This window comes from Streptomyces aculeolatus, assembly GCF_020400605.1.
Lineage (GTDB): Bacteria > Actinomycetota > Actinomycetes > Streptomycetales > Streptomycetaceae > Streptomyces > Streptomyces aculeolatus.
The window spans coordinates 228091-285761 of sequence record NZ_JAINRD010000004.1; the positions used below are offsets into that span (position 1 = coordinate 228091).

At 72.9% G+C, this 57671-nt stretch carries 44 protein-coding genes and 2 tRNA genes (2 of these 46 only partly in view); 11 read left to right on the plus strand and 35 right to left on the minus strand.

Annotation, left to right across the window (positions count from 1 at the left end; all coding sequences use genetic code 11):
- Positions 1 to 513, minus strand: the 5' portion of a protein-coding gene (gene proB, locus LG396_RS09680; protein ID WP_078523775.1) for a glutamate 5-kinase. Its footprint begins 609 nt before the window's first position; 513 of the gene's 1122 nt are visible here — the first part of the coding sequence; it begins with the start codon at positions 511 to 513; its stop codon lies beyond the left edge, outside the window.
- A gap of 374 nt (positions 514 to 887) precedes the next feature.
- Here proB and LG396_RS09685 point away from each other — a divergent pair, with 374 nt between their 5' ends.
- Positions 888 to 3050: a hypothetical protein gene (locus LG396_RS09685; protein WP_225794405.1), complete on the plus strand. Its 2163-nt coding sequence runs from the start codon at positions 888 to 890 to the stop codon at positions 3048 to 3050.
- A gap of 154 nt (positions 3051 to 3204) precedes the next feature.
- Here the strand turns inward: LG396_RS09685 and obgE are convergent, their stop codons facing one another.
- From obgE to LG396_RS09725, 8 genes are all read right to left on the minus strand, one after another.
- Positions 3205 to 4653: a GTPase ObgE gene (gene obgE / locus LG396_RS09690; RefSeq protein ID WP_225794406.1), complete on the minus strand. Its 1449-nt coding sequence runs from the start codon at positions 4651 to 4653 to the stop codon at positions 3205 to 3207.
- A gap of 180 nt (positions 4654 to 4833) precedes the next feature.
- Positions 4834 to 5091, minus strand: coding sequence for a 50S ribosomal protein L27 (rpmA, locus tag LG396_RS09695; RefSeq protein WP_018834298.1), 258 nt, complete (start codon positions 5089 to 5091; stop codon positions 4834 to 4836).
- 13 nt (positions 5092 to 5104) lie between these two features.
- Positions 5105 to 5428, minus strand: coding sequence for a 50S ribosomal protein L21 (gene rplU, locus LG396_RS09700; RefSeq protein WP_018834297.1), 324 nt, complete (start codon positions 5426 to 5428; stop codon positions 5105 to 5107).
- A gap of 390 nt (positions 5429 to 5818) precedes the next feature.
- Positions 5819 to 7168 carry a phospholipase D-like domain-containing protein gene (locus tag LG396_RS09705; protein WP_225794407.1) on the minus strand — a complete coding sequence of 450 codons (1350 nt, stop codon included), beginning with the start codon at positions 7166 to 7168 and terminating at the stop codon, positions 5819 to 5821.
- A 203-nt stretch (positions 7169 to 7371) separates the two neighbouring features.
- Positions 7372 to 11523 (minus strand): ribonuclease E/G, encoded by a 4152-nt coding sequence (locus tag LG396_RS09710; protein ID WP_225794408.1) that lies wholly within the window; start codon positions 11521 to 11523, stop codon positions 7372 to 7374.
- A gap of 222 nt (positions 11524 to 11745) precedes the next feature.
- Positions 11746 to 12537 carry a TIGR03936 family radical SAM-associated protein gene (locus LG396_RS09715; RefSeq protein WP_018834294.1) on the minus strand — a complete coding sequence of 264 codons (792 nt, stop codon included), beginning with the start codon at positions 12535 to 12537 and terminating at the stop codon, positions 11746 to 11748.
- Positions 12538 to 12718: 181 nt separating this feature from the next.
- Positions 12719 to 13684 (minus strand): hypothetical protein, encoded by a 966-nt coding sequence (locus tag LG396_RS09720; protein WP_372483480.1) that lies wholly within the window; start codon positions 13682 to 13684, stop codon positions 12719 to 12721.
- A 39-nt stretch (positions 13685 to 13723) separates the two neighbouring features.
- Positions 13724 to 14278 (minus strand): GNAT family N-acetyltransferase, encoded by a 555-nt coding sequence (locus LG396_RS09725; RefSeq protein WP_186543148.1) that lies wholly within the window; start codon positions 14276 to 14278, stop codon positions 13724 to 13726.
- Positions 14279 to 14454: 176 nt separating this feature from the next.
- On the opposite strand from LG396_RS09725, the gene LG396_RS09730 reads away from it, so the two are divergent.
- Positions 14455 to 14919: a hypothetical protein gene (locus LG396_RS09730; RefSeq protein WP_225794410.1), complete on the plus strand. Its 465-nt coding sequence runs from the start codon at positions 14455 to 14457 to the stop codon at positions 14917 to 14919.
- A 189-nt stretch (positions 14920 to 15108) separates the two neighbouring features.
- On the opposite strand, the gene LG396_RS09735 is transcribed toward LG396_RS09730, so the two are convergent.
- The 4 genes from LG396_RS09735 to LG396_RS09750 all read right to left on the minus strand — a co-directional run bounded on the left by LG396_RS09735 (position 15109) and on the right by LG396_RS09750 (position 19971).
- The gene (locus LG396_RS09735) at positions 15109 to 15519 is read right to left on the minus strand and encodes a rodlin (protein WP_018834290.1); all 411 of its coding nucleotides are present in this window, start codon (positions 15517 to 15519) and stop codon (positions 15109 to 15111) included.
- A gap of 127 nt (positions 15520 to 15646) precedes the next feature.
- Positions 15647 to 15958 (minus strand): hypothetical protein, encoded by a 312-nt coding sequence (locus LG396_RS09740; protein WP_225794411.1) that lies wholly within the window; start codon positions 15956 to 15958, stop codon positions 15647 to 15649.
- A 323-nt stretch (positions 15959 to 16281) separates the two neighbouring features.
- Positions 16282 to 18249 carry a TIGR03960 family B12-binding radical SAM protein gene (locus LG396_RS09745; RefSeq protein ID WP_018834288.1) on the minus strand — a complete coding sequence of 656 codons (1968 nt, stop codon included), beginning with the start codon at positions 18247 to 18249 and terminating at the stop codon, positions 16282 to 16284.
- 90 nt (positions 18250 to 18339) lie between these two features.
- Positions 18340 to 19971 carry a CYTH and CHAD domain-containing protein gene (locus tag LG396_RS09750; RefSeq protein WP_225794412.1) on the minus strand — a complete coding sequence of 544 codons (1632 nt, stop codon included), beginning with the start codon at positions 19969 to 19971 and terminating at the stop codon, positions 18340 to 18342.
- Positions 19972 to 20099: 128 nt separating this feature from the next.
- On the opposite strand from LG396_RS09750, the gene LG396_RS09755 reads away from it, so the two are divergent.
- Entirely contained in the window at positions 20100 to 20663 is a 564-nt protein-coding gene (locus LG396_RS09755; protein ID WP_225794413.1) for a DoxX family protein, read from the plus strand.
- 51 nt (positions 20664 to 20714) lie between these two features.
- Here the strand turns inward: LG396_RS09755 and rodA are convergent, their stop codons facing one another.
- The 8 genes from rodA to folC all read right to left on the minus strand — a co-directional run bounded on the left by rodA (position 20715) and on the right by folC (position 29679).
- Positions 20715 to 21914, minus strand: a complete 1200-nt coding sequence (rodA, locus tag LG396_RS09760) for a rod shape-determining protein RodA (RefSeq protein ID WP_225794414.1) — start codon at positions 21912 to 21914, stop codon at positions 20715 to 20717.
- Positions 21911 to 23998, minus strand: coding sequence for a penicillin-binding protein 2 (gene mrdA, locus LG396_RS09765; RefSeq protein ID WP_225794415.1), 2088 nt, complete (start codon positions 23996 to 23998; stop codon positions 21911 to 21913). Before mrdA ends, rodA begins: the two co-directional genes overlap by 4 nt.
- Entirely contained in the window at positions 23995 to 24714 is a 720-nt protein-coding gene (gene mreD / locus LG396_RS09770; RefSeq protein ID WP_018834283.1) for a rod shape-determining protein MreD, read from the minus strand. Before mreD ends, mrdA begins: the two co-directional genes overlap by 4 nt.
- A 4-nt stretch (positions 24715 to 24718) precedes the next feature.
- Positions 24719 to 25756: a rod shape-determining protein MreC gene (mreC, locus tag LG396_RS09775; RefSeq protein ID WP_018834282.1), complete on the minus strand. Its 1038-nt coding sequence runs from the start codon at positions 25754 to 25756 to the stop codon at positions 24719 to 24721.
- Between the two features lie 54 nt (positions 25757 to 25810).
- A complete protein-coding gene (locus LG396_RS09780; protein WP_018834281.1) occupies positions 25811 to 26830 on the minus strand; it encodes a rod shape-determining protein in 1020 nt (339 codons plus the stop codon).
- A 250-nt stretch (positions 26831 to 27080) separates the two neighbouring features.
- Complete coding sequence (gene ndk / locus LG396_RS09785; protein ID WP_018834280.1) at positions 27081 to 27494, minus strand: nucleoside-diphosphate kinase; 414 nt, start codon at positions 27492 to 27494, stop codon at positions 27081 to 27083.
- Between the two features lie 99 nt (positions 27495 to 27593).
- A complete protein-coding gene (locus LG396_RS09790; RefSeq protein ID WP_225794416.1) occupies positions 27594 to 27956 on the minus strand; it encodes a DUF4233 domain-containing protein in 363 nt (120 codons plus the stop codon).
- Between the two features lie 148 nt (positions 27957 to 28104).
- Positions 28105 to 29679: a bifunctional tetrahydrofolate synthase/dihydrofolate synthase gene (folC, locus tag LG396_RS09795; protein ID WP_100302882.1), complete on the minus strand. Its 1575-nt coding sequence runs from the start codon at positions 29677 to 29679 to the stop codon at positions 28105 to 28107.
- Between the two features lie 163 nt (positions 29680 to 29842).
- Between folC and LG396_RS09800 the strand changes: the two genes are divergently transcribed.
- On the plus strand, positions 29843 to 30823 hold the full coding sequence (locus LG396_RS09800; RefSeq protein WP_225794417.1) for a hydroxyacid dehydrogenase: 981 nt from the start codon (positions 29843 to 29845) through the stop codon (positions 30821 to 30823).
- 38 nt (positions 30824 to 30861) lie between these two features.
- Here the strand turns inward: LG396_RS09800 and LG396_RS09805 are convergent, their stop codons facing one another.
- A complete protein-coding gene (locus LG396_RS09805; protein ID WP_225794418.1) occupies positions 30862 to 33480 on the minus strand; it encodes a valine--tRNA ligase in 2619 nt (872 codons plus the stop codon).
- A 163-nt stretch (positions 33481 to 33643) separates the two neighbouring features.
- Here LG396_RS09805 and LG396_RS09810 point away from each other — a divergent pair, with 163 nt between their 5' ends.
- Positions 33644 to 34756, plus strand: a complete 1113-nt coding sequence (locus LG396_RS09810) for a hypothetical protein (RefSeq protein WP_225794419.1) — start codon at positions 33644 to 33646, stop codon at positions 34754 to 34756.
- Between the two features lie 106 nt (positions 34757 to 34862).
- On the opposite strand, the gene clpX is transcribed toward LG396_RS09810, so the two are convergent.
- The 5 genes from clpX to LG396_RS09835 all read right to left on the minus strand — a co-directional run bounded on the left by clpX (position 34863) and on the right by LG396_RS09835 (position 40324).
- Positions 34863 to 36155 carry an ATP-dependent Clp protease ATP-binding subunit ClpX gene (gene clpX, locus LG396_RS09815; RefSeq protein ID WP_018834274.1) on the minus strand — a complete coding sequence of 431 codons (1293 nt, stop codon included), beginning with the start codon at positions 36153 to 36155 and terminating at the stop codon, positions 34863 to 34865.
- Between the two features lie 216 nt (positions 36156 to 36371).
- Entirely contained in the window at positions 36372 to 37064 is a 693-nt protein-coding gene (locus LG396_RS09820; protein ID WP_018834273.1) for an ATP-dependent Clp protease proteolytic subunit, read from the minus strand.
- Between the two features lie 79 nt (positions 37065 to 37143).
- On the minus strand, positions 37144 to 37758 hold the full coding sequence (locus LG396_RS09825; protein WP_018834272.1) for an ATP-dependent Clp protease proteolytic subunit: 615 nt from the start codon (positions 37756 to 37758) through the stop codon (positions 37144 to 37146).
- An 863-nt stretch (positions 37759 to 38621) separates the two neighbouring features.
- A complete protein-coding gene (gene tig / locus LG396_RS09830) occupies positions 38622 to 40064 on the minus strand; it encodes a trigger factor (protein WP_225794420.1) in 1443 nt (480 codons plus the stop codon).
- A gap of 186 nt (positions 40065 to 40250) precedes the next feature.
- A tRNA-Pro gene (locus LG396_RS09835) sits at positions 40251 to 40324 on the minus strand.
- Positions 40325 to 40573: 249 nt separating this feature from the next.
- Here LG396_RS09835 and LG396_RS09840 point away from each other — a divergent pair.
- Positions 40574 to 40644: transfer RNA gene (locus LG396_RS09840), tRNA-Gly, on the plus strand.
- 108 nt (positions 40645 to 40752) lie between these two features.
- On the opposite strand, the gene LG396_RS09845 is transcribed toward LG396_RS09840, so the two are convergent.
- Positions 40753 to 40947: a hypothetical protein gene (locus tag LG396_RS09845; RefSeq protein ID WP_018834270.1), complete on the minus strand. Its 195-nt coding sequence runs from the start codon at positions 40945 to 40947 to the stop codon at positions 40753 to 40755.
- Between the two features lie 623 nt (positions 40948 to 41570).
- Here LG396_RS09845 and LG396_RS09850 point away from each other — a divergent pair.
- Entirely contained in the window at positions 41571 to 42707 is a 1137-nt protein-coding gene (locus LG396_RS09850) for an acyltransferase family protein (protein ID WP_225794421.1), read from the plus strand.
- 166 nt (positions 42708 to 42873) lie between these two features.
- On the opposite strand, the gene LG396_RS09855 is transcribed toward LG396_RS09850, so the two are convergent.
- A complete protein-coding gene (locus tag LG396_RS09855) occupies positions 42874 to 45486 on the minus strand; it encodes an FtsX-like permease family protein (RefSeq protein ID WP_263978909.1) in 2613 nt (870 codons plus the stop codon).
- A complete protein-coding gene (locus LG396_RS09860; RefSeq protein ID WP_018834267.1) occupies positions 45483 to 46292 on the minus strand; it encodes an ABC transporter ATP-binding protein in 810 nt (269 codons plus the stop codon). The genes LG396_RS09855 and LG396_RS09860 overlap by 4 nt, the downstream gene beginning before the upstream one ends.
- Before the next feature lie 313 nt (positions 46293 to 46605).
- On the opposite strand from LG396_RS09860, the gene LG396_RS09865 reads away from it, so the two are divergent.
- Positions 46606 to 47799, plus strand: a complete 1194-nt coding sequence (locus tag LG396_RS09865; protein WP_018841590.1) for a cation:proton antiporter — start codon at positions 46606 to 46608, stop codon at positions 47797 to 47799.
- Between the two features lie 79 nt (positions 47800 to 47878).
- Here LG396_RS09865 and LG396_RS09870 read toward each other — a convergent pair whose 3' ends face one another.
- The 4 genes from LG396_RS09870 to LG396_RS09885 form a co-directional block, all read right to left on the minus strand.
- Positions 47879 to 49021, minus strand: a complete 1143-nt coding sequence (locus LG396_RS09870; RefSeq protein WP_018834265.1) for a PP2C family protein-serine/threonine phosphatase — start codon at positions 49019 to 49021, stop codon at positions 47879 to 47881.
- Positions 49022 to 49166: 145 nt separating this feature from the next.
- Positions 49167 to 49976: an Fpg/Nei family DNA glycosylase gene (locus tag LG396_RS09875; RefSeq protein WP_018851199.1), complete on the minus strand. Its 810-nt coding sequence runs from the start codon at positions 49974 to 49976 to the stop codon at positions 49167 to 49169.
- A gap of 87 nt (positions 49977 to 50063) precedes the next feature.
- On the minus strand, positions 50064 to 50549 hold the full coding sequence (locus LG396_RS09880; RefSeq protein WP_018834263.1) for a ribose-5-phosphate isomerase: 486 nt from the start codon (positions 50547 to 50549) through the stop codon (positions 50064 to 50066).
- A gap of 23 nt (positions 50550 to 50572) precedes the next feature.
- Positions 50573 to 51190 (minus strand): biotin transporter BioY, encoded by a 618-nt coding sequence (locus LG396_RS09885; protein WP_225794422.1) that lies wholly within the window; start codon positions 51188 to 51190, stop codon positions 50573 to 50575.
- Positions 51191 to 51541: 351 nt separating this feature from the next.
- Here LG396_RS09885 and LG396_RS09890 point away from each other — a divergent pair, with 351 nt between their 5' ends.
- The 3 genes from LG396_RS09890 to LG396_RS09900 all read left to right on the plus strand — a co-directional run bounded on the left by LG396_RS09890 (position 51542) and on the right by LG396_RS09900 (position 56882).
- Complete coding sequence (locus LG396_RS09890) at positions 51542 to 52996, plus strand: amino acid permease (protein WP_225794423.1); 1455 nt, start codon at positions 51542 to 51544, stop codon at positions 52994 to 52996.
- Between the two features lie 39 nt (positions 52997 to 53035).
- The gene (pepN, locus tag LG396_RS09895) at positions 53036 to 55654 is read left to right on the plus strand and encodes an aminopeptidase N (protein ID WP_225794424.1); all 2619 of its coding nucleotides are present in this window, start codon (positions 53036 to 53038) and stop codon (positions 55652 to 55654) included.
- 145 nt (positions 55655 to 55799) lie between these two features.
- Entirely contained in the window at positions 55800 to 56882 is a 1083-nt protein-coding gene (locus LG396_RS09900) for a hypothetical protein (RefSeq protein ID WP_225794425.1), read from the plus strand.
- Between the two features lie 269 nt (positions 56883 to 57151).
- Here the strand turns inward: LG396_RS09900 and LG396_RS09905 are convergent, their stop codons facing one another.
- Positions 57152 to 57671, minus strand: partial view of an NsdA family TPR-like regulatory protein gene (locus LG396_RS09905; RefSeq protein WP_225794426.1) — the 3' end only. The gene runs 839 nt beyond the window's last position; only the last 520 of its 1359 coding nucleotides appear in the window; its start codon lies off the right edge, out of view; it ends in the stop codon at positions 57152 to 57154.

Consider the following 57671-nt stretch of genomic DNA (forward strand, 5'->3'; position numbering starts at 1 on the left):
CAGCAGGTCCGCGCGGGCCAGATGGGCGACGAGGGCGGCGAGGCGGTCGTTGTCGCCGAAGCGGATCTCCTCGGTCGCGACCGTGTCGTTCTCGTTGACGACGGGCACGGCGCCCATGGCGAGCAGCTGCTCCAGGGTGCGCTGCGCGTTGCGGTAGTGGGTGCGGCGGCTCATGTCGTCGGTGGTCAGCAGCACCTGCCCGACACGCCTGCCGTAGCGGGCGTACGAGGCGGTGTAGCGGGCCATCAGCAGCCCCTGCCCGACGCTGGCCGCAGCCTGCTGCCGAGCCAGGTCGCGGGGCCGCTTGCCGAGGCCGAGCGGCGCCAGCCCGGCGGCGATGGCCCCGGAGCTGACCAGCACGATCTCCCGCCCGGGGTGCTTGGCGAGCGCGTCCACCAGCGCGTCGACCCGGTCCGCGTCCAACCCGCCGGACGCGGTGGTCAGCGAGGACGACCCCACCTTCACGACGATCCTGCCGGCCCCCGCCGCGGCTTCCCGACTCGCCCCTGCCACCTGTTACCCCTGCGCTTTCCCGGCCCGCGTCCGATACGTACGGAACTGCGAATCTACGCCACCGCCCGGCCCGCGGGCCGCGCCGTCCCACGGTACGGACAACCGTCCGGACCCCGGCGCCCCCGGCCCGGCCCGGACCCGCCCGGACCGGGTCCGCCCGGTGCGGCGCTCCGGAAGAAATGCGCTCATCGCAAAAACGAAAAGGTCACCGAGGCCCGCTACACGCATTTGAGCCCGATTGGCCGCCCATGCCGGGTGGAGAATTGTCTCCTGCCCCGTGACCGTCATACGGTCTGGGGTCAACTCCCTACCACCCCCGGAACCACGCGGTCCCGGGACTGTCCTCACGACCTCCCTGCCAGGAGTCAGCACCCGTGCCTCTAGCCGGTATCGCCCCCCGCCGCGCCGTGCAGCTCATGGCGCTGACAGCGCTGCTAGCAGCGTATTGCGCGCAGCTCGTCGGCGCGCTCAAGCCCAACGTGCCGCTGCTCGTCGCCGCGGCGGCGGGCGGCCTCGCCCTCGACCTCTATCTCCAGCACCAGCAGCCCGGGCTGCTCTCCCTGCTTAGCAGGGTCCGCTTCGACGTCATGGTCCGCCAGCTGCTGCGCGACATGCTCATCCTCTTCGGCCTGCTGCAGATCGACGGCATCGAGCCGCTGAAGGAGCAGTCGCCGCTGACGGTCATGCTGCTGTCGTCGTATCTGCTGCACTTCCTCATCCAGGGCGTCACGATCATGGTCCGCCGGGACCGCACCGTGCCGGTCGTCACCCGGAACGTCGACGTCTCCGCGCTGGGCCTCTCCCCCGCCCCGCCGCGGATCCTCGCCCGCCGCTCCAGCCACCGCCTGCTCTACCTCTCCGTGCCGGTCACGGTCGGACTGCTGACCACGGCCGCCACCGCGGACGCGGTGTGGGGCGTGCTGGGCCTCGGCATCTCGCTGGCGCTGAGCCTGGGCGGCGCCCTGTACCTGGCGACGTGGCTGCTGCCCGGCAAGCGCACCGCCGACGACCAGCGCGTACGCGAGTGGTTCGCCGGCTGGCTGCAGGAGTACCGCCCGACCGTCGGCCTCTACTTCTCCGGCGGCGCCACGTCCGCGTACCAGGCCAACATGTGGGTCTCCACGCTGGCGGCCCTCGACGGCAAGCCGCTGATCGTGCTCCGCGAGCGCTTCATGGTGCAGAAGATCACCGCCACCGACGTGCCGATCGTCTGCCTGCCCAAGGTCGCCGACCTGATGCTCCTGGAGCACTCGACCCTGAAGATGCTGCTGCACCCGTCGAACTCCGGGAAGACCTCGCAGGTGCTGCGCATCCCCACGATCAAGCACGCCTTCACCAACCACGGCGAGAGCGACAAGCTGTCGAGCTGCAACCCGTACGCGAAGGCGTACGACGAGGTGTGGGTGGCCGGCCCCGCGGCCCGCGACCGCTACCAGCTCGCCGACATCGGCGTCGACGACCACGACGTGGTCGAGGTCGGCCGCCCGCAGCTCGCGCCGATCCGCCCGTACCCGGGGCCGCCGCCGTCCGACGGCCTGACCACCGTGCTGTACGCCCCCACCTGGGAGGGCTGGGACGGCAACCCCGGCAACACCTCCGTCGTGCTGGCCGGCGAGAACATCGTGCGCGAGCTGCTCGCCGACCCCAAGGTGCGGCTGCTGTACAAGCCGCACCCGCTGACCGGCTCGGTCGACGTCCGCGCGGGCGAGGCCAACAAGCGGATCCAGGCGATGATCACCGAGGCGAACGCCGCCATGGTCGCGGAGGCCGCCGCGGGCAACCCGGGCGGCTCGGACGGCTCGGGTGCCGAAAGCGCCGACCGCGCCGAACGTACGGCCGCGGCCGGGCGGGGCGTCGAACGGCCCGGACCGGAGGCCGCCGCCGAGCTGGCCCGGGCGCAGACGGAGCTGGACGCACTGGCCACGTCGACCTTCCGGCCCGGCGCCGACGAGGTCGAGCGCATGCTCGTGCAGTCCTCCCCGGAGGCCGGCCGGGCCGAGGCCGTGCAGGCCGCGTCCGACGCCTGGGAGGCCGCGTACTGGGCCTCGCTGCCCGCGTGGGAGCACCAGATCATCACCGACTCGCGCCCCGGCATCTACGCCTGCTTCAACGTCGCGGACGTGCTGGTCAGCGATGTCTCCAGCGTCATCTCGGACTACCTGTCCAGCGAGAAGCCGTACGCGGTCGCCAACACCAGCGGGCTGACGGAGGCCGAGTTCAAGGCGGAGTTCCCGACCGTGCGGGCCGGCACCATCCTCGGTCCGAAGGCGAAGCAGGTCCCCGCCCTCCTCGAAGCCGTCCGCGACCCGGAGCACGACACGCTGGTCCGGGCCCGCGCCGAGCTGAAGGAGCACCTGCTCGGGCCCTCCGACCCGCCGTCGCTGGAGCGCTTCAACGCCGCCGCGGTGGCGCTGTGCGCCAAGGCGGATGCGCGCGCGGCGCGCATGGACGCGCGAGGGGAGTCCGATATCCCTTCACAGCGTCGGGACGCGGCCGAGGAGATGGAGCTGGAGCCGGAGGAGCCGGCAGGCGTCTAGGCCGCGTCCCCGACACGGATCCGGTGCCGGGCGAGGACGCCGACGCGAGCGCGGAGGCGGAGTTCGACCCGGAGGCGGATCCCGACCTGGAGACGTGAACGGCGGCGGCCCGCGGGAGCACGATCCCGCGGGCCGCCGCCGTCGTCGTTCCGCGTCACGCGAAGGGGTCGAAGTCCTCGTACTCCTCCTCCGCCCGCTCCGCGTCCCGTTCCCGGCGGCGCTGCGCGGCCGGGCGCGGGGCGTCGAAGCGGTGGTCCTCGCCGCGCCGGCCCAGCATCTCCGCGCCCGAGGCCATGGCCGGCTCCCAGTCGAAGACGACGGCGTCGTCGCCGGTGCCGATGACGACGTCGTCGCCGGGCTTCGCGCCCGCCTTGCGGAGCTGATCCTCGACGCCCAGCCGGTTCAGCCGGTCGCCGAGGTAGCCGACGGCCTCGTCGTTGCCGAAGTCGGTCTGGCGCACCCAGCGCTCCGGCTTCTCGCCGGTGATACGGAACAGGGAGGAGCCGTCCCCGTCGCCGCCCTCGCGGGCGACGGTGAAGCCCGCCTCGTCGACGGCCTGCGGCCGGATGACGATCCGCGTCGACTCCTGCTTGGGCCGCGCCGCGCGCGCCGCGGAGACGATGCCGGCGAGCCCGTACGACAGCTCCTTCAGGCCCGTACGGGCGACCGCGGACACCTCGTAGACCGTGAAGCCGCGCTCTTCGAGGTCGGGGCGCACCATCTCGGCCAGGTCGTGGCCGTCCGGGATGTCGATCTTGTTGAGGACGACCACGCGCGGCCGGTCGTCCAGGCCGCCGTACGCGCGCAGTTCCTCCTCGATGACGTCGAGGTCGCTGACGGGGTCGCGGTCGGACTCCAGGGTCGCGGTGTCCAGCACGTGCACGAGCACCGAGCAGCGCTCGACGTGCCGCAGGAACTCCAGCCCGAGGCCGCGGCCCTCGCTGGCGCCCGGGATGAGGCCGGGGACGTCGGCGATCGTGTACGTCACGGCGCCTGCGGTGACGACGCCGAGGTTGGGCACCAGGGTGGTGAACGGGTAGTCGGCGATCTTGGGCTTGGCCGCGGACAGCACGCTGATCAGGGACGACTTGCCGGCGCTCGGGTAGCCCACGAGCGCGACGTCGGCGACGGTCTTCAGCTCCAGCACCACGTCCTGGGCGGTGCCCGGCTCGCCGAGCAGCGCGAAGCCGGGGGCCTTGCGGCGCTGGGAGGCCAGCGCGGCGTTGCCGAGGCCGCCGCGGCCGCCGCGGGCGGCGACGTAGGTGGTGCCGTGCCCGACGAGGTCGGCGAGCACCTCGCCGTCCTGGGTGAGGACGGCCGTGCCGTCCGGTACCGACAGGACGAGGTCCTTGCCGTTGGCGCCCGCGCGGTCGCCGCCCTCGCCCGGCTTGCCGTTGGTGGCCTTGCGGTGGGGGGTGTGGTGGTAGTCGATCAGGGTGGTGACGTTCTGGTCGACGGTGAGGATGACGTCCCCGCCGTGCCCGCCGTTGCCGCCGTCGGGGCCGCCGAGCGGCCGGAACTTCTCGCGGTGTACGGAGGCGCAGCCGTGTCCCCCGTTGCCCGCGGCCACGTGCAGGGTGACGCGGTCCACGAAGGTGGTCATTGGGGTGTGCCTCCCGGCGGTGTGGAGCGATCAGGGTCTGCGGCGGCGTACGGGACGCTCGTGCCGTACGCCGTCATGGGAACACGCCGAGGGCGGCCCGGCTTCCCCGCACGTACTCCGTGGCACGTGCGGAGCGGCGGACCGCCCTCGGATCAGCTGTGTGGTGTCCGGAGCCGGTGGTTACTCGGCGGCCGGGACGATGTTCACGACCTTGCGGCCGCGGCTGGTGCCGAACTTGACCGCGCCGGGGATCAGCGCGAACAGCGTGTCGTCGCCGCCGCGGCCCACGCCGGTGCCCGGGTGGAACTTGGTGCCGCGCTGCCGGATGATGATCTCACCGGCGCCGACGACCTGGCCGCCGAAGCGCTTGACGCCGAGCCGCTGGGCGTTGGAGTCGCGACCGTTCCGAGTGGACGATGCGCCCTTCTTGTGTGCCATCTCTCCTCAGTCCTTACTTCGCGGCCGGCGCGGGGATCTGGGTGATCTTCAGCGCGGTGTGCAGCTGGCGGTGACCGATCCGCTTGCGGTAACCGGTCTTGTTCTTGTACTTCAGGATGTCGATCTTGTCGCCCTTGTGGTGGTCCACGACCTCGGCCTGGACCTTCACGCCGTCCAGGACCCAGGGGTCGCTGGTCACGGTCTCGCCGTCGACGACGAGCAGAGTGGAGAGCTCGACGCTGTCGCCGACGCTCTTGCTGGAAATCCGGTCTACCTCGATGACGTCGCCCACAGAAACCTTCTGCTGGCGGCCGCCGGTGCGCACGATCGCGTACACGCGCTTCAGCTCTCTTCCTCAGTCGCGACGGAGACCCCTGATGCCAGCCGCTCGGCTGGGGCACATGGGATGAGCGGCCTCTCCCGCCGCTCACGAGGAGACCGCGGGAGGGAGTTGCTCAGAGGCCTGGCATGTCACACAGACACGCCGACGAACCAGATTACGGGCCCCTTGACCGCCTGGTCAAACCGGTCTGGGCCGGTCGTTTGGATCTTGCCGGATCGGGGAGCGGCGGCTGGTGCCGTGCATCGCAAGGCGGAGGAGGGAGGCGACGCGGAGCGTCGTCGACCGACGACAACGCCGCAGGGGGTACCGCCCACGCGCGCTCTGCGCGCTGTGGGGGAGCGGTGCCAGGCGTCGCGAGCCCGGCGAAGATCCAAACGACAGGCCCTAGCGGAAGGCGCGCTCGCCGTCCTGGGGCAGCGGCTTCACACCCTGGCACAGGTTCGTCCTGTCCGCGGTCCCGGGCCACGCGACGCTCCGCACCGACGTGTAGTGGTCGACGTACGTGTCGTGCACGGGGTCGCTGTCGATCTTGACCACGGCCTCGTCGTTCTCGCGCAGCGCGGGGCCGGTGAAGTTCTGCGAGCCGGTGAAGACCAGCTTGTCCCGGGAGCCGGCGTACATGCCGTCGATCAGCACGTACTTGTTGTGCACGATGTACGGCGTGGTCAGCTTCTGGCCCGGGTTCTGCGGGTCGCGGTCGTCGTTGTAGCAGCGCAGCGAGGGCCCGCCCGAGGCGTGCAGCACCTCCCAGGTGCCGGGGGTGCCGCCCTGGCTCCTGGCGCTGTCGGACTCGGCGTAGACGAGGCTGACGCCGCAGCCCGCCTTCTTCAGCGCGACGAGCTTGTCGGCGATCGCCTTGCGGGTGATCTTGAAGATCGCCACCCGGACCAGGGTGCGCTGGGTCGCGCCGGTGGCGTCCTTGTACGTGCAGCGCACGTTGTCGAGGACGGCGTGGATCGTGTCGGTGCTGTTGGTGGTCCCGGCCCGCGGGAAGAAGTACGCCTTGTAGAGGCCGTTGCTGGCGGTCACGGCGCGGTAGCGCCAGGTCGACCACTGGGCGCCGACCATGTCGCGGAAGTACTCCGAGTACGCCCCGTACATCGCCGGGTTGTTCGGCAGCAGGAGGGCGTCGTTGAAGAACTTCGTGTGCGCGGAGGGGGTCGAGTTGGAGGTCGTCTGGACGACGACGTCGCGGGCGCCCTCGACCTCGGAGAAGAGCCAGAACTTGTTGTGCATGATCGACGTCCCGTACTTCGGGTCGCCGAGGCAGGACTTGTCGACCGGGCAGAGCTTGACGAACGACCCGGCCGCCGTGCTCGTGCCGAGCGCCGCCTTCAGGCTGCCGTACATGGTGTTGTCCGGCCGGTCGCTGCGGCTCGACTCGTCCAGCAGCACCTGGACGTTCACGCCGCGCGCGCGGGCGCGTACGAGCGCGTCCACGATCGGCTGCTCCCAGATGTGGTAGACCGCCACCTTGATCGTCGAGCCGGGGACCGCCGCGTCGGTCAGCTCGATCAGCCGGGTGCGGATCGCGTGCTGCTCGTCCACGGTGCCCAGCGGGTCGTTGAAGATCGGCCCCTCGATCCACACCCGCGGCTCCGCCGCCGCGCTGCCCGCGCCGGTCACGGCGGTGGCGCCGGCGGCGGACAGGACGGTGGCCAGGGCGACGGCCTGGCGCGCGCCCTTGCGCGGCGCGACGGCCCGGTGGCGCCCGGTGGGCTTGAACACGGACATGGAAGGAACGACCCCCTGGGGTGCACGGCTGCCGGGTGCTGCCTCGACCTGCCGTGCGATGGGGGCGCCCGCGCGTTCGAGTGCGGTGTATCAAAACCGGCACGCGGAGCGATGTCAAGCGCACCGACAAAGGGGGACAGAACACCCCTCGCCCCGCCGGCGGACCGGCGGGGCGAGGGGCGTACGAAACGGATCCTGCGGCGTCAGCCCTCCGTGGTGACGGAGACCGAGGCCGGGGAGCCCTGCTCGGCCGCGGCGGTCTTCTTGACCGACTTCTTCGCCGACTTCTTCGCCGTGGCCTTCGTCGCCGCCTTGGTGGCGGCGGACTTGGTCGCGGCCTTCTTCGCGGTGGTCGTCGCCGTCTTCTTGGCCGCGGCCTTCTTCGCCGTCGCCTTCTTGGCGGAGGCGCGCTTGGCAGCGGTCTTCTTACGGGCCCGGGGCTTCTCCGCGGCGTCCGCCTCCACGGCGGCCGGCTCCGGGGCCTGGACGGGCTCCACGGCCGCCACGGACGCCGCTGCGGGCTCCGCCGCCGCCTCCGCGGCCACCGGCGCCGCCTCCGCCCCCGCGTCCGCACCGGCGGGCTCCGCGTCCGCCGCCTCCGCGGCCTTCGGCGTCCCGCCCGGCGACATCGCCTTGCGGGTCACCCGCCGCCGCGTACGGGCCGGGCGCGTCGCCTCCGCGGGCTCGCCGGCCCCGGCCTGCTCGGGCACCACGGCAGGCACGACGGGCTCGGCACCCGCGGCCTCGGCGGGAGCGGCCTCGGCCGCCTTCGCCTCAGCGCCGCCCTGGACGTCCCTGGCCTCCTTGGGCTCCTTGACGTCCTTCGCTTCCCTGACGTCCTTGGCTTCCTTGCCTTCCTTGCCCTTTTTCTTGCGCTTGCCGCCGCCGGACCCGGCCGCCGTGGCCTGGTCCATGTGCACGATGACGCCGCGGCCGTTGCAGTGCGCGCACGGCTCGGAGAACGACTCCAGCAGGCCCTGCCCGACCCGCTTGCGGGTCATCTGCACCAGGCCCAGCGACGTCACCTCCGCGACCTGGTGCTTCGTACGGTCCCGGCCCAGGCACTCCAGCAGCCGGCGCAGCACCAGGTCCCTGTTGGACTCCAGCACCATGTCGATGAAGTCGATCACGATGATGCCGCCGAGGTCCCGCAGCCTGAGCTGCCGCACGATCTCCTCGGCCGCCTCCAGGTTGTTCCTGGTGACCGTCTCCTCCAGGTTGCCGCCCTGCCCGGTGAACTTGCCGGTGTTGACGTCGACCACGACCATGGCCTCGGTCCTGTCGATCACCAGCGAGCCGCCAGAGGGCAGCCACACCTTGCGGTCCAGCGCCTTCATCAGCTGTTCGTCGATGCGGTACGTGGCGAAGACGTCCACCTCCGACGTCCACTTCGACAGCCGCTCGACGAGGTCCGGCGCCACGTGCGAGACGTAGCCGTGGATGGTGTCCCACGCCTTCCCGCCGCTGACGATGACCTTCGAGAAGTCCTCGTTGAAGATGTCGCGGACGACGCGGACGGTCATGTCCGGCTCGCCGTACAGCAGCGTGGGCGCGTTGCCGCTCTTCGCCTTCTTGCGGATGTCCTCCCACTGCTTCTGCAGCCGCTCCACGTCCCGGCGCAGCTCGTCCTCGCTGGCGCCCTCGGCGGCCGTACGGACGATGACGCCGGCGTCCTCGGGGACGATCTTCTTCAGGATCGTCTTCAGCCGGGCCCGCTCGGTGTCGGGCAGCTTGCGGCTGATGCCGGTCATCGAGCCCTCGGGCACGTACACGAGGTAGCGGCCGGGCAGCGAGACCTGGCTGGTCAGGCGGGCGCCCTTGTGGCCGATGGGGTCCTTGGTGACCTGGACCAGGACGGACTGGCCGGACTTCAGCGCGTGCTCGATGCGGCGCGGGCTGTGGGCGAGGCCGAGGGCCTCGAAGTTGACCTCGCCGGCGTAGAGGACCGCGTTGCGGCCCTTGCCGATGTCGACGAACGCGGCCTCCATGGAGGGCAGGACGTTCTGCACCTTGCCGAGGTAGACGTTGCCGACGTACGACGCCGACTGCTCCTTGTTGACGTAGTGCTCGACGAGGACGTTGTCCTCCAGCACGCCGATCTGCGTACGGTCGCCCTGCTGGCGCACCACCATGACGCGCTCCACCGCCTCGCGGCGGGCCAGAAACTCGGCCTCGGTGATGATCGGCACCCGCCGGCGGCCCTGCTCGCGGCCCTCGCGGCGGCGCTGCTTCTTCGCCTCCAGCCGGGTGGAGCCCTTGATGGACTGCACCTCGTCGCTGGGCTCGGCCTTGGCGCGGGGCTCGCGGACCTTGACGACCGTGCGCTCCGGGTCGTCGGACGCGCCCTCGGAGCCGTCCGCGCCCTCGGTACGGCGGCGCCGGCGGCGGCGCCGGCGGCTGCTGGTGCTGCTGGCGGAGCCGCCCTTGCCACGGTCGCCGTCCTCGGCGTCGCCGTCCCCGGCCTCCGCGTCGGCCTCGCGGGCGTCCTCGTCGGACTCGGCGCCCTCGTCGCCGCGGTCGCCGTCCTCGGCGCCCTCGCCGCGCCGCCTGCGGCGTCCGCCGCGGCGGCGCCGGCGGCGGCCGCGGTCCTCGCCGTCCTCGTCCTGCTCGTCGCGGTCCTCGGCGGCCTCGGCGCCGGCTTCCGCCGCGGCCTCCGTCCCCGTCTCTTCGGTCTCTTCGGTCTCTTCGGTCTCTTCGGTCTCGTCGGCCTCTTCGGCCTCCTCCGGGCCCACCGCCGCCTCGGCGGCGGCGCGCTGCGGCGTCTGGAACGCGGGCTCGGTGAACACCGGCGCCTGGAACAGCGCGAGCGGCGCGGCCCCGAAGCCGGGCGCGGACTGCTCGGCGCCGGGGTCGGAGAACTGCCCGGCGGCGTCGTCCGCGGCCGGCTCGGCGGCGGCCCGGCGGGCGCGGCGCCGGGGGGTGGCGGCCTCGGGCTCGGCGGCGGCCTCGGCGGGCGCGGCCTGGGCGGCGGTCCCGGTCTCGCCGGCGGAGGCGGCGGCGCGGCGGGTACGGCGGCGGGGGGCGGCGGCCTCGGGCTCGGCGGCCTGCTCGCCGGGCGCGCTCGCGGCGTCGGCGGCGGGCTCGCCGGCCGGGGCGGTCACGCGGCGGGTACGGCGGCGGCCGGTGCCGGCGGCCGGCTCGGTGTCGGCGGGGGCGGCGGCTGCGGCGTCGGCGGGCTCGGCGGCGGCCTGCGCGGCCGGAGCGGAGTCGGCGGCCGGCGCCTCGGCGGCGGGCTCGACGTGGGTGGGCTCGCCCGCGGGGGCCGTGACCCGGCGGGACCTGCGGCGCCGGGTGCCCGCGGCGGGCTCGGCGGCGTCCTCGGCGGCGGGCGCGGCGGCGGCCGCGGTCTCCGCGGCTTCGGGGGTCTCGGCGTCGGCGTCGGCCTTGCGGCGGCGGGCGCGGCGGGCGCGCGGCGCCGGCTCCTCTTCGGCCGCCGGGGCCTCGGCGGGCGCGGTCAGGGGCTGCTCGGCGGCGGGCTCCACCGCCTCCGGGGTGGCTGCGCTGCGTACGACACGGCGGCGCTTGCGCCCCTTCGGGGCGGCGTCGGCGTCCGCTTCCGGCGCGGCCTCCGCGGCGGCCGGGGCGGGCCCGGCCTCCGTCGCCGGCTGCGGCGCGGCCTCGGCGACCGGCTCCGCCGCGGTCTGCGGCGCCTGCTCGGTGCCGGCGGCCGGGGTGCCCGCCGTGCGGGTCACCCGGCGGCGCCTGCGGCGGGGGCCGGAGTCGGCGGAAGTATCGGCGCCCTCGGCCTCTGTTTCGTTGTCGGCCACGGTGTGGGCTCCCTCGTTGGTGCTGTCGTTGTGGTCTGTGGTGGCGGTGTCGCCGGCCGCGGCGGGCTGCGGTACGGGGTCCGCGGCGGCCGCCGGCTGCGGCGTCCCCGCATCCCGTACGACCCGCCGCCTGCGCGGCGGCGCGGCCTCGGCGGCCGGCTCGGCGGCGTCCCGGTCCTGAGCGGACGCGGACACCGCGTGCCCGGCCGTCGCGGAGCCGGGCTGCTCGCCCGTCGGCACCGCGGTGGTGTCCGGCACGGCGGCCTCCGGCGTGCCGGCGTCACGGACGACCCTGCGCCGCGAACGCCTCGCCGGCGGGGCGGCCGCGGACTGGCCGGCGGCCTCGGCTGCTGCGTCCACGGCCGGCTCCGTGAGCGCGGACGTGGGCATGCCCGCCGTTTCCACGGCGGGCTCATGGGTCGGCGCCGGCCCCGGGTCCCCGGCGGCCGGCTCCGCCGCCGCACGCTGGCGGCGGAAGGGCAGGCGGTCGCTGGGGGTGTCGAGCGGTCCGCCGACGGCGGCTTGGGCATCGCCGGTGATGCCCGCGGAAGGCGACTGCGCTTCCGAGGGCTCAATCGGTTCGAGCATGCGGGCGGTTCTCCCGTCACGCCCCCGGGCGCCACTCCCCGTACGCGGCGGCGCCCGTGCCGTGCACAGGGCCACCGCCCGGGACGTATGCGCCGCGCGAGGGCTCTTGTCTCGCTCGCCGGACCCGCCCTCCTCGGGCGGACCGGCGAAAGTCTGCTGGTCCATGCGCCTGCCGGGTCCGGGGTGGCTCCCTCGTCCACCGGCGGCGCTTCGACACCGTCCCTATCCGGTGCCGTCCCCTGCCGTGGGCGGGGTTCCGCTCGCGACCTGCGGTGTGGCGGCGAGGGCCTTGGTCTCGTCGGCATCGTCGCGGTCCGGCGCAAGCGGATCGGTCACCGTGCCGGTCTCCGCGTCGAGCGGCCCCTGCGCCAGCCTGGTCACCGCTGCCGGGACCGGCGGCGCCAGGTCAGCCGCGACTCGCAGGCCGGACAGGACGTCGTCGGGTCGTACGGCAGGTGTCAGGTGCCGCACTACCAGCCGCAGTATCGCACAGGGACCCGCCTGCGGCCTATCGCCCCCGTCCGGGAGCACGTCGAGCGCGGCCACCGCGCCGCGCGTGTCGAAGGTTCTCATCCCCTTCTTCGTCTGCCGTTCCACCTCGACCGTCTCCGCGGCCAGGAAGGCGCGTACCGCCTCCTCGGCCGTGGCGGGCGGCACGCCGTCGAGCCGCAGCTCCCACACCGAGGCCCCCAGCCGGTCCGCGAGCCCCGGGGCGCGGGCCTCGACGGCGTCGACGACGTCGAGGCCGTCGGGCAGGGACTCGTCGAGCAGCGCGCGCAGCAGCTCCGGGTCGCGGACCTCGGTGAGCGCGATCTCCAGGTACTCGGCCTCGCTCGCGGTGCCGGTGGGCGCCGCGTTCGCGTACGAGACCTTGGGGTGGGGGGTGAAGCCGGCGGAGTACGCCATGGGCACCTCGGCCCGGCGCAGCGCCCGCTCGAAGGCGCGCTGGAAGTCGCGGTGACTGTTGAACCGGAGGCGGCCGCGCTTGGTGTAGCGGAGTCGGATGCGCTGCACCGGGGGTGCGGGCGGCGGGCCTTCGGGCTGTCGCTTGCCCAGAGTCGTTCAGTCCTTCGTCCGAGAGCTTGTCCTGCCCCCAGGGTACGTGCCCGCCCTTCCGGCGGCTGCGCTCCGTCCGTCTTTCATGTAGGTAGCACGAACGCGGCGTTGGCGGCCGGCGCCGCCGCGGAACGGGCGGTCAGCGGCGCTCCGGCCCGTGCTTGACCAGGTCCACGGCGGGCGCGGCGGCGTCCGCGGGCGCCGTTCCTGCCGGTTGCCGCGCCGGACCGGGCGCGGGATTCCGCGGGCCGCCGAAGAGCGCGGCACGCAGCTCCATGCGGGTGCGGCGGGCCGTCGCCCGCGCCGCCGCGAAGGCGTCCCGGACGGTGCGCCAGGCGCTGCGGACGGCCCGGCCCAGGGGGCGGGCGGTGGCGTTCCAGAACCAGCGGGTGATGCGCCCGGCGACGGGCCAGACGGGGGCGATCACGTAGCGCCAGAGGAGGAGGAAGGGGACGAGGAGCATGTGCAGCACCCAGCCGACAGCGGTGAGGAGCATGCGGAGCACCCACAGCAGGCCCTTGCCGAGCGGCTTGAGGACGTACGACCAGAGCAGCTTCAGCGGCGCCACCACCAGCCGGTCCCACGCCCACACCAGCCCTGCCGCCGCGGCGTCGATCGCGTAGGCGATCCCGCGGCCGACGGGGCGCAGGACGTGGCGGTGGAGTGCGATCGCGGGGACGACGACGAGGTAGTGCAGCAGCCACCGCAGACCGTGCCCGGCGGGGGTCATGAGGTTCGCGTACAGCCAGGCGGCCGGCGTCACGACCAGCCACCGCCACACCCACGCCACGGGCGCGACGACCAGCCACCGCCAGACCCGGGCCACGCCGCGGCCCAGCGGCGCCAGCACCCTGCGGCACAGCCAGACCACGGGCCGCGCCACCAGGCGCTCGGCCAGCCACAGAAGCGCCCTACCGAGCCCCTTCAGGGCGGCCACGAGCACGTCCCACACCGCCCGGACCGGCACCACGAGGATCAGCACCACCCAGCGGACCGGGGCGGCGAGACAGCCCCCGCCGGCCGCGTCGCCGCCCGGCGCCTTCGGCCCGTACCGCTCCCGGTTCCGTTCCGGGTTCCGTTCCCGCTCCTGGGCCACAGCCCTCATCCCCCTCGTCCGCCCGCGCGGACGCGCCCCCGTGCGCCGCTACGCCCGCGCCGCCCCCGTGGCGACCCAGTACCGCAGCTTCAGACCGCGCCGGTCCTCGAACACGCCCCCGTTGGCCTCGATGACCTTCCGCGACCCGACGTTGTCGTGGTCGCACGTCACCAGCACCTCGGTCAGCCCCAGACCGCGGGCGACGGGCAGCGCGTCGCGCAGCATAGCGGTGGCGTGGCCGCGTCTGCGGGCGGAGGGACGGACGTCGTAGCCGATATGGCCGCCCTGCTCGCGGAGCCAGCCGGTGAGCGAGTGCCGGATGGCGATCCGGCCGAGGTAGTCCTCCCCGTCCACGTACCAGAGGGTGGTGCAGTGCACCCAGCCCGGGCGGATCATCGGGATCGTCTCGTCGGCCTCGGCGCGCAGCCCCGCGACGTACGAGGCGAAGACCGCGGGGTCGTGCCAGCGCCGGCGCCACCGGCGGAGGTCCTGGCCGATGGACGTGTCGTCGCCGACCGCCCCCCTGCCCTCGGCCTCGAACTCCTTCATCGCCCCGGCGAACGAGGCGCGGAATCGAACGTGGGGGGTGGTCAGTTGCGGCATCGGCCCATGCTTACGGGCTCCGGAGCGTCGCGGCAACCGGATAACCGGAGGTCACAGCGTATTCACAAAACAGTTGAGGCGGATGCGCACAGTGAGGCTCTTGGGAGAATTTCCGGTATTCCTGGGGTTTGTGGAAGCATGACCGCGAACGTGTCGATTCCTCACTGGTGGTGACCATGGGCCAGCACGCCTCCCGATTCCCCTCCCGTACGCAACGCGCCCTGCTGCGCGCCGGCCTGATCGCGGCGGCCGCCGGCTCCGCGCTCGCGGCCGGCGGAGCGGCCGGGGCCGCCGCGGCGCCCGCGGGCGGTCCGGCCCCCGGCACGGCGCTCGACACCCTGGGCAAGCTGAAGGTCGGCAAGGACAACAAGATCGAGACCGAGCAGGTCGCCGAGGCACTGGCCGGCGTCGCCCAGGGCGTGGACACGAGCAGGCGCGCGGCGCTCGCACCGCTGACGGGCCTCCAGCTCAACCCGATGGCCAAGACCGGCTCCGATCCGCTGGACAACTCGGTCGGCACCGCGATCGGCGAGAACGGTGCGCCGCTGAGCACGGCGGCGGCCACCGGGCCGCTGGCCGAGGGCGCGTCGCTGAGCGAGCTGCCGACGGCCGGCCCGCTCGTCTCGCGCATCGTCGGCTGAACGCAGCGGCACAGCAGCCGGAAGCCCCGGCGCAGACGGCCCGCGGAGAACACTCCGCGGGCCGTCTGCGTGCGTACGGCGCCGTTGCCGCCGTACGCGGCTTCCGTACCCGCCCCGCACAAGGCCCAGGCCCGGGGCGAGTGCGACTCGCCCCGGGCCTGGTACCGGGATTCCCCTGTGCTGCGGGACTCAGCCGGCGTTGTTGCCCGCGCCGTTGCCCGAGATGATCGGGAAGTCGTCCAGCAGGTGGGACAGCGGCGCGTCGCCCTGGTCCGCGCTGGAGTTCTTGGCGCAGGTCTGGTTCTGGTTCTGGCTCAGGACCTCGTTCACGCCGATCTGGGCCAGGCCGAGGATGTTCTGCACGTTCTTCGCGGCCTGCGGCAGCGCGATGCAGGGCTCGTTGAGCGAGCCGTTGACCAGGGCCATGTTCGGGCTCATGTAGCCGCCGGTCTGGGTGTTGCCGTAGGCCTGCGTCGAACCGTTGCCGTTGGCGTACGGGCCGTCGCCGGTGTCGTCGGCGGCCAGCGCCTGCGGGGCGGCCATCGCGGAGGCGCCGAGCATGGTGACGGCAACCGCCGCGGTCTTCAGGTACTTCTTCATGATTTTTTCCTTTTCCGCCTGAGGGAACAACGATGCGGGCACGCTGTACAATTCCGCACCCTTGAGTGGGTTATCCTCGATCGCCCTTTCGGAACGATCGGATAGTGTCCGGAGCGAAACCGACCGCTCAGGAACCGCCGCCTGACTCCGCATCGGCGGGCGCCAGGATGTTCTGTGGCAGGACGCCCTGGATGACGTCGTGCGCCGCATCGTCGACCGGCCGGGCGAGCTCTCGGGCCGCCGGCCCGTCGACCGGCAGGCTGTGCTGCACCAGTTCGGTCGTGGGCTGGTTGGCCAGACCCTCCACGGCCTGCTGGGCCGCGGCGTCCAGACTCAGGTCCGGGCTGGTGAGCCCGGGGTCGACTGCGCCCGCCTGGCCGGCAGTGCCGAGTGCCAGGACGGCACCGCACAGGACCACGGCAGACTTGACGTACTTCACTTCGGCATCCTTTCCGCCACGGAGTCTTCGGAGCGAATTCCTTACCGTCGGAGCGACGGCCGTTCTCCTGAAACCCCACCTTCGCTATTCGAAACGAGGGCGGCGCGCCGACGACACGGCATGCGGAGTAATCGCGTACAAGTCCCCCGTGCGGAGCAATGATGGGATTGTCGGCGTAACCCGGAACAGCGACTGCGGAATGCCATGAAATGCCATCGGTGAACGGGTGTGAAAAGGCCCCGGACCGGCTTTCCGGTCCGGGGCCCACCCGTTTCTTCGCCCGCACGTGCGGGTGTCGTCAGCCGGCCCGAAGCCGGCCCGCGTCAATGCGCGTGCCCGCCCGTCCGGCCGTCGACCACGCTGAGCGGCAGCAGCTTCTTGCCCGTCGGACCGATCTGGATCTCCGTGTCGAGCTGCGGGCACACGCCGCAGTCGAAGCAGGGCGTCCAGCGGCAGTCCTCGACCTCCGTCTCGTCGAGCGCGTCCTGCCAGTCCTCCCAGAGCCAGTCCTTGTCCAGGCCCGAGTCCAGGTGGTCCCAGGGCAGGACCTCCTCGTAGGACCGCTCGCGGGTCGTGTACCAGTCGAGGTCCACGCCGTGCGCGGGCAGCGCCTTGTCCGCGGAGCGCATCCAGCGCTCGTACGAGAAGTGCTCCCGCCAGCCGTCGAAGCGCCCGCCGTCCTCGTAGACCGCGCGGATGACGTCGCCGACGCGGCGGTCGCCGCGGGAGAGCAGGCCCTCGACGATGCCGGGCTTGCCGTCGTGGTAGCGGAAGCCGATGGCGCGGCCGTGGCGCTTGTCGGCGCGGATGCGGTCGCGCAGCTGCTCCAGGCGGGCGTCGGTGTCCTCGGCGGAGAGCTGCGGGGCCCACTGGAACGGCGTGTGCGGCTTGGGCACGAAGCCGCCGATGGAGACGGTGCAGCGGATGTCGTTGGACCGCGCGACCTCGCGGCCCTTGGCGATGACCTTGGCCGCCATGTCCGCGATCTGCACGACGTCCTCGTCGGTCTCGGTCGGCAGCCCGCACATGAAGTAGAGCTTGACCTGCCGCCAGCCGTTGCCGTACGCGGTGGCGACGGTGCGGATCAGGTCCTCCTCCGAGACCATCTTGTTGATGACCTTGCGGATGCGCTCCGTGGCGCCCTCGGGGGCGAAGGTCAGGCCGGAGCGGCGGCCGTTGCGCGTCAGCTCGTTGGCCAGGTCGATGTTGAAGGCGTCGACCCGGGTGGAGGGCAGCGACAGCCCGACCTTGTCCTCCTCGTAGCGGTCGGCGAGGCCCTTGGCGACGTCGCCGATCTCGCTGTGGTCCGCCGACGACAGCGACAGCAGGCCGACCTCCTCGAAGCCGGTGGCCTTCAGGCCCCTGTCGACCATCTCGCCGATGCCGGTGATGCTGCGCTCCCGCACCGGCCGGGTGATCATGCCGGCCTGGCAGAAGCGGCAGCCGCGGGTGCAGCCGCGGAAGATCTCCACGCTCATCCGCTCGTGCACGGTCTCGGCCATCGGCACCAGCGGCTGCTTCGGGTACGGCCACTCGTCGAGGTCCATGACGGTGTGCTTGGAGACCCGCCACGGCACGCCGGAGCGGTTCGGTACGACGCGGGCGATGCGGCCGTCGGGGAGGTACTCGACGTCGTAGAACGACGGGACGTACACCCCGCCCGTCCGCGCCAGCCGCAGCAGCACCTCCTCGCGCCCGCCCGGGCGGCCCTCGGCCTTCCACGCCTTGACGATGTCGGTCATCGTCAGCACGGCCTGCTCGCCGTCCCCGATCACCGCGCAGTCCACGAAAGCGGCGATCGGCTCCGGGTTGAACGCGGCGTGCCCGCCGGCGACGACGATCGGGTCGTCGTCGCCGCGGTCGGCGGCGGCCAGCGGGATGCCGGCGAGGTCGAGGGCGGCGAGGAGGTTGGTGTAGCCCAACTCGGTGGAGAAGGAGACGCCGAAGAGGTCGAAGGCGCGCACGGGGCGGTGGCTGTCCACGGTGAACTGCGGCACGTCGTGCGTGCGCATCAGCTCCTCCAGGTCCGGCCACACGCTGTACGTGCGCTCGGCGAGGGTGTCGGCGCGCTCGTTGAGCACCTCGTAGAGGATCATGACGCCCTGGTTGGGCAGTCCGACCTCGTACGCGTCCGGGTACATCAGCGCCCAGTGGACGTCGACCGCGTCCCAGTCCTTGACGGTGGAGTTCAGCTCACCGCCTACGTACTGGATCGGCTTCTGGACATGCGGGAGGAGGGCTTCCAGGCGGGGGAAGACCGACTCGACGGTGGATGCGGGCACGGCAGTCATCGGGAAAGCTGTCCTCGTCGGTCCTGTGGTACGTACGCGGGTGACCATCCAGCGTAGCGCGCGCCCCGCGCGTGCCCCTCTTCGCGCTGCTCAGAGATGCTTGTGCGACAGCCGCGGCAGCCGGTCGCGCAGCTCCGCGGCACGCGCCTCCTCGCGCGCGTAGAGGACGCCGTACGTGAACGAGGGCTCCCCCGCGGCCTGCGCCTGCACCGCGATCTCGCGCAGCGCGGCCCGTGCCAGCACGCCGTCCTGGTAGTCGCCCAGCAGCTCCTGGACCTCCCGCATCAGCGACGTGACGGTCTTGGCCTCGCGGCCGAGTACGGGGCGGGCCACCTCGGCGGCGTAGCGGGTGCGCTTGGCGGCCTTGCGGGTCTCGTGGATGGCGGTGTCGCGGTCGGGGCCCGGCGGGAGGTCGAAGGTCTCCTGGAGGGCGCCGGCGAAGCGCCGGTACTGGCGGTCGACGGCCTTGCGGAGCACCGGCTCCGCGGGACGGGCGGCGGCGTCGCGCAGCGGCGGGTCGGTGAGTACGGCGTCGAGGGCGTCGAGCAGGGCGAGGTAGCGGCGGCCGTCGAGCACGGCGGTGATGCGGCGCCGCGAGCCGGTGCGGCGGGCGGCGGACCAGGTGCGCAGCCGGCCGCGGACGGGACCGAGGACGAGCGGGCGCGCCAGCTCCACGAGCCCGGCGTGGATGCGCTCGGTGAGCACCTCGCGGTCGCGGTCGACGCCGAGTTCGCCGGCCAGCCAGCGCAGCTCGGCCGAGACGGGGTCGGTGACGGTGCGGTCGAGCACGGCGCGGTAGCTGCGGAACGTGCTGCGCAGGCGGCGGCTGGCGACGCGCATCTGGTGGACGGCGTCGGGCTGGTCGCGGCGGACGGCGGGGTCCAGCTCGACGACGGCGGTGATCTGGGCGCGTACGTAGTCGAGGACGAGGTCGCCGGCGGGGCGGGCGGCGGGCTCCGGGGGCTTGTCGCCTGCCGGCTTCTTCTTGTCCGCGGACTTCTTGCCGGCGGACTTCTTGCCTGCCGAGGGCTTCTTCTTGCCGCCCTTGCCGCTGCTCTTGCTGCTCTTGCCCTCCTTGGTCTTCCTGCCCTTCTTGCCGCCCTCCGCCTTCCCCTCGTCCGTCTCCGCCAGCGCGCGCGCCAGCTTCGACGCCGCCGCCGAGCGCCGCAGCCCGGCCCCGGTCAGCGCCGCGTCCACCGCGTCCAGCACCGCCGGGTCCGCCCCGGGGCTCAGCTCCGCCTCCACCTCGGCCCACCGCGCCGTCGCCCCCGTCTCCGGGCGCTCCGCGGTCACCCGGTCGACGGAGACCTCCGCGACCGGTTCGCCGTCCGCGCCGAGCAGTTGGTGCACGTCCCGCTCCGAGCGGATGCGGACCACCGGTGCCAGTTCGGCGTCCCGCGTACGGGAGCGGACGAGGGCCGCGAGGCGCCGCGGGACGCCCTCGCCGAGCGGGGCGCGGATCTCGTCGCGTACGCCCGCGGCCACCGGCAGCTTCAGGTGCCAGCCCGCGTCGTCGCCGCCCGTGCGGCGGCGGAGGGTGATGCCGTCGGCCGCCAGCCTGCGGGCGGCGGTGTCGTAGTAGACGGCGTCCAGCAGGGCGGTGCCCTGGTCGATCACCGCGGTGACCCCGTCGACGCCCGTCAGGTCCGGCAGCGGGGGCAGTTCGCGGGTGCCCGCCGTGGCCTCGTACTTCCGCTCGATTTCGCGCACCGTGTCCACCATGAATCGAATTTAGCCGCGCTCGGCCGGTTGGTCATGAGGTGCTGCGGGGTCGGATCGCGGAAGGTGCCGGGTGGCGGGGCCCCCGGGCGTGTCCTAGCGTCGCGCCCAGAACGACAAGGAGCTCGCCCATGGCCCAGACGCGCACCATCCCCATCATCAGCTACGCCGAGGACGTCGAGGAGGGCGTGACCGGCGTCGACGCCGGGCTGCTGGTGCTGCGGGCGGTGGTGGGCGTGATCGTGGCGGGGCACGGGGCGCAGAAGCTCCTCGGCTGGTTCGACGGCCCGGGGTTCGACCCGACGGCGTCGACCCTGGACGCGGCCGGCTACCCCGCGGAGCGGGCGATGACGTGGGTGCTGGGGCTGAGCGAGATCGTCGGCGGCCTCGCGCTGGTCATCGGCTTCCTCACCCCGTTGGCGGCCGCCGCCGTGATCGGCGTGATGATCAACGCCGTGGCGGTCAAGTGGGGCTTCGACTGGAGCGGTCCGATCGCGGCGACGGATCCGAGGGGCATCGAGTACGAGTTCCTGCTCGGCGGCGCGGGCGTGGCACTGGCGCTGACCGGGGCCGGGCTGGTCTCCGTGGACGGCGCGCTGGGCGCGCTGCGCGGCGGGCGGCTCGCGGCCGGGCTGGCCGCGGTGCTGCTGGGGACGGCCGCGGGGGTCGCGGTGCTCCTCCTGCGGCTGCTGTAGCGCGGGCGGGGCCCCGACGCCGTGGCACCGGGGCCCGCCTCGACAGAGCTCTCAGGCCGACAGCGGCCGCTGTGCCTTGATGGACTGCAGCAGCCCCACCGCGATCCACACCGCGAACATCGACGAGCCGCCGTAGCTGACGAACGGCAGCGGCAGGCCCGCGACGGGCATGATGCCGAGCGTCATCCCGATGTTCTCGAACGCCTGGAACGCGAACCACGCCACCACGCCCGCCGCGACGATCGTGCCGTACAGGTCGCTGGCGTCCCGTGCGATCCGGCACGCCCGCCACAGCATCACGCCGAGCAGCACCAGGATGAGGCCCGCGCCGACGAAGCCCAGCTCCTCCCCCGCGACCGTGAAGATGAAGTCGGTCTGCTGCTCGGGCACGAACTGGCCCGTCGTCTGGCTGCCTTCGCCCAGGCCCTTGCCGGTCGCCCCGCCGGAGCCGATGGCGATACGGGCCTGGTTGGTGTTGTAGCCGACGCCGGCCGGGTCGAGCGCCGGGTTGGCGAAGGCCGCGAAGCGGGCGACCTGGTACTCGTCGAGCATCCCCAGCGAGACGATCAGCGCCGCGCCGCTGACGCCGGCCAGCACCAGCCCCAGCACCCAGCGGTTCGACGCGCCGGAGGCCAGCAGCACGCCCAGCACGATCGACGTCAGCACCATCGCGGAGCCGAGGTCCGGCATCAGCACGACGATCCCGATGGGCACCGCGGCCATGCCCAGGGCCTGCACGACGGTCCGGTGGTCGGGGTGCTCCCGGTCGCCCGCGTCGACCCGGGCGGCCAGGATCATCGCCATCCCCAGGATGATCGTGATCTTGGTGAACTCGGCCGGCTGGACCGTGAAGCCGCCGCCCAGGTCGAGCCAGGCGCGGGAGCCGTTGATGGTGCTGCCCAGCGGGCTGAGCACCATGGCGACGAGCACCAGCGACAGCCCGTACAGCAGCGGCACCACCCCGCGCAGCGTGCGGTGGCCGACCCAGACGGTGGCGGCCATCAGCGCGATGCCGATGGTGGTGAAGATCGCGTGCCTTATCACGAAGAAGTACGGGTCGCCGCCCGTCAGGTCGTCGCGGTTGCGGGTCGCGGACCAGACCAGCGCGGTGCCCATGACGGACAGCGCGAGCCCGGAGAACATCAGCATCCAGTCGACCCGCCGCACCAGCGAGTCGCGCGCGGTCAGCCTGCCCCACGTGCCCAGCTCGGGGGTGAAGCGCCGGACCGAGTACCCGTCGGCGGCCGTCATCGCGCCTCGATCCTGCCGTCCGGCGAGATCTTCGGCAGCTTCTTCTCCGGCTTGGGCAGCAGCGCCTTCTTCGGGTCGATGCCGCCGCCCTTGCCGACGCCGTACAGCGCGTCGTACACGGCGCGGACCGCGGGCGCCGAGGCGCCGGAGCCGGTGCCGCCCTGGGACATCGTCATGACGATCGCGTACTCGTCGGTGTACGTCGCGAACCACGACGTCGTCTGCTTGCCGTAGACCTCGGCGGTACCGGTCTTCGCGTGCATCGGGATCTCGTCCTGCGGCCAGCCGCCGAAGCGCCAGGCGGCGGTGCCCCGGGTGGCGACGCCCGCGAGCGCATCGTCTATGGCGGCGTGGGTGGCCTTGTCCAGCGGCAGCTTGCCGTGCGCCTTCGGCTCGATCATGTCGACCTTCTTGCCGTCGGCGCTGACGACGGCCTTGCCGACGGTCGGGTCGTACAGCGTGCCGCCGTTGGCGATGGCGGCGTACATGGTGGCCATCTGGATCGGCGTGACGAGCGTGTCGCCCTGGCCGATGGAGTAGTTGACGGAGTCACCGGCGCGCATCCGCATGCCCTCCAGGCAGTTCTCGTACGCGATGCGCTCGGCGTAGTCGCCGTCCTGCTTGCCCTGCTTGCACCAGGCGTCCTTGTTGGCCTGCCAGTAGTCCTTCTTCCACTGCCGGTCGGGCACCCGGCCGGTGACCTCGTTGGGCAGGTCGACGCCGGTCTCCTCGCCGAGGCCGTACTGGTGGGCGGTCTTGTAGAACCAGTCGTCGGGCTTCTTCTTCGGCTTGTTGCCGCCGTCGTTCAGCCACTCCTGGTGCGCCAGCCGGTAGTACACCGTGTCGCAGGAGACCTCCAGCGCGCGGCCGAGGTCGATCGCGCCGTAGCTCTGCGACTCGAAGTTCTTGAAGACCTGGCCGCCGATGCTGTAGTCGCTGCTGCACTCGTAGTTGCCGTCGAAGTCGTAGCCGGCGTTGACCGCGGCGGTCGTCGGGATCGGCTTGAAGATCGAGCCGGGTGCCGACTGGCCCTGGATCGCCCGGTTCAGCAGCGGGTAGTTGGCCTTCTTGCCGGTGAGCTGCTTGTACGTGCCGGCGTCGATGCCGCCGACCCAGTCGTTCGGGTCGTACGAGGGGTTGGACGCCATGGCGACGATGCGGCCGGTGTCGGCCTCCATCACCACCATCGCGCCGGAGTCCGCCTTGTAGTTCATGCCGGTGTTGTCGTCGAACTGCGTACGGGCCGCCTTCATCGCCTTGGCCAGCTCCTCCTCGGCCAGCGCCTGCACCCGCGAGTCGATGCTGGTGACCAGGTTGGAGCCGGGCACGCCCGGCTGCTTGTCGGCCTCCCCTATCACCCGCCCGAGCTTGTCCACGCGGTAGTTCGTCACGCCGGCCTGGCCGCGCAGCTGGGAGTCGTACGAGCGCTCCAGCCCGGAGCGGCCGATCTGGTCGGTGCGCAGCAGCGGGTTGTCGCCGCCCTCGGCCTGGGCGATCTCCTCGTCGGTGACCGGCGAGAGGTAGCCGAGGACCTGCGCGGTGTTCGCGTCGTTCGGCGCGCCGTAGCGGCGGACGGCGCTGGGCTCCGCGGTGATGCCGGGGAACTCCTCCTCGCGCTCGCGGATCTGCAGCGCCTGGCGGGCCGTGGCCTCGTCGGTGATGGGGATCGGCTGGTACGGGGAGCCGTTCCAGCACGGCTTGGGCGTCTTGGCGTCGCAGAGCCGCACGCGCTCCATGACCGTCTTGGGGTCCATGCCGAGGACGCCGGCGAGCTTGGTCAGTATCGCCTCGCCGTCGTCGTCCATCTTCATCAGGTCGGTGCGGCTGGCGGAGACCACGAGGCGGGTCTCGTTGTCGGCGAGCGGCTCGCCGCGGGAGTCGAGGATGGAGCCGCGCACGGCGGGTTCGATGACCTGCTGGACGTGGTTGCCCGCGGCCTCCGCCTCGTACTCGTCGCCGTTGCGGATCTGCAGGTACCACAGCCGGCCGCCCAGGGTGAGCAGCAGCGAGAGCACGAGGACCTGGATGCCGACGAGCCGGACGGTGACCCGGGTGGACTTGCCGGTCTCCGGGATGTTGGTCACAGCCGCTTCACCCCTTTGATGCGGGTGGCCTTGGCGGACTTGGACTTGGGGCCGAACAGGTTGCCGCGCTGCCGGCCGATGCCGCCGCGCCCGTAGGAGCGGGCGCGCTTGACGGCGGCGCGGCTGGCGGTGCCGCCGGCCAGCCAGCGGTACGACGAGTCGCCGGCCGCCGAGCCGCCGGTGGCGGTCTCCGCGGCCTCGACGGTCGTGCCGCGGTCGGCCCTGCGGGCCAGCGCCATCACCAGCGGCACGGTGAACGGGGCGAGCAGCAGGTCGTAGATCGCGGCGGTGAAGACCAGGCTGCCCAGGCCCACGCCGCGCACCGAGCCCTCGCCGACGAGGGCGCCGACGCCCGCGTACAGCAGGGTGGAGCCGACCGCGGCGCAGCCGACGACCATCATCGGGCCCGCGGCGGTGCGCACCTGGCCGGACTCGGGCTTGATGAGCCCGGCGAGGTAGCCGATGACGGCGAGGACGAGCGCGTAGCGGCCCACGGCGTGGTCGGCGGGCGGCGCGATGTCGGCGAGCAGGCCGGCAGTGAAGCCGACGAGGGCGCCGCCGACGTGTCCGTAGACCATCGCGAGGGCGAGGACGACCAGGAGCGTCAGATCCGGTACGGCACCGGGCAGATGGAGCCGGGCGAGCACGGTGACCTGGAAGACGAGGGCGGTCACCAGCAGCAAGGCGCAGAGCAGGACGCGGTTCACGTGCCTCATGCGGTCAGTTCCCGTCCTCTCCGGCTGCGGGGCCCCCTGCGGCGGGCTCGCCGGCCGGGTCCTCCCCGGCTCCGGCACCGGCGCCGGCGTCGGCCTCCCCCTCCGCCTCACCGCCCCCGGCGCCTTCCGCGCCCTCGCCGCCCGGGGGGACGGTGACGGTGACGGTGGGCGTCGGCGTGGCCTTCGGCGCGGGCGGCAGCACCGCGTCGCGCGGGTCGTCGCGGGGCGGCTGGACGACGACGCCGAGGATGTCGAGCCGGGTGAACGAGGCGTACGGCTCGACGTACACGGTGCGCGTGACGTCGCCGACCGGCTCGACCGACGAGACGACTCCTATCGGCACGCCCGGCACGAACGGGCGCGAGCCGTGGGAGCCGAAGGTCACCAGGCGGTCGCCCTTCTGGACCTTCAGCTTGCCGTTGAGCAGTTCGACCTTCATGGGCCGGTCGCCCTGACCGGTGGCGAAGCCCAGCTCGCTGGTCTTCTCCAGCCGGGTGCCGACCGTGAACTCCGGGTCGTTGGCGAGCAGCACCGTGGCCGTGGACGGGCCGACGGTGGTGATACGGCCGACGAGCCCGTCGCCGTTGAGAACGGTCATGTCCCGCTCCAGGCCGTCGTCGGAACCGGCGTCGATGGTCACGGTCCAGGACAGGCCCTGGGCCGCTCCTATGGCGATGACCTGGGCGCCCTTGATGCCGTACCGGCCCGCGCCCGCGTTGCCCAGGATCCTGTCCAGCTCCGCGGCGCGGGCGCGGTTGCGGTCGTCGCTGCCCAGCCGCTGCTTCAGCTCGGCGTTCTGCCGCTGCAGCTCGGCGATGCGGCCGTGCCGGTCCCCCGACTCGCGCACCGCCTCGATCGCGTTGCCCACCGGGTCGACCACGTCGGCGACGCCGTTCTCGACCGGCCCGAGCGCCGCCGCGGCCCCCCGCTTCGTGGCATCCAGGGGAGAGTCGTCCCCGCCCCGGATGTCGACCGTGATCAGCGCGAACGAGATGGTGATGAGCAGCAGGAGCAGGACCCGGCTCTCTCGTGTGTCCCTCACGTGCTTCCGAAGCGCCTTCCTGGATGTCCCGGAGGTGGGGTGCGGACTTGGGGGCTAGCGACGGGGCTGCGCGTCCAGAACCTGCTGCAGCGCCTCGAACTCCTCGACGCACTTGCCGGAGCCGAGCGCGACGGAGTCGAGCGGCTCCTCGGCGAGGTGGATCGGCATCCCCGTCTCGTGCCGCAGCCGCTCGTCGAGGCCGGCCAGCAGCGCGCCGCCCCCGGTGAGCACGATGCCGCGGTCCATGATGTCGCCGGACAGCTCCGGCGGGCACTTGTCGAGCGTCGTCTTGACCGCGTCGACGATCGCGTTGAGCGGCTCCTCCATGGCCTTGCGCACCTCGGCGGAGGAGATCACGACCGTCTTCGGCAGCCCGCTGACCAGGTCGCGGCCGCGGATCTCGGTGTGCTCGTCGCGGTCGGTGTCGTACGCGGAGCCGATGGTGATCTTGATCATCTCGGCGGTGCGCTCGCCGAGCAGGAGGCTGTACTCCTTCTTGATGTGCTGGATGATCGCGTTGTCCAGCTCGTCCCCGGCGACCCGGATGGACTGCGCCGTCACGATGCCGCCGAGGGAGATCACCGCGACCTCGGTGGTGCCGCCGCCGATGTCCACGACCATGTTGCCCGTCGCCTCGTGCACCGGGAGCCCGGAGCCGATGGCCGCCGCCATGGGCTCTTCGATGATGTGCACCTGGCGCGCGCCCGCCTGGGTCGACGCCTCGATGACCGCGCGGCGTTCGACTCCCGTGATGCCCGAGGGGACGCAGACCACGACGCGCGGGCGGGCGAGGTAGCGGCGCTTGTGGATCTTCAGGATGAAGTAGCGCAGCATGCGCTCGGTGATCTCGAAGTCGGCGATGACGCCGTCCTTCAGGGGGCGCACCGCGACGATGTTGCCCGGGGTGCGGCCGATCATCTTCTTGGCCTCGGCGCCGACGGCGAGGATCCCGCCGGTGTTGGTGTTGATGGCCACGACCGACGGCTCGTTCAGGACGATGCCCCGGCCTCTGACGTACACCAGCGTGTTGGCGGTCCCAAGGTCGACGGCCATGTCGCGGCCGATGAAAGACATGCTATTCGCCATGGGATACGTCTGGCCTTCCAAGGTGATGGCGGACGGGGGTCGGCAGCAGGGCGACGCGCGCTACGGCCCGTGGGGGCCATCGTAGTCTCGCGAGGTCGCGGAGGGAGCGAGGGTGTCGCAGTCAATACGGCACCGTGTCGGTTGCGCTTTCCCCCTTTTCGCTTGCACATGCCAAGAGGCGACCGAAAGATCCGGTCGCCTCTTCGGGGGCCGGGCGCGCTGCCGACCTGCGCGGACGTCAGGCGAGCTCCGGGAAGAACAGCTTCAGCTCGCGCGCGGCGGATTCCTCGGAGTCGGAGGCGTGCACGAGGTTCTCACGAACGATGGTGCCGAAGTCGCCGCGGATGCTGCCGGGCGCGGCGGCGATCGGGTCGGTGGGACCGGACAGCGTCCGGACTCCCTCGATGACCCGCTCACCCTCGACCACGAGCGCGACGACGGGTCCTGAGGACATGAACTCCACCAACGGCTCGTAGAACGGCCGGCCCACGTGCTCGGCGTAGTGCTGCTCCAGGATCGAGCGGTCGAGGGTGCGCAGCTCGAGCGCGGCGATCGACCAGCCGGCCTTCCGCTCGATCCGGCCGATGATCTCGCCGACCAGCCCGCGGCGTACCGCGTCGGGCTTGAGGAGGACGAGCGTGCGCTGGCTCATGTACGGCTCCTGGCAGTGCGTTGCTGACTCGGGGGAATCCGACCTTACCCGGCCCCTCGCGGGCGCCCGCACACCTCCCTGCCCCGCGGCCGCGGGAGGCTACGCCGGGGCGCCGCCGGCCTTCTCGGCGGCGGCGGCGCGGGCCCGCGCCGCCTTGGCCTCGTCGACGATCCGGCCGTAGTGCACCGACGCCCACCACAGGGCGGCGAAGATCGCGCCCAGGAAGAACATCGCCGGCACGACGAAGCCGGAGGCGATCAGGGCGACCTGCACCGCCCAGCCGACCTGCACGGCGCCGGGGCGGCCGAGCATGCCGCAGACCAGCACGCACAGCACCATGACGGCGCCGCTGACCCCCCAGATCGTGCTGTTCGACAGGTCGGACTGCTGCATCGCGACGAGACCCGTCAGGCCGACGACGAGGATCTCGCCGACCAGCGTGCTCGCACAGAGCGTGCGCATCGCTCGCCTCTCTACTCCGGTCCAGGGTGACGGGGGACCCGGCGCACCGGCATCGGCGCGCGCGTCCCCTCCGCCAGGGTAATGGCCGCCGCCGAGGCGCCGTCCAGCCGCCTCGGTCCGGCGGCCGGTACGGCCCCCGGATGCCCCGCTACTTCCGGCCCAGCAGCAGCCGGGCCTCCCCCGCCGTGATGACGGAGCCGGTGACGAGCACGCCCGCGCCGGCGTACTCGTCCTCCTCCTCCGCGAGCGTGATGGCCGCCTCCAGCGCGTCGTCGAGGCGGGGCTCGACCTGGACGCGCTCGCTGCCGAAGACCTCGACGGCGATGGCCGCCAGCTCGTCCGGGTCCATGGCGCGGCTGGTCGAGTTCCGGGTGACGACGACCTCGGTGAAGAGCGGCTCGAACGCCTCCAGCACGCCGCGCACGTCCTTCTCCCTGCTGGTGCCGACGACGCCGACGAGCCGGCTGAAGCCGAACGCCTCCTGCACCCCCGCGGCGGTGGCCAGCGCGCCGGCCGGGTTGTGGGCGGCGTCGAGGATGACGGTGGGCGAGGTCCGTACGACCTCCAGGCGGCCCGGCGAGGTGGCGGTGGCGAACGCGCGCCTGACCGTGTCCGCGTCGAGGCTGCGGGCGTGCTCGGAGCCGACGCCGAAGAACGCCTCGACGGCGGCGAGGGCGACCGCCGCGTTGTGCGCCATGTGCTCGCCGTGCAGCGGCAGGAAGACCTCCGGGTACTCGCCGCCGAGGCCGCGCAGCGTCAGCAACTGCCCGCCGACCGCGACCTCCCGGTTCACCACGCCGAACTCCATGCCCTCGCGGGCGACCGTCGCGTCCACCTCGACGGCCCGCTTGAGGATGACCTGCGCGGCGTCGACGGGCTGCTGGGCCATGATCACGACGGTCCCCGTGCCGCCGCCGGGGGACGTCGCGGTCTTCTTGACGATCCCCGCCTTGTCCGCGGCGATGGCGCCCGGGGTGTCCCCCAGCAGCCGGCTGTGGTCGACGGCGATGGGGGTGACGACGGCGACGGAGGCGTCGACGACGTTCGTGCTGTCCCAGGTGCCGCCGAGGCCGACCTCGACCACCGCCACGTCCACCGGCGCCTCGGCGAACGCCGCGAAGGCCATCGCCGTGAGCATCTCGAAGAACGACAGCGGGTGCTCCTGCCGGGCGTCGACCATCTCCGCGTACGGCTTCAGCTCGCGGTACGTCTCCACGAACCGCTCGGGGTCGATCGGCGCCCCGTCGAGGCCGATCCGCTCCGTGATCGACTGCAGGTGCGGGCTGGTGAAGCGGCCCGTCCTCAGGTCGCACGCCACCAGCAGCGCCTCGATCATGCGGGCCGTGGAGGACTTGCCGTTCGTGCCCGTCAGGTGGATCGACGGATACGCGCGCTGCGGCTCGCCGAGGATGTCGAGCAGCGCCCGGATGCGCTCCAGCGACGGGTCGATACGCGTCTCCGGCCAGCGCGCCAGCAGCTCCGCCTCGGCCTCGCGCAGCGCGCGGGCCACCTCGGGGTCCGCCGGGGCCGCGGGCACGCCGTCACCGGCGGGCGGGCCCGCCTGGGTGCGCAGCGTGCGGCTGCCTGCCTCGATGACGGCCAGGTCGGGGTCGCGTTCGGTCTCGGTGCCGACGATCTCGTCGAAGGGGTCGTCCTCCGGGGTGTCCGGGCTGCGGGGGGTCTCGTCCGGGTCGGGACCTGCGGGTTCTTCGCGGGCGCTCACGGTGTCAGTCTAGGGTCCGGCTACGACAGTCACCCGCCCGGCGGGACCGCCGGGTGATGTGCGAGAAGCAGTTCCGGATCGCAGGTTCGACACAGGAGGCGGCCGCGTGCCACAGAACGACCCTCCGGGCGGCGCGGGACGCCGCCCTCGTGCCCTGTTGGCGATGAGCGCCGACACCCTGCCGCGGCTCTTCGACGCGGCGACGCGGGACCGGCTCACCGAGGTCTCGGACCTCGAACCCGGCCTGGTCGCGGCCGACTTCGCCGAGCCGCGGGCGGCGGCCGCGCTGGCCCGCGCCGAGGTGCTCGTCACGTGCTGGGGCTGCCCGCCGCTGGACGAGGCCGCGCTCGCCGGGGCGCCGCTGCTGCGGGCCGTCGTGCACGCCGCGGGGTCCGTCAAGCACCACGTCACCGAGGCGGTGTGGCGGCGCGGGATCGCGGTCTCCTCGGCGGCGTGGGCGAACGCGCTGCCGGTGGCGGAGTACACCGTCGCGGCGGTGCTGTTCGCGAACAAGCGGGTCCTCGAGGTGCGGGAGGAGTACCGGCGGCGGCGGGGTCCGTACGACTGGTACGCGGACCACCCGGGCGCCGGGAACTACCGGCGCACCGTCGGCGTCGTCGGCGCCTCGACGATCGGGCGGCGGGTGCTGGAGCTGCTGCGCCCGTACGACCTGTCGACGCTGGTGTACGACCCGTACGCGGACGAGGACGAACTGCGCGCCCTCGGCGCCGCCCCCGCCGGGCTGGACGAGCTGTGCGCCACCGCCGACGTGGTCAGCGTGCACGCGCCGGCGCTGCCGGCCACCCGGCACCTGATCAGCCGCGCCAGGCTCGCGTCGATGCGGGACGGGGCGACGCTCGTCAACACCGCGCGCGGGTCGGTGGTGGACCAGGAGGCGCTGACGGAGGAGCTGGTCGCGGGGCGGCTGCACGCCGTCGTGGACGTGACCGAGCCGGAGTTCCTGCCGCCCGGCTCGCCGCTGTACGAGCTGCCGAACGTGCTGCTGACGCCGCATGTCGCGGGGTCGCTGGCGGGCGAGCTGCCGCGGCTGGGCCGGGCGGCGGCCGACGAACTGGCCCGCTACGCCGCCGGGTTGCCCTTCGCGCACCCGGTGCGGCCGGAGTCGCTGGGCCACAGCGCTTAGGGCTACGGGCCCGGGGGGCGGTCCCCGGGCCCACTGCGCTACGCCTGCGGCAGGCGCTCCAGCTGGGCGCCGATGCGGACGATGTCCTCCTCGGCCTTCGCCAGCCGGGTGCGGATCTTCGCCACGACCGGCTCCGGCGCCTTGGCGAGGAAGCCCTCGTTGCCGAGCTTGGCCTCCGCCTGCGTCTTCTCCTTCTCGGCGGCGGCCAGGTCCTTCGTCAGCCGCTTGCGCTCGGCCGCCACGTCGATCGTGCCGGACAGGTCCAGCGCGACGGTCGCGCCGGCCACCGGCAGCGACGCCGTGGCGGCGAAGGAGTCGCCCTCCGGCTGCAGGCGCAGCAGTTGCCGCATGGCGGCCTCGTGCACCTGGAGGCCGGCGCCGGACAGCTCCACGCGCGCGGGCACCCGCTGGCCGGGCTGGAGGCCCTGGTCGGCGCGGAAGCGGCGGACCTCGGTCACGACCTCCTGCAGCTTCACGATCTCCGCCTCGGCCGCCGCGTCCCGGAAGCCGGAGTCGGCGGGCCAGTCGGCGATCACGAGGGACTCGCGGCCCGTCAGCGTCGTCCACAGCGTCTCGGTGACGAACGGGATCACCGGGTGCAGCAGCCGCAGCGTGACGTCGAGGACCTCGCCGAGAACGCGGCGCGAGGCGTCCGCCGCGGGGCCGCCCTCCGCGAACGTCGTCTTGGACAGCTCCACGTACCAGTCGAAGACCTCGTCCCAGGCGAAGTGGAACAGCACGTCGGAGAGCTTCGCGAACTGGTAGTCGTCGTACAGCGCGTCGACCTCGGCGACGACCGTGTTCAGCCGGGAGAGGATCCAGCGGTCCGTCGTGGACAGCTCCGCCCCGGCGGGCAGCGGGCCCTCGACGGTGGCACCGTTCATCAGCGCGAAGCGGGTGGCGTTCCACACCTTGTTCGCGAAGTTGCGCGAGCCCTGCACCCAGTCCTCGCCGATCGGCACGTCGGTGCCGGGGTTGGCGCCGCGGGCGAGGGTGAACCGGACGGCGTCGGCGCCGTACTTGTCCATCCAGTCCAGCGGATTGACGACGTTGCCGAAGGCCTTCGACATCTTCTTGCCGTGCTCGTCGCGCACCATGCCGTGCAGCGCGATGGTGCCGAACGGGATCTCGCCGTCCATCGCGTACAGCCCGAACATCATCATCCGGGCGACCCAGAAGAAGAGGATGTCGTAGCCGGTGACCAGGACCGCGTTCGGATAGAACTTCGCCAGGCTCTCGGTCTCCTGTGGCCAGCCCAGGGTGGAGAAGGGCCACAGGCCGGACGAGAACCACGTGTCCAGCACGTCCGTGTCCTGCGTCCAGCCCTCGCCGCCGGGCGGCTGCTCGTCGGGGCCGACGCACACCAGCTCGCCGTCCGGGCCGTGCCAGACGGGGATGCGGTGGCCCCACCAGAGCTGGCGGGAGATGCACCAGTCGTTGAGGTGGTCGACCCAGCCGAAGTAGCGGGACTCCATCTCCTTGGGGTGGATGGCGACCCGGCCGTCGCGCACCGCGTCGCCCGCGGCCTTGGCCAGCGGGCCGACCTTGACCCACCACTGCATGGACAGCCGCGGCTCGATCGTCGTCTTGCAGCGGGAGCAGTGGCCCACCGAGTGCACGTACGGCCGCTTCTCGGCCACGATGCGGCCGTCCGCGCGCAGCGCGGCGACGATCGCCGAGCGGGCCTCCATCCGGTCCAGGCCCTGGAACGGGCCGTGGGCGGTGATGACCGCGTGCTCGTCCATGACCGTGAGCATCGGCAGGTCGTGCCGGCGGCCGATCTCGAAGTCGTTGGGGTCGTGCGCCGGGGTCACCTTCACGGCGCCGGTGCCGAACTCCGGGTCCACGTGCTCGTCGGCGATGACGGGGATGCGGCGGCCCGTGAGCGGGAGCACGATCTCCGTGCCGACGAGGTGGCGGTAGCGCTCGTCGTCCGGGTGGACCGCGACGGCGGTGTCGCCGAGCATCGTCTCCGCGCGCGTGGTGGCCACGACGATGGACTCCTCGCCCTCGCCGTAGCGGATGGAGACCAGCTCACCGTCGTCGTCCTGGTACTCCACCTCGATGTCGGAGATCGCGGTGAGGCAGCGGGGGCACCAGTTGATGATGCGCTCGGCGCGGTAGATCAGCCCGTCGTCGAAGAGGCGCTTGAAGATGGTCTGGACGGCACGTGACAGGCCCTCGTCCATGGTGAAGCGGTCGCGGCTCCAGTCCACGCCGTCGCCGAGGCGGCGCATCTGGCCGGCGATCTGGCCGCCGGACTCCGCCTTCCACTTCCACACCCGCTCGACGAACGCCTCGCGGCCCAGGTCGTGCCGCGACAGGCCCTCCTTGGCCAGCTCGCGCTCCACCACGTTCTGCGTGGCGATGCCGGCGTGGTCCATGCCGGGCTGCCACAGCGTCTCGTAACCCTGCATGCGCTTGCGGCGGGTGAGGGCGTCGATCAGCGTGTGCTCGAAGGCGTGGCCGAGATGGAGGCTTCCCGTGACGTTCGGCGGGGGGATGACGATCGCGTACGGCGGCTTGTCGCTCTTGGCGTCCGCCGCGAAGTAACCGCGCTCTACCCAGCCCTCGTACAGCGAGGTCTCGACCTCGCCGGGCGTGTACTGCGTAGGAAGTTCTGCTGCGCTGCTCTGCGGGTTCTTTGCGTCGGTCACGACGGTAAGTCTAGAGGCGCGTCACACCCGGCCGCGAACCACTTGTGGACGGACTGCGTCCTTGTGGACAACCGCGCGGCAGCCGATCGAGACCCGAGGCAGCGCAGCGCGGCGCGATCCGACAGTATGGGCGGAGCAGCATTAACTCACGGAGGGGACCGTAATGAGTCACAACCAGCCGCCGCCACCCGGACCGTACGGGGGTGGAGGGCAGCAGCCAGGCCCGTACGGGCAGCCCGGTCCCTACGGCCAGCCCCCGCAGCCCCCGGCGCAGCCCGCGCAGTCGCCCTATGCCCAGCCCGGGCAGGGCGGCCAGCCGGGCCAGCCCGGCTACGGCTACCCGCAGCAGGGCGGCGACCAGGGCTACGGGCAGCAGCAGCAGCCCGGCGGCTACGGCCAGCCCGGTGGTTACGGCCAGCAGCAGTACGGCCAGCAGCAGCAGGCGGGGCCGTACGGGCAGCAGCCCGCGTACGGCCAGGCGCCGCCCCCGCCGGGAGGCGGCGGCAAGAACAAGACCCTGTTCATCGTCGTGGGCGCCGTGGTCGCGGTCGCGGTCATAGCCCTGGCCGCGTTCTTCGTGATCGGTGGCGACGACGACGACGGCAAGAAGGACGAGTCGAAGAACTCGCAGACCGACGGCGGCAAGACCGGCGACGACGGTGACGACGGCGACAGCGGGGACGACCCGCCCGCCGACGACGGCAAGAAGTACAAGCTGACCGCTCCCCAGACCGTCGCCACGGAGTACCAGAAGAACGACGACGGCATGGGCGGCTCGGGCCTCAACTCCAGCGACCTCGACGAGCTGGAGGCCCTCGGCGTCTCCAACGCGAACGACGTCGGCGCCGGCTACACCGCGGGCACCGAGGCCACGGCCAAGATCCTGCAGTTCCAGGGCGTCTACGGCGACATCTCCAACCCGGACATGGTCCTGGACGCGTTCTTCGCCTACATGGCGAAGGAGGCCGCCGCCGACCCGTCCGCGGGCGGCGGTGACACCGCCGAGCTGGTCGGCAGTCCGGAGGAGGTCTCGCCCGACGGGCTGGAGGAGGGCGCTTCGATGAAGTGCCAGTACGTGAAGTTCTCCAGCGACGACGCCGGCGCGCCGGTCGACAGCTTCAACTTCCCGACCTGCGCCTGGGCCGACAGCAGCACCATCGGCTACGTCGCGCTGACCGACCCGACGCTGATCATCACCGGCGGCGAGACGAGCATCGACGAGGCCGCGACCACCACCGCGGAGGTCCGCAACGACGTCCGGGTGCCGATCGGCTGACCCGCACGGCACGCACGCGAAGGGGCCGCCCGGTGGGCGGCCCCTTTTCGTGTGGCTTCTCGTACCGCTGCGGCGCTCCTCGTACGGAGCGCGGACGCTGTGCGGCTCAGGCGCTCTCCTGGTGCCGCTGCTCCGGCTCGGCGGTGCGGGAGCGGGGCACCAGCGTCGGGTTGACGTTGGAGTGGACCGCCTCCTCGGTGATGACCACGCGGGCGACGTCCTTGCGGGACGGCACCTCGTACATCACCGACTGCAGCACCTCTTCCATGATGGCGCGCAGCCCGCGGGCGCCGGTGCCGCGCAGGATGGCCTGGTCGGCGATGGCCTCGAGCGCCGGGCGGTCGAAGTCCAGCTCGACGCCGTCGAGTTCGAAGAGGCGCTGGTACTGCTTGACGAGCGCGTTCCGCGGCTCGACGAGGATCTTCAGCAGGGCGGCCCGGTCGAGGTTGTGCACGCTGGTGATGACCGGCAGCCGCCCGATGAACTCGGGGATCATGCCGTACTTCACCAGGTCCTCGGGCATGACCTCCTGGAACGGGTCCTCGCTCTCCAGCTCGCGCTTGGAGCGGATGGTGGCGCCGAAGCCGATGCCCTTGGCGCCCGCCCGGGACTCGATGAGCTTCTCCAGGCCCGCGAACGCGCCGCCGACGATGAACAGCACGTTCGTCGTGTCGATCTGGATGAACTCCTGGTGCGGGTGCTTCCGGCCGCCCTGCGGCGGCACGGAGGCCGTGGTGCCCTCCAGGATCTTCAGCAGTGCCTGCTGCACGCCTTCGCCGGAGACGTCACGGGTGATCGACGGGTTCTCACTCTTCCGTGCGACCTTGTCGATCTCGTCGATGTAGATGATGCCGGTCTCGGCCTTCTTGACGTCGTAGTCGGCGGCCTGGATCAGCTTCAGCAGGATGTTCTCGACGTCCTCGCCCACGTACCCCGCCTCGGTGAGGGCGGTGGCGTCGGCGATGGCGAAGGGGACGTTGAGCATCCGGGCCAGGGTCTGCGCCAGCAGCGTCTTGCCGGAACCGGTGGGGCCGAGCAGCAGGATGTTGGACTTCGACAGCTCGATGCCGTCCTCGCGGTTCTGCGCCGCGGCGCCGCTCTCGCCGGCCTGCACCCGCTTGTAGTGGTTGTAGACCGCAACGGACAGCGCCTTCTTGGCGGCCTCCTGGCCCACGACGTAGCCCTCGAGGAACTCGTAGATCTCGCGGGGCTTGGGCAGTTCCTCCCAGCGCACCTCGGAGCTCTCCGCCAGCTCCTCTTCGATGATCTCGTTACAGAGGTCGATGCACTCGTCGCAGATGTAGACACCGGGTCCTGCGATGAGCTTCTTGACCTGCTTCTGGCTCTTGCCGCAGAACGAGCATTTGAGCAGATCGCCGCCGTCACCGATGCGTGCCACGAGGTGCTTCCCCTTCGCCTGGGATCCGCTCTTGGGGGGCGGAACCTGGTTGCGTATCGACGGTACCTTGCCCGGAGCCCCGAGCGGTCCCCTTGAGCCCAACTCACTGGTTCGCTTCCCAGGGGACCGCTCCACGGGTGGCCCTGTCCAGAGGACAAGGGCCCGGACGAAAGGTCCGGCGCCGCGGATACGGAGCCGGGAGCCGGTCGCGAGCCGTCAGCCGCCGATGCCGGCCGACAGCTTGCGGGTGGAGACGATCTGGTCGATCAGCCCGTACTCGAGGGACTCCTCGGCGGTGAGGATCTTGTCCCGCTCGATGTCGTCACGGACCTTCTCGATCGGCGTCGTCGAGTGCTTGGCCAGCATCTCTTCGAGCTGGTTACGCATCCGGAAGATCTCCTTCGCGGCGATCTCCAGGTCGGAGACCTGGCCGCGGCCGGTCTCGGTGTACGGCTGGTGGATCAGGATGCGCGCGTTCGGCAGGGCCATGCGCTTGCCCTCGGTGCCGGCGGCCAGCAGCACGGCGGCGGCCGAGGCGGCCTGGCCCATGCAGACGGTCTGGATGTCCGGCTTGACGAACTGCATCGTGTCGTAAATGGCGGTGAGCGCCGTGAAGGAGCCGCCGGGGCTGTTGATGTAGACCGAGATGTCCCGGTCGGGGTCCATCGACTCCAGGCACAGGAGCTGGGCCATCACGTCGTTCGCCGAGGCGTCGTCGATCTGCACGCCGAGGAAGATGACGCGCTCCTCGAAGAGCTTCGCGTACGGGTCGTACTCGCGGATGCCCTGCGAGGTGCGCTCGACGAAGCGCGGGATGACGTAGCGGGACTCGGCGCCCAGCGAACGACGGGCGTCGGCGGCCTCGTCGGCCATGCGGTCGTAGAGACCGCTTCCGGGGAAGTTCTGCATCGTGTGTTCCGTCCTGGTGGCAGTGCGGCTGTGAAAGGCTGCGCGGGGCTGTTGCGGGTGGCTGCCGGGCGCCGGGGCCTCAGGCGCCGGTGCCGCCGCCGCCGGGGATGAGCGTGGCCGACGGCATGACCTCGTCGATCAGGCCGTACTCCTTGGCCTCCTCCGCGGAGAACCAGCGGTCGCGGTCGGAGTCGTGGGTGACCTGCTCGACGGACTGGCCGGTGTGCAGCGAGGTGAGCTCCGCCATCTTCTTCTTCGTGCGGATGAGCTGCTCGGCGTGGATCTTGATGTCCGTCGCCGAGCCGGCCAGGCCGGCGGACGGCTGGTGGATCAGGATCTCGGCGTTCGGCAGCGCGAAGCGCTTGCCGGGGGTGCCGGCACTGAGCAGGAACTGGCCCATGGAGGCGGCGAGGCCGAGGGCGATGGTGACGATGTCGTTCTTGATGAACTGCATCGTGTCGTAGATCGCCATGCCGGCGGTCACGGAGCCGCCCGGGCTGTTGATGTAGAGGTTGATGTCCTTGTCCGGGTCGGCGGCCAGGAGAAGGAGCTGCGCCGTGATCTTGTTGGCGATGTCGTCGTCGACCGGCTGGCCGAGGAAGATGATGCGCTCGTTGAGCAGCCGGTTGTAGACCTGGTCGCCAAGGCCGCCGAAGGACGGCTCGCCCGGGCCGGAAAGCATCGGGTTCGTCACGTGTCCACCTGCTCATTCTGCGACGGCCGCCAGAGGCCGTCTGATGTACGTTCCTGAGTTGCCTGACTTGCTTATGGACCCTAACGCGCAGGTGGGCGGCGGCCATCCCGGTTCCGGAACTGTTCGCTGTGAGCGCAGGCCCTGCGGGCGGCACGGCGGGGTTGCGGGCGCCGGGCCGGCCCGGGTATCCGCCGGCACCCGGCGAGGAGCGCCCTGCGGGCGGCGCGGGTGCCCTGCGGGGTACGGAACGCAGGGTCGGGCGGCTGCGTCGGCAACCGGTGACGGGGCGGAGCGAGGGAGTGCCACCGGGCACGGCGCGCGGAGCGGCGTGGGCGGACGCCCTGCGGGCGGCGCTGCCGGGCGGCAGGCGAAACCGGTCGGCTCGACCACCGGGCGACCGGGTCCCCGTACCGGGCGGCCACGGCCTGCCCTGCGGGCCGACGCCGTCGCGTCAGCCGCCCGCCCCGCGAGGCGGAACGGTCCCGAGCGCGGACTTCCTCCCTCACGCCGGCTGGCCGGGTGCGGGTGGATCCCGTACCCGTCCCGGGCGGTGCGGCAACGCCCTGAGGGGTCCGCGGGCCGGCCGCCGGAGCTCCGGGGTGGCCATGGTTCTGGGCCCGGGCGCCCCCGGGGGACGCGGCGCGCGGGGGACGCCGTGCGGCCCGCAGCCCTGTGCCGGAGCAATCCGGCGGCGGCCGGCGGCATGCGGGGCGCCACCCCTCGCCGCGGCGCACGGAGTGCCCGCGCAGTTCCGCGGCGCTCCGCGACCCATGGCCGGGGCCGAGCCGGTGCGCGCCTCGGCGCGCAACGTGCCGCGGGCCCTGCCGCGCATCGCGGCAGGGCCCGCGGGCGGGTCGCACGGCTCAGGCTTCGGCCTTCTCCGGCTTCGACTCGTCCTCGGCCGCCTCGGTCTTCCCGGCGTCCGCGGACGCCGCGTCGGCCTCCCCGTCAGCCGTCTCCTCAGCGGAAGGCGTGACCGTCTCGGCGGTCTCGTCCTCGTCCGACAGGTCCACCGGCTCGCCGTTCGTGTCCTTGATCGTCGCGGACTCGACCACGACCGCCAGGGCCTTGCCGCGGGCCACCTCGCCGACCAGGACCGGCACCTGGCCGCCCTCGACGACCGCCTGCGCGAACTGGTCCGGGCTCATGCCCGAGGACTGGGCGCGGCGCATCAGGTGCTCGGTCAGCTCTTCCTGGCCGACGTTCACCTGCTCCTTGCCCACCAGCTCGTCCAGGACGAACTGGGTGCGGATGCCGCGCTCCGCCTGCTCCTTCAGCTCGGTCTCGAACTCCTCGGCGGTCTTCTCCTGGAGCTTCAGGTAGCCCTCCAGGTTCATGCCCATCTGGGCCAGCTGGTGGTTCTCCAGGTTGTGCCGGCGGGTGGAGATCTCCTCCTCCAGCAGCTTCTCCGGCACCGGGATCTCCACCAGGCCGAGCAGCTCGTCCAGCACCTTCTCCTGGGCCTGCTGCGCCTGGTCGTAGCGCTTCATCTGCTCCAGCCGCTTGCGGCTGTCCGCCCGCATCTCCTCCAGCGTGTCGAACTCGCTGGCCATCTGGGCGAATTCGTCGTCCAGCTCCGGCAGCTCGCGCTCGGCGACCTGCGTGACCTCGACCTTGACCTGCGCCTCCTGGCCGGCCGCGGAGCCGCCCTTCAGCGCGGAGGCGAACGTCGCGGAGCCGCCGGCCTCCAGGCCGGTGACCGCCTCGTCGATGCCGTCGAGCAGCTCGCCGGAACCGATGGTGTACGTCACGCCGCTGGCGACGCCGTCGTCCAGCACCTCGCCGTCGACGCTGGCCTCCAGGTCGAGGGTGACGACGTCGCCCTCGGCCGCGGCCCGCTCCACCGGGGAGGTGGAGGCGAAGCGCTCGCGGAGCTGCTCGACCGACTTGTCGACGTCCTCGTCGGGCACCTCGATGGCGTCGACCTCGACGCTGATGCCGGAGTAGTCCGGGATCTCGAACTCGGGACGGATGTCGACCTCGGCGGTGAAGGTCAGCGTCTCGTTGTCCTTCAGCTCGGTGATGTCGACGTCGGGCCGGCCCAGGGGCTTGAGGTCGCCCTCGTTGACGGCGTCCTCGTAGAGCTTCGGCAGCGCGTCGTTGACGGCCTCCTCCAGGACGGCGCCGCGACCGAACCGCTGGTCGATGATGCGGGCCGGGATCTTGCCCTTGCGGAAGCCCGGCACGGTGACCTGCTGGTTGATCTTCTTGTACGCCGCGTCGAGGCTGGGCTTGAGCTCCTCGAAGGGCACCTCGACAGTGAGCCGAACCCGGGTCGGGTTCAGGGTCTCCACGGCGCTCTTCACGGTCGGTCTCCTTGGGATGGCGTCTGGGAAGTGCTGTACTTCTTCTGGACTTCTTGTGGCTGCGTCCCGCTTCCGGCAGAAGCGTGGAGCGGCCCGGTCCAGGCACGCAGGAACGCAGCTTGCATAGTACCGGTGCCGGGTCCGCTCCCCATAAAGGGACCTTCGCGCCGAAGGTCCCTGCCGCGGTCGGGGTGGCCGGATTCGAACCGACGACCTTCCGCTCCCAAAGCGGACGCGCTACCAAGCTGCGCCACACCCCGCATGTGCGAGCAGTAGGGTACATGGCTGCAGAGCCGCGCCGCCGCCGATTACGTCCCTGGTGACGCCGTACGCGGCCGGTGCGCGCCCCGCGCCCCGTCCCGTGCCCGGATGCGCCCGCGGCCCGTACCCGGGATGCGGCGGTACGCGCGCGTGCACACACGGCCGGGCGCCCGAGGGCATAGCGGCGTGCGGGACGGGGGAGACAGCGGCTACGATGCAGGGCGTGCCACCCGTCACGGGTGGCGCCTGCGGGTGTAGCTCAATGGTAGAGCTCCAGCCTTCCAAGCTGGCTACGCGGGTTCGATTCCCGTCACCCGCTCCGCGAGACGGCCGGGGTCCGGGCCGCGCCGCGTCCGTCGGGACGTGCGCAGGCCGGGGCCCCGGCCGTTGACGTGTGCGCGGCGGCCGGGTTCGCCCCGGAGGGCGGTCAGGTGCCGATGTCGCTGATGCTCTGGCTTATTTCGTCGAGGGCGTCCTGGATGTCCGGAGCGGCGCTGGTGGACGCCAGGAAGAAGCCGAAGAGCACCGCAACGATCGCCGGGCCCACCTTGATCGAGCCGCCACGGATCAGCACGACCAGGATGATCCCCATCAGCAGCACCAATGACAGTGAGATAGCCACGCCCTGATCACCCCTAGGTTCTCGTTCACCCACCCAGGGCACCCGCCGCCCGCACACCCCGGTGGATCCATCGTGCCACCAAGAGGTGCACGGGGGTGCGTGGGATGCCCAACTGGCTGATATCTCGCGCCCCTTACACCGTTCTGCGCCCACGGCGCACGCGGAGCGCCGTACGCGGGGCGCCGTGCCGCCTCCGCGCCGGTGGCGCGCCCATGCGGTCCATCCCCGGCGGCGGGCCGGGGGAAACCGGAGCGGTGAATCCGAATTCCGTGATCCAGGGGCATGGATTTACGCAATGTGCAGTACGCGGACGGGTGTTCCCGGCCGCCGCATTTCCCCATTCGCAGCGCATCCATGCATGACGAAACCAGCCGAAAGAAGATCGGTGGACACGCCGAAGTTTCGTACGTCTATGTCCGATTCATTCAGGACAAACCTGTCATACGATGATGCCCGCTGACCTCGCTGTCCTTCATCCCGGCACGGAAATTGCCGATATCGACTTCGAATTTACGGGCCCGACACTCGGGCGCTATGGTGCCGACGATGTTCCGATCCCCCCTCGACCCCAACCCGCCGGTGCGGTTCCGGGTTCCGCCGCCGGACTCGTACCTGGAGGCTTCGTGACCCACCCGCCGCAGACCGCGGCTCGTCCGGCCGGCGACTCCGGCAAGCCGAAGACCCGCGACCCCTTCTTCGACAACGCAAAATACCTGGCCATCGTGCTGGTCGCACTCGGTCACGCATGGGAGCCGCTGCGCGACGACAGCCGCGCCGCGTCCGCGCTCTACATGCTCGTCTACTCCTTCCACATGCCGGCGTTCATCCTCGTCTCCGGCTACATGTCGCGCTCGTTCGACCTCGGTCGGCCCGGGCGCGTGCAGCGGCTGGTCACCGGCGTGCTCGTGCCGTACGTGATCTTCGAGACCGCGTACACGTTCTTCAACCGCTGGGCCGGCGACGTCCCCGGCTACCGGATCAGCATCCTCGATCCGTGGTACCTGACGTGGTTCCTCATCGCGCTGTTCGTCTGGCGGATGACGACGCCGCTGTGGAAGGCGGTGCGCTGGCCGGTCCCGCTGGCCCTGGTCATCGCCATCGCCGCGTCCATGAGCGACACCGTCGGCAACGACCTCGACCTGCAGCGCGTGCTGCAGTTCATGCCGTTCTTCGTACTCGGTCTGATGCTCAAGCCGGAGCACTTCGACCTGGTGCGCAGGCGCGAGGTGCGGCTGCTGTCCGTGCCCGTGGGCCTGATGGCCGCGGTCGTCGCGTACTGGGCCGTGCCGCGGATGAACGCCGGCTGGTTCTACCACCGCGACTCCGCGCAGGAGTTGGGCGCGCCCATCTGGGCCGGGCCGGTGATGACGTTCGCGATGTTCGGCTGCGCGCTGGTACTCACGGTGTGCTTCCTGGCCTGGGTGCCGCGGCGCACGATGTGGTTCACGGTGCTGGGCGCAGGCACGCTGTACGGCTACCTGCTGCACGGGTTCCTCGCCAAGGGCTCGCGCTTCTGGGGCTGGTACGACAACGACTTCGCGCACACCCCGCTGGGCGCCCTCGCCGTCACGGCGATCGCGGCCGCGATCGTCACGGTGCTCTGCACCCCGCCGGTGCGGCGGATGTTCCGGTGGGCGATGGAGCCGAAGATGAACTGGCTGTTCAAGTCCGACCCCGGCGACGGCCGCGGCAGCCCGCCGCGCACGCAGCCGGCGGCGGAGCACGCCCCCGAGCGGGAGCGGGCGACCGCCGCCCGCTGAGTCCCGTACGGCACCGGCCCGGGCCGTCCCTCCGCACTGAGGGGCGGCCCGGGCCGCTCGCGTTCCCGTACGCGCCCGCAGGCCGCCCCGCACGGCCCGGGCACCGGTCGGTCCACCCGGGCCGTACGGCCCGCACGGCCCGCGCACGGCCCGCCGGCAGCGCCCGTCAGCCCGCCGGCTCCGTCCGCCGCAGCGCCGCGCGCGCCGGCAGCACGGTGCCCAGCAGCCCCAGCCCCACGGCCCCCAGGCCGAACGCCGCGACCGTCAGCGGCGGCAGGTACGGATCCCCGCCGGTGATCCCGCGGACCATCGGCACCAGCGTCGCCGCCGCGATCGCCCCGCCCAGCACCAGGCCGGCGACCCCGACGAGGAGCCCCTCCCAGCGGATCATGCCCAGCACCTGGCGGCGGGTGGAGCCGATCAGCCGCAGCATCCCCAGCTCGCGGCGGCGGTCGAGCACCGTCATGACGAGGGTGTTGACCGCGGCGATCGCGGCGAAGCCGCCGAGCACGCCGGCCATCGTGAAGTTCGCCCAGCGGTTGAGGCTGCGGTCGACGTCCTGCTGCTGCGCGTAGCCGGCCGCGTCGGTCACCGCGGTGCCGGCGCCGCCCAGGGCACCGAGGCCCTCGGCGCCGGCGCCGCTGACCAGCAGGTCCGTGTCGTACGCCGCGGTGACGTGCCCCGCCAGCGCCGCGCGGTCCAGCGTCACCTGCGCGAGCCCGAGGCCGCGCCCGTACGTGGCCGCCACCTCGGCCTTCACCGGCGTGCCGTCCGGCAGTCGCAGCTCGACGCGCTCGCCGACGCCCACGCCCGCGGAGCGGGCCAGGTTCTCGTCGAGCGCCACCGTGCCGGGCTCGTGCAGCCGGTCGAGGGCGCCGTCGCGGACGTCGAGGTCCTGGACGCGGGCGAGCCCGCCGCCGGAGACGCCCTGCGCCGTCGCGCCCTGGAGCCACCGGTCGCCCCCGCCGCCGACGGGCACCAGCACCTGCGTGCGCAGCACCCCCACCGCCGCGTCCACCCCCGGCTGCCGCGCCGCGCGCTCGGCGGCGTCGGCGGGCAGCCCGCCGGGGTGGGTGACGACGTGGTCGGCGGTGACGCCGTCGCGCTGCTGGGTCGCGGTGGCGCGGTCCTCGCTGGTGTGCATGAAGACCAGCACCGACGCGAACGCCGTCGCCAGCACGATCGGCGTGATCGCGGAGGCCAGCCTGCGGGCGTTCGTACGGGAGTTGGCGGCGGCCAGCTCCGCGCTGGCGTCGCCGGCGCGCAGCGGCAGCCCGAACAGCCCGGCGGCCAGCCGTGCGATGAGCGGCCCGAGCAGGGCGACGGCCAGCATGAACAGCATCACGACGCCGAGCGCCGCCTCCGCCGCGTCGTCCCCCGCGGAGCGCGCGGCGACGCCGCTGAGCACGGCGCCGCCGACGGCGGCGCCGACGCCGAGGACGGTGCGCACGATCCCGGGGCGCAGCCGCTCCACGGACGCCTCGGTGAGCGCCTGGCCCGGCTTGGTCTTCGCGGGCCTGCGGGAGGCGGCCCAGCCGGCGACCAGCGCGCTGAGCAGCGCGGTGCCCACGGCGGAGGCGAGCGGGATGGCGGAGATGTGCAGGTCGAGGGCGGCGGGTACCGCGTCGCGGTCCTTGAGCTGGCCGAACCACCAGGAGGCGAGCCCGATGCCGGGCAGCAGGCCGGCGAGCCCGGCGACCGGCGCGACGAGCAGCGCCTCGGCGGCCACGGAGCGGCGGATCTGCCGCGGCGTCGCGCCGATGGCCCGGAGCAGGGCGAACTCGCGCTTGCGCTGCGCGACGGAGAGGGCGACGGTGCCGGCGGCGGTGAAGACCGCGACGGTGGCGGCGATGCCGCCGAACGAGCCGCCGAGCCCGGTCAGCAGCTCCTCGGCCGCCGCGACCCCGGGGTCCTCGACGCCGCCGCGCCCGTCCCCGGTGTGCACCTCGGCCCGCTCCCCCACCGCGCCGCGCACGGCGTCGGCGAGCTGCCCGGCGCCGACGCCCTCGGCGGGCAGCACGGCGACGGCGTCGAACCGCCCCGGGTGCCCGGCCGCGCGGGCGGCGGCGTCGTCGGCGAGATAGGCGCCGCCTGCGCCTCCGCCCGCGGCGGGCGGGTCCGCCGCCGGGGCCGCGAGGCCGGAGACGCGGAACTCGCGCTCCCCGGCGGGCAGTACGAGGGTGACCGTGTCGCCCACGTCCGCGCCCGCGGCCCGGGCGGTGGCCCGGTCGAGGACCACCTCGTCCGGCCCCGGCGCCGAGCCCGCGGTGAGCGCCGCGCCGGTGAAGGCGTGCGAGCCCCAGCCCTGCGCCGTGAGCGCGGCGCCCTCCGGCCCGCCCTCCGCCGCCAGCCGGGTCGGGAACGTGACGTCCGGGACCGCCGCCCCGACGCCCTGGGCCGCCGCGACGCGCTCCACCAGGTCCGCCTTGACCCTGGCCCGGTCCGGCACCTGCTCCGAGGCGTCGTACGCACCGTCTCCGCTGCCCACGGTCATGTGCGCGCGCTGGTCCGCCGCGACGACGACCGGCGCGCCCGCGTACCGCTCGGGCGGCACCGAGGCCCGTACGCCGGTCTCCAGCAGGATGCCGCACGCCGACACGATCAGCGCCGCCATCATCAGCGCGACGAACGTGCCGGCGAAGCCGCCCGGCCGGAACCGGAGCGCGGCCCGCGCGAGCCCGTTCGTACGCGCCCGCACCCCCGCCCGCGGCAGCCCGCCGCCGGCCCCGGCCGCGCCGTTCGGGCCGGCCGTGCCGTTCGGGCCGTGCACAGCGCTCATGCCGCGTGCTCCGCGGTGCGGCTCGCGCCGCGCGGGTCCAGCGTCGTCATCCGGGCCGCGACCTGCTCGGCCGTCGGCCGCCGCAGGCTGCCCGCGAGGGCGCCGTCCGCGAGGAACAGCGCGACGTCCGCGTACGACGCGGCGACCGGGTCGTGGGTGACCATGACCACCGTGGCCCCCAGCGAGTCGACCGCGTGCCGCAGCAGGGCCAGGATCTCCGCCGCCGTACGCGTATCCAGCGCCCCCGTCGGCTCGTCCGCGAAGATCACGTCCGGCCTGGTGACCAGCGCGCGGGCGATCGCCACGCGCTGCTGCTGGCCGCCGGACAGCTCCGCGGGGCGGCGCTTGCCGTGCGCCGCGAGGCCGACCTGCGTCAGCACCTCGGCCGCCCGCGCGTGGTCCGCGCGCAGCCCGGCGAGCCGCATGGGCAGCAGGATGTTCTGCGAAACGGTCAGCGACGGCAGCAGGTTGAACGCCTGGAAGACGAACCCGAGGCGGCTGCGGCGCAGTTCGGTGAGCTTGTTCTCGCCGAGCCGCGTCAGCTCCGTACCGCCGAGGAGCACCGAGCCCGCGGTGGGCTTGTCGAGCCCGGCGGCGCACTGCAGGAGCGTGGACTTGCCGGAGCCCGAGGGGCCCATGACGGCGGTGAACGTGCCCCGCGGGAGGGCGAGGTCGATGCCGCGCAGCGCGTGGACGGCGCCGGCGCCGCGGCCGTAGCGCCGCTGTACGCCGCGTAGTTCGACGGCGTGGCCGGGGGCGGCGGGCGCCCCGTGGTCCTGCCGGTCTCCCCTGCTCCGCAGCCGCATGTCGTCCGCCCTTCGTCCTCGCCGTGCACGGTGGTGGTGACGGGGGCCGCTGCCCCGCCCGTCGTGTCTTCGACGCTACGGAGCCGGGCGGGCCCCGGCCATGGCGGCTACCGGCGGACGCGGGGTGGGGTTAACCCCAGGTGGCGAGGGGGGAGGGCCGCTGACGGCCGCGGGGGGAGCGCGGAAAGATCGCCGCAGGACGTTAGTTGTCAGGGCAACAATGAGGTAAAGTAAGTAAAGGGCTCAGGTCCCGGAACGGCCGTCCCCACGACCCCGGGAGGAACCCATCGGACACGAAGACACCTTGATTGCCATGGGCGGTGCCTTCATGGCCGCCGCCATCCTCGCCCGTGCAGGCAGCCGCATCGGGCTGCCCACCATCCCGCTCTTCATCCTCGCCGGCATCCTGCTCGGCCCGAACACGCCCGGCATCGTGCTGGTCAAAGATCCGCACGACCTCGAGATGCTCACCGCTCTGGGCCTCGTCCTGCTGCTGTTCTACCTCGGCCTCGAATTCCACATGGACGACCTGAAGTCGGGTGGTCGCCGCATGGCCGTGGCGGGCGGCATCTATCTGGCCCTCAACGTCGGCGCGGGGCTCGGCTTCGGCTTCGCACTCGGCTGGGGCACCTCCGAGGCGCTGGTGCTGGCCGGTGTGCTCGGCATCTCCTCGTCCGCGATCGTCACGAAGATCCTCGTGGATCTGAACCGGATCGGGAACGGCGAGACCAAACCCATCCTCGGCATCATCGTGATCGAGGACATCTTCCTCGCCATCTACCTGGCCGTGCTGCAACCCGTGCTCTCCGGCGCCGAAGGCCCCGGCGAAGCAGCTCTGCAGGCCGGTAAGGCGATGGCGTTCCTGCTGGTCCTGGCGACCGTCGCGCGCTTCGGCACCAAAGTCATCGGCAGGCTCTTCGACACCCGCGACAACGAACTGCTCGTCATCTCCTTCCTCGGCGCCGCGGTGCTGGTCGCGGGGATCTCGGAGTGGTTCGGGGTGGCGGACGCCATCGGCGCCTTCATGGTCGGCCTGATGCTGGGCAGTACGACGTCCGCGGAGCGGATCCGTACCCTCGTGCATCCCCTGCGGGACGCCTTCGGCGCCATCTTCTTCTTCGGCTTCGGGCTCTCGATCGACCCGGGCGACCTGCCCTCGGTCGCGGCCCCGGTGGCCCTCGCGGTGCTGCTGACGATCGTGATGAACGTGGTCGCGGGCCTCGCCGCCGCGAAGCTGTACGGCTTCGGGGCACGGCCCGCCTCGAACATCGCGCTGACGCTGCTGGCCCGCGGCGAGTTCGCGCTGATCCTCGCCACGATGGCGGCCACGGCCGGGCTCGACCGGCGGCTGTCGCCGTTCATCGCGGGGTACGTGCTGGTGCTCGCCGTGCTCGCGCCGCTGGCGGCCGGCCGGTCGCACTGGCTGGCCCGCATCCTGCCCGGGGGCAAACCCCCCGGGGACGGGGCGGCACTGGAACCGACGCCGGAGACGGCCGGGGCCAAGTGACCGCGAGGACCGGGGCGTACGCGCGCGACGGCGACGCGCGAGCGCCCCGGTCCCGGCACGTCCGCCCGTCCCGTACGCCTCACTCGCGGCAGATCAGCAGCAGCGCCCGGTCGTCCTTGACGTCCTTGGCGACCTTCTCGATCAGATGCCAGGCCGCACCCCGGAACGTGCTCGACGCGTACTGGTCCGCCTCCCCTATCAACCGGTCCATGCCCTCGGTCAGGTCCCGGTCCGGCGCCTCGACGAGGCCGTCCGAGAACAGCATCAGCACGTCCCCCCGGCGCAGCGTGCCCTTCAGCGGGTCGAACTGCGCCTCCTCCACCACCCCGAGCAGCGGCCCCTCCGCGCCCTTCTCCTCCCAGCGCCCCGAGCCCGCGCTGAGCTGCACGCCGGGTACGTGCCCGGCCGAGAACAGCTCGTAGTCCCCGGACTCCAGGTCCAGCACCAGGTGCACGGAGGTGGCGAAGCCCTCCTGCCACTCCTGGCGCAGCAGGTAGCCGTTGGCGGCGGGCAGGAAGTCGTGCGGCGGCAGCGAGCCGAGCAGCCCGCCGAAGGCGCCGGACAGCAGCAGCGCCCGCGACCCGGCCGACATGCCCTTGCCGGAGACGTCGGTGAGCACGGCCTCCAGGATGTGGCCGCCGTGGGTGCGGGAGGCGACGACGAAGTCGCCGGAGAAGGACTGGCCGCCGGCCGGGCGCAGCGACATCTCCGCGTGCCAGCCGCGCGGCAGCCGCGGCAGCTTGCTCTGCACCCGGATCCGCTCGCGCAGGTCGAAGAGCATCGTGCCGCCGCGCCGCCACGGGACGCCGACGCGGCTGCGGAACTGCGCGACGGTCAGCCCCGTCAGCCCCACCGAGGCGATCACGAGCACGGTGCCCGGCGTCACCCGGGCGGGGCCCTCGGCGTACGGGCCCAGGAGCATCGCCTCGATGATGAGCGCGGTGGCGGACGCGGCGTACAGCGCGAGGAGGCTGGCGGGCCGCAGCACGAGGCCGCCGATGAAGATCGGCAGGACGAGCGCGGCGGGCGAGACCCAGGCCGGCGAGAGGAGCGTGCCGGCGGCGAGCGCGGGGATGGTCAGCAGCAGGACGACGAGGGCGATCCAGTCGGAGCCCTCACCGCGGAAGTAGTCGACACCGGCCCTGCGCACGCCGACCCGGACCCGGTGCAGCGTCTTGTGCCACCGGGCCGCTTGCGAGGTGGAACCCGCACCTCCGGCCATGCCCCGGGACCCTATCCACCCGCCGCGCCGGGCGTCGATTCACGGCGTGCCGACCGCACTCTTCGGGCGGCACTGCCGGAATCGTATGCGAATTCGCGGCGTTTGGAACGAAGGAGGGCCTGCCCGGACGCAGTTGGGACGAGGGTCACGCGGGCTGGCACGAGGGGCACCAGAAAAGGTTGCGCGCGGCGAGGGTGGCGGTGCGTACGCCGGTGCCGCAGAGGTGGCAGGGGCGGGCCGCGCGGCGGTAGACGTAGACCTCGCCGCCGTGCTCGTCGACGCGCGGCGGGCGGCCCATCGCCTCGGGGAGGTGCTCGGGCCGGACGGTGTCGATGCGCCCGGTGCGTACGCCCTCGCGCATCAGCACCGCGAGGTCGGCCCAGACCGCCTCCCACGCGGGGCGGCCGAGGTCGCGGCCCGCGCGGTAGGGGTCGATGCCGTGCCGGAAGAGGACCTCGGTGCGGTAGATGTTGCCGACGCCGGAGATCACCCGCTGGTCCATGAGGAGCGTGGCGACCGGCGCGCGGCTGCGCGAGATCCGCGCCCACGCCGCCTCGCCGTCGTCGCCGGCGCGCAGCGGGTCGTCGCCGAGCCGGGCGTGCACGGCGTCCTTCTCCTCCTCGGTGACCAGTTCGCACGCCGAGGGGCCGCGCAGGTCGGCGTAGCCGGCGCCGGTGGCCAGGCGCAGCCGGACGGCGCCCACGGGCGCGGGCGCGGGGCCGTCGCCGAAGGCGACCTTGCCGTAGATGCCGAGGTGGACGTGGAGGTGGCCGACGGGCCCGAAGCCGAGGAAGAGGTGCTTGCCGTGGGCGTCGGTGCCGGTCAGCCGGCAGCCGTCGATGAGCGCGGCGCCGTCGGCGAACTTGCCCTGCGGGCTGGCCGCGCGCACCGCCCGGCCGCCGAAGCGCACGCCGTACTCGACGGACAGGCGGTGGATGGTGTGGCCCTCAGGCATACGCCCTCTCTCGCTCCGGTCCCGTCCGGGTCCGCCCGGTCCGGTCCGCCCGGTCTGCCCCTGCGCTGCGGCCCGCGGATGCGGCCGCTACGGCTGCGGGTGGTGCGCCGGCACGTCGGGCAGCTTGCCGCTCTGCTCGTACGCGCCGAGCATGTCGATGCGCCGCTGGTGGCGCTCCTCGCCGGTGTACGGGGTGGCGAGGAACACCTCGACGAAGCTGGTGGCCTCGTCGCGCGTGTGCATCCGCGCGCCGACGCTGACGACGTTGGCGTCGTTGTGCTCGCGCGCCAGCCGCGCCGTCTCCTCGCTCCACGCCAGCGCCGAGCGCACGCCCGCCACCTTGTTGGCGGCGATCTGCTCGCCGTTGCCGGAGCCGCCGATGACGACGCCGAGGCTGCCGGGGTCGGCGACGGTGCGCTCGGCGGCGCGCAGGCAGAACGGCGGGTAGTCGTCGGCGGCGTCGTAGATCAGCGGGCCGCAGTCGACGGGCTCGTGCCCGTGCTCCCGGAGCCAGGCGAGGAGGTGTTCCTTGAGTTCGTAGCCGGCATGGTCGCTGCCGAGGTACACGCGCATGTCCGGGAGTCTACGGGCCCCGCTCAGCCCCGGTGCGCACGCCCGGCGATGTGCCAGGCGGCGGGCAGCGCGCCCATGGCCAGGGCGGCCTTCAGCGCGTCGCCCAGGAGGTACGGGGTGAGGCCGAGGGAGACCGCCTCGCCGAGGGGGACGTCCAGCGAGAGGGCCAGGTACGGCACGCCCACGGCGTAGATGAGGGCGCTGCCGAGGACCATCGTGCCGGCTGTGCGCCACACGTCGCGGTCGCCGCCGCGGCGGGCCAGGGCGCCGACGGCCGCGGCGGCCAGGAGCATCCCGAGGACGTAGCCGAAGGACGGCATCCCCCACCCGGAGGAGCCCTCCGCGAACCACGGCATCCCGGCCATGCCCGCGGCCGCGTACAGCAGCAGGGAGAGGAACGCCCGCCCGGTGCCCAGCGAGGCGCCGACGAGCAGCGCGGCGAAGGTCTGCCCGGTGACCGGCACCGGCGAGCCGGGCACGGGCACCGCCAGCTGCGCGGCGGCGCCGGTGAGCGCCGCGCCGCCGGCCACGAGCGCGGCGTCGCGCAGCCGGGCGCGGGCCGCGGTCGAGGCGGGCAGCACGTCGGCGAGTACGGCGCCGGGGCGCGCGTAGTGCGGGGAGGAGACGGCGGCAGTGCTCATCGGGTTCTCCGGTCTCGGTTCGCGGGTCCGTCACGGGGTACGGGGACGCTGCGTACGCTAGCCGACGGCCCCGGGCCGATCACCGTGGAAAGGTGCCAACCCGTCGCACAGATACCTGTCACTCCCCCGCACCCCCGCGGCCACCGGCCCGGGGCTGCGATTCCGGCATCCGAGCAGGTCACGTGAGATACGCCACACCGTGATCGGGTTTCGGTCCGGCCCAACTGCCCGGCCGCACGCCCGACTCCCGCTGTGGAACCCCTCCAACGCCGGCTCTCCGCCCCCGGCGCGCGCCCGGCGCATGCCGCACACTGAATCGTCCCCACGCACACCCCCCACAGGACACCCCGCATGAGCGCAACCCCCCACGCCGACGGCACGGCGGGCGCCGCGGACGCCGCGGCGCCCTCCGTCCCCTCCACCTCCTCCACGTCCCCCGCCCCCGTACCGTCCGCCCTCGGCACCGGCCTCAAGCAGCGCCACCTGACGATGATCGCCCTCGGCGGCGTCATCGGCGCCGGCCTCTTCGTCGGCTCCGGCGCCGGCATCGCCGCCGCGGGCCCCGGCATCGTCCTCGCGTACGCCGTCTCCGGGCTGCTCGTCATGCTCGTGATGCGGATGCTCGGCGAGATGTCCGCCGCCCACCCCGCCTCCGGCTCCTTCTCCGTCCACGCCGAGCGGGCCTTCGGCCCGTGGGCGGGCCTCACCTCCGGCTGGATGTACTGGACGCTGCTGGGCGTCGCCATCGCCGCCGAGGCCATCGGCGCCTCGCAGATCGTCACGGGCTGGCTGCCGGGCACCGAGCCCTGGATGTGGGTCCTGCTGTTCATGGCCGTCTTCTGCGTCACGAACCTGGCGGCGGTCGGCAACTTCGGCGAGGCCGAGTTCTGGTTCGCCGGGCTGAAGGTCGCGGCGATCAGCGCCTTCCTCGTCCTCGGCCTCCTCGCCGTGCTCGGCATGCTGCCGGGGACGGACGCGCCCGGCACCGCGAACCTCACCGGCGCCGGCGACGGCTTCCTGCCCAACGGCTCCGAGGGGCTGCTCGTCGGCCTGCTCGCCTCCGTCTTCGCGTACGGCGGGCTGGAGAACGTCACCATCGCCGCCGCCGAGTCCGAGCACCCGCGGCGCGGCGTCGCCCGCGCGGTGCGTACGGCGATGTACCGCATCGCGATCTTCTACGTCGGCTCCATGCTGGTCGTCGTCGCGCTGATCCCCTGGGACGACCCGGCGGTGAAGTCCGGCCCGTACGCCGCCGCGCTCGACCACGTCGGGATCCCGGCCGCCGGCGAGGTGATGAACGTCGTCGTGCTGGTGGCGCTGCTGTCCGCGATGAACGCCAACATCTACGGCGCCTCGCGCATGGCGTACTCCCTGGTCGCCCGCGGCCAGGGCCCGCGCTTCCTGGGCCGGCTGACCGACCGCGTGCCGCGCCGCGCGGTGGTCGCCACCTGCTCCTTCGGCTTCGCCGCCGTGCTGCTCAGCTACCGCTGGCCCGACACGCTCTTCCAGTGGCTGCTGAACATGGTCGGCGCCGCGATCCTCGTGGTCTGGGCGTTCACCGCCGCCGCCCAGCTGCGCACCCGCCGCCGGCTCGAGCGCGAGGCGCCGGAGCTGCTGACGGTGCGGATGTGGGCGTACCCGTACCTGACCTGGGCGGCGCTGGCCGCGATGGGCGGGATCCTGGTGCTGATGCTGCGCGAGCCGGACTCCCGCACCCAGTTGCTGACCACGGCGGGGCTCGCGCTGGCGCTGTCCCTCGTGGGCCTGGTACGTCAGCACCGCCGCCGGGGTACCCGCATGACATGATTTCGCTGTCGGACCTGCGAGAGACGAAGGAGTCCCCCCGTGCCCGGTGAGAACCTGACCCGCGAGGAGGCCCGGGAGCGCGCGCGGCTCCTGGAGGTCGAGGCGTACGAGGTCGAGCTCGACCTGCGTACGGCGGTGGCCCCCGCGGCGGAGCCCTTCCGGTCGGTGACCACCGTGCGGTTCCGCTGCGCCCAGCCGGGCGCGGCGACGTTCCTCGACCTCATCGCGCCGGACGTGACCGCGGTGACGCTCAACGGCCGGGACCTCGACCCCGGGGCGGTCTTCGACGGCGCGCGGATCGCGCTGGAGGACCTGGCCGCGGAGAACGAGGTCGTGGTCGACGCGCGCTGCGCGTTCAGCCGCACCGGCGAGGGCATGCACCGCTTCGTCGACCCGGAGGACGGCGAGGTCTACCTCTACACGCAGTACGAGCCGGCCGACGCCCGCCGGGTGTTCGCCACCTTCGAACAGCCCGACCTGAAGGCCCCGTTCACCTTCACGGTCACGGCCCCCGGCCACTGGACGGTGCTCTCCGGCGCCGCGCTGGCCGGCTCCCCGGAGCGGCACACCGATGCCTCCGGGACCGACGCCGCGACCTGGCGGTTCGAGCCGACCAAGCCGATCTCCACGTACATCACGGCCGTCCTCGCCGGCCCGTACGCGTACCTCCGGGACCGCTACACGCGCACGTTCGACGACGGCCGCGAGCTGGTCGTGCCGCTCGGCGCGCTCTGCCGCAGGTCGCTCGCCCGGCACTTCGACGCGGACGACATCTTCACCGTCACCAAGCAGGGCCTGGACTTCTTCCACGACCACTTCGACTACCCCTACCCCTGGGGCAAGTACGACCAGGCGTTCGTGCCGGAGTACAACATCGGCGCGATGGAGAACCCCGGTCTGGTCACCTTCCGCGAGGAGTTCGTCTTCCGCGGCAAGGTCACCGACGCGGCGTACGAGCGCCGGGCGAACGTCGTGCTGCACGAGATGGCGCACATGTGGTTCGGCGACCTGGTGACCATGGAGTGGTGGGACGACCTCTGGCTCAAGGAGTCGTTCGCCGACTACATGGGCGCGCTGGCGCTCGCGGAGGCCACCCGGTTCAGCGGGAGCTGGATCACCTTCGCCAACCGGCGCAAGGCGTGGGCGTACCGCGCCGACCAGCTGCCGACGACGCACCCGATCACGGCCGACATCCAGGACCTGGAGGCGGCCAAGCTCAACTTCGACGGCATCACGTACGCGAAGGGCGCCGCGGTGCTCAAGCAGCTCGTGGCGTACGTCGGCCGGGACGCCTTCATGGAGGGCGCCCGCCGCTACTTCAAGCGGCACGCCTTCCGCAACACCCGCCTGGCCGACCTGCTGGCCGCGCTGGAGGAGACCAGCGGGCGGGACATGTCGGCGTGGTCCCGGTCGTGGCTCCAGACCGCCGGCGTCGACACGCTCACGCCGCGGGCGACGTACGACGCGGACGGCCGGATCACCGAGCTGGCGATCCTGCGCGAGGGCCCGGAGGCCGGCCCGGGCGCCGCGGCCGGGGCGCCGCCGCGCCCGCACCGCGTGGCCGTCGGGCTGTACGCGCAGCCGGGCGCCTCCGGCGAACTGGTGCGCTACGCGCGCGCCGAGGTCGACGTCACCGACGGGCACGCGGCCGTCGGGGAGCTTGCCGGGCAGCCGCGCCCGGATTTGATCCTCGTCAACGACGACGACCTGACCTTCTGCAAGGCCCGCTTCGACGAGGACTCGCTCGACACCGTCCGCGAACGCCTCGGCGACCTCTCCGACCCCCTCGCCCGCGCCATCGCCTGGGCCGCCGCCTGGGACCTCACCCGCGACGGCCTCATGCCCGCCCGCGACTACCTCGGCCTCGTCCTGCGCTTCGCCGGCCGGGAGACCGACATCGGCGTGCTCCAGGGCCTCCACCAGCAGGCCCACTACACCGTCGACCACTACGCCGCCGCAGGGCACCGCGCCGAGGGCGAGCAGGCGCTCGCCGAGGGGGCGCTCGGGGAGCTGCGGCTTGCGCCGCCCGGTAGCGACCACCAGCTGGCGTGGGCCCGCTTCTTCGCCTCCGTCGCCACCACCGAGGAGGACCTCCAGCTGCTGAGCAGCCTCCTCGACGGCCAGGCGAAGATCGACGGCCTCGACGTCGACCAGGAGCTGCGCTGGGACCTGCTGCTCCCGCTCGTCGCCCACGGCGTCGCCGACGCGGCGGCCGTCGAGGCCGAACTGGCCCGCGACGACACCGCGTCCGGCAGGCGCCACCAGGTCCGCTGCCTGGCCGCCCGGCCGGACGCGGCGGTCAAGGAGGCGGCGTGGCGGGCGGTCGTCGACTCCGACGAGCTGTCCAACGCGATCGTCGAGGCGACGATCTCCGGCTTCACCCGGCCCGGGCAGCGGGAGCTGCTCGCGCCGTACGCGCCGCGGTACTTCGCGGAGATCGAGCGGATCTGGCGGGAGCGGACGATCGAGAGCGCCATGGCGGTCGTACGGGGCCTCTATCCGGCGCTGCAGGCGCACCAGGCGACGCTGGACGCGACGGACACGTGGCTGCGCGGCACCGAGGGCTCGGCGCCGCCGGCGCTGCGGCGGCTGGTGTGGGAGGCGCGCGACGACCTGGCGCGCGCGCTGCGCGCGCAGGAGCGCGACGCGCAGGACTGAGCCCCGGGGGGCCGGCCCCGACAGCCTTGGCCGGCCCGTGAGTTCGGCAGTCGAACGTGTGCGCATTGGCCCCGGCTTGTCCGCATTCTTCGACGGCCCTGTAACAGCGGTTAGGGGAGGGTGGGCGGCCGGGAATCCAGCCGCCATGAACGCGAACTCGCCCTCCCCGGCACCACTCAGCCCGCGCCCGCTCCACCACGCCGCCGGCGTCCGGGGCCAGGTCATGACCGCCCGGCAACTGCGCGAGCACGGCGTCGCCGCCGCCGACACCGCGCAGCGCTGCCGCCCCGGCGGCCCCTGGCAGCAACTCCTGCCCGGCGTCTACCTCCTGCATGCCGGGCCACCGACGCCGCAGGAGCGCCTGCACGCGGCCCTGCTCTACGCCGGCCGGGCGCCGGCCCGCGCCACCGTGCCCGGCCAGACCCGCGGCACGACCGCCTCCGCCCCGGCGCGGGACGCCGCCCCGGACCCGTACGGCGACGCGATGCTCACCGGGCTCGCGGCGCTCGCGCTGCACGGCTTCGCCGCCGCCCCGCCGCTGCTCGCACTCGACCGGATCGACGTCCTGCTCCCCCGCACCCGCCGGCTGCGCTCCACCGGCCTCGCCCGCCTCGTCCGCGCCCACACGCTGCCCCGCCCCGCCCGCATCACCGGCCTGCCCGTGGCCCCGGTCCCCCGCGCCCTCGCCGACACGGTCGCAGTGCTCACCGACGCCGCCGACGTGCACCTCCTGCTGACGGAGGCGGTCCGCGGCGGCCACTGCGAAGCGGCGTCGGTGGTCCGGGAGCTGAGCCGGGCCCGGCTGCTGGGGCGCCCGCACGTGATCGACGCGGTGGACACCCTGATCGCCGAGGGGCGCGCGCTGGCCGAGGGCCGGCTGTACGACATGGTCGACATCCACGCCCTGCCCGACCCTCTCTGGAACGTCGACCTCCGCCTGCCCGGCGGGCCCCACCTCGGGGGCGTCGACGCCTACTGGCCGGACCACGCGGTCGCCGTGGAGATCGACGCCCGCACCCCGCGCCGCACCTCCCACGACGACCGGGCGCTGTGGTCCCAGTACGCGAAGAAGCGGGAGACCCTGGAGCGGCTGGGCATCACGGTCGTCCACGTCACCCCGCGGGGGCTGCGCGAGGCGCTGGAGCAGCAGGCGGAGGCGGTCCGCGGCGCCATGCTGGCCTCGGCGGAACGCGAACAGGCCGCCCACGTGGTCGTCCTGCCCCGCTGACCGGTCCGCTGCGGCCGCGCCGGGCATCCTTGCTGGTCCGAAGGGATATCGGGGCATCGTTGTTGTTACCGCCGACGATGCGGACAACCTACGAAACGGGAGTAGCCCCGATATCCTTTCGCGGACAAGCAGGTCGACTCCGCAGCGAAGTCGCCCGCCCCTGAGCCCCGCGTCCGGCCGCGACGCACTCCGCGTCGGCGGCCGGGCCCGGGGGTTCAGTGTGCCGGGGGCGGCCCGGGGCGATGCTCCCCTGTGGGCTCATCTCCCTGTCACGCTTTGACCGTCACGTGCCTGGCTGCGGAAAGCTGATGGGCACGGTCATAAACGTCGCGCGCAGTCTTGTTGGACCGGTAGGGGCGGAGAAGCGATTTCATCCTGGCGACTCGTTCGTCCACGCGACCTGAGTGCACCGTGGGATAGTCGTCCAGAATTCGGTTCCAGGTGGCACACGCAGCCTCCAGGTGACCTACTTCCAACTGCCGTTCGGCCAGCATGGCGCCGAACCAGAGCGCGGACCTCCTGCTGTCGGTGGCATCACGTAAACGAAAGTGGAGCTGAAAGGACGACACGCTTCCTGCCACGTCTCCGAGCCCGTACCGGACTTGGGCGGTGGCATAGGCAACGGTGGCCGGAGTGAAGCCACCGAACCTTCCCGGTTGGCTCTCCGCCTTGTCCATGGCGATCTCGGTCTCACGGATGCTCTGCAAGGCACGTGTCCGGTCACCGGCAACCGCGTAGGAGTGTGCCTGCTGCCCTGCGAAGAAAGCGCGCATCCGGGGCTCCGCCGTC

Bases quoted from the DNA above. Each gene is read 5' to 3' on its own strand.
- LG396_RS09725 (WP_186543148.1), bottom strand. From the start codon at position 14,278: ATGCCGCAACTGACCACCCCCCACGTTCGATTCCGCGCCTCGTTCGCC.
- LG396_RS09735 (WP_018834290.1), bottom strand. From the start codon at position 15,519: ATGAAGAAGTACCTGAAGACCGCGGCGGTTGCCGTCACCATGCTCGGC.
- LG396_RS09865 (WP_018841590.1), top strand. From the start codon at position 46,606: ATGGGCGGTGCCTTCATGGCCGCCGCCATCCTCGCCCGTGCAGGCAGC.
- LG396_RS09860 (WP_018834267.1), bottom strand. From the start codon at position 46,292: ATGCGGCTGCGGAGCAGGGGAGACCGGCAGGACCACGGGGCGCCCGCC.
- rpmA (WP_018834298.1), bottom strand. From the start codon at position 5,091: ATGGCACACAAGAAGGGCGCATCGTCCACTCGGAACGGTCGCGACTCC.
- LG396_RS09755 (WP_225794413.1), top strand. From the start codon at position 20,100: ATGGCCCAGACGCGCACCATCCCCATCATCAGCTACGCCGAGGACGTC.
- LG396_RS09710 (WP_225794408.1), bottom strand. From the start codon at position 11,523: ATGCTCGAACCGATTGAGCCCTCGGAAGCGCAGTCGCCTTCCGCGGGC.
- obgE (WP_225794406.1), bottom strand. From the start codon at position 4,653: ATGACCACCTTCGTGGACCGCGTCACCCTGCACGTGGCCGCGGGCAAC.
- LG396_RS09800 (WP_225794417.1), top strand. From the start codon at position 29,843: ATGAGCGCCGACACCCTGCCGCGGCTCTTCGACGCGGCGACGCGGGAC.
- LG396_RS09875 (WP_018851199.1), bottom strand. From the start codon at position 49,976: ATGCCTGAGGGCCACACCATCCACCGCCTGTCCGTCGAGTACGGCGTG.
- LG396_RS09890 (WP_225794423.1), top strand. From the start codon at position 51,542: ATGAGCGCAACCCCCCACGCCGACGGCACGGCGGGCGCCGCGGACGCC.
- LG396_RS09780 (WP_018834281.1), bottom strand. From the start codon at position 26,830: ATGTCTTTCATCGGCCGCGACATGGCCGTCGACCTTGGGACCGCCAAC.
- LG396_RS09885 (WP_225794422.1), bottom strand. From the start codon at position 51,190: ATGAGCACTGCCGCCGTCTCCTCCCCGCACTACGCGCGCCCCGGCGCC.
- ndk (WP_018834280.1), bottom strand. From the start codon at position 27,494: ATGAGCCAGCGCACGCTCGTCCTCCTCAAGCCCGACGCGGTACGCCGC.
- LG396_RS09730 (WP_225794410.1), top strand. From the start codon at position 14,455: ATGGGCCAGCACGCCTCCCGATTCCCCTCCCGTACGCAACGCGCCCTG.
- LG396_RS09750 (WP_225794412.1), bottom strand. From the start codon at position 19,971: ATGGTGGACACGGTGCGCGAAATCGAGCGGAAGTACGAGGCCACGGCG.
- LG396_RS09705 (WP_225794407.1), bottom strand. From the start codon at position 7,168: ATGTCCGTGTTCAAGCCCACCGGGCGCCACCGGGCCGTCGCGCCGCGC.
- LG396_RS09745 (WP_018834288.1), bottom strand. From the start codon at position 18,249: ATGACTGCCGTGCCCGCATCCACCGTCGAGTCGGTCTTCCCCCGCCTG.
- LG396_RS09810 (WP_225794419.1), top strand. From the start codon at position 33,644: ATGAGTCACAACCAGCCGCCGCCACCCGGACCGTACGGGGGTGGAGGG.
- LG396_RS09870 (WP_018834265.1), bottom strand. From the start codon at position 49,021: ATGGCCGGAGGTGCGGGTTCCACCTCGCAAGCGGCCCGGTGGCACAAG.
- LG396_RS09820 (WP_018834273.1), bottom strand. From the start codon at position 37,064: ATGCAGAACTTCCCCGGAAGCGGTCTCTACGACCGCATGGCCGACGAG.
- rodA (WP_225794414.1), bottom strand. From the start codon at position 21,914: ATGACGGCCGCCGACGGGTACTCGGTCCGGCGCTTCACCCCCGAGCTG.
- LG396_RS09790 (WP_225794416.1), bottom strand. From the start codon at position 27,956: ATGCGCACGCTCTGTGCGAGCACGCTGGTCGGCGAGATCCTCGTCGTC.
- LG396_RS09855 (WP_263978909.1), bottom strand. From the start codon at position 45,486: ATGAGCGCTGTGCACGGCCCGAACGGCACGGCCGGCCCGAACGGCGCG.
- LG396_RS09900 (WP_225794425.1), top strand. From the start codon at position 55,800: ATGAACGCGAACTCGCCCTCCCCGGCACCACTCAGCCCGCGCCCGCTC.
- mreD (WP_018834283.1), bottom strand. From the start codon at position 24,714: ATGAGGCACGTGAACCGCGTCCTGCTCTGCGCCTTGCTGCTGGTGACC.
- LG396_RS09720 (WP_372483480.1), bottom strand. From the start codon at position 13,684: ATGAGGGCTGTGGCCCAGGAGCGGGAACGGAACCCGGAACGGAACCGG.
- LG396_RS09880 (WP_018834263.1), bottom strand. From the start codon at position 50,549: ATGCGCGTGTACCTCGGCAGCGACCATGCCGGCTACGAACTCAAGGAA.